The sequence below is a fragment of the Vibrio phycocola genome (assembly GCF_053850235.1).
In genome coordinates, this window is sequence record NZ_JBSQDJ010000003.1 from 1 (window position 1) to 57,671 (window position 57,671).

Consider the following 57,671-nt stretch of genomic DNA (forward strand, 5'->3'; position numbering starts at 1 on the left):
AGGCGCTCCCCTGCTAAGGGAGTATGTGGTTTGTAGCCGCATCGAGGGTTCGAATCCCTCCCTCACCGCCATTTCTTATGTCCATTAGGGCATTTTTAGTTTTTAGCAGACTAAAGCGTGGGTTATACCACATTGCGCGCTCGTAGCTCAGCTGGATAGAGTACCTGGCTACGAACCAGGCGGTCGAAGGTTCGAATCCTTCCGAGCGCGCCATTATTTTGAATATAGATCATTGAATTAACTCGACGCGTCCTTAGCTCAGCTGGATAGAGTACCTGGCTACGAACCAGGCGGTCGGAGGTTCGAATCCTCCAGGACGCGCCACTTACAACTTGGATTATTGCGCGCTCGTAGCTCAGCTGGATAGAGTACCTGGCTACGAACCAGGCGGTCGAAGGTTCGAATCCTTCCGAGCGCGCCACTTCCATTATATTATTTGCGTCCTTAGCTCAGCTGGATAGAGTACCTGGCTACGAACCAGGCGGTCGGAGGTTCGAATCCTCCAGGACGCGCCATACACTAAAACCTCGCTTTTTAGCGGGGTTTTTTTGTGTCTTTAATATTGAACTTTTGTTGTAAATTCCTAAATGTTTACTTGGTAATTGCACTTTTTTTACCTAGAACACATCTTTTTAGGCGGAATTACTTTATAACAACGGAAAGATGTTATTGGATATTTTGTATACTGGTCTGAATATGGCATATATCACTGCTATTAACTCTGGATTAAGTATCTTATGGTTTATCTCTAAGCGTGAGAAATGTACGTTTGACAACACTAGAGCAATCGAGATAATTCTTTATTACGAGCCTTTAATTAAATTGGCATTATTAAGGAAGACATAGTTCTCCAATTTATAAATTTGAAAGGAAGCAAAATGGATAATATTGGTAGCCTGCTTGGCGATGCAGCTGTCCTAATGGGCACAGGTATGACATTCGTATTTCTATTTTTGACCATTCTTGTCTATCTCGTTACGTTAATGGCAAAAATTATTCCACAGGAACAGCCTGCTGCTCCCGTGGTACCATCAAAAAGAGTTCAGAATAATCAATCGAGCACTACGGGGAATAACCCACACGTAGTCGCTGCTATTTCGGCCGCGGTCAAACAGTATCGCTCGTCATCAGCGAAGAAATAGTAAAAGGGATTTAAAAGGAGTTTAATTGCATGTCTAAACCACTCGCTATTACAGATGTCGTCCTTCGTGACGCACACCAATCACTTTTTGCTACACGTATGCGTATCGAAGATATGCTACCGATTGCCGCAGAATTAGATAAAGTTGGATATTGGTCGCTAGAAACATGGGGAGGCGCTACATTTGACTCTTGTATTCGTTTCTTAGGTGAAGATCCGTGGGAACGTTTGCGTGAGCTTAAAAAAGCAATGCCAAACACGCCAATGCAAATGTTGTTACGCGGACAAAACCTCCTGGGTTACCGTCATTACGCCGACGATGTGGTTGAAAAGTTTGTTGAACGTGCGCATAAAAATGGTATGGATGTTTTTCGTATTTTTGATGCGATGAATGATGTTCGTAATTTTGAGAAAGCAGTGAAATCAACTATTGATGTTGGCGCTCATGCTCAAGGTACACTTTCTTACACGACCAGTCCTGTTCATACTGCTGACACATGGGTTGATTTAGCTAAACGTCTAGAAGACTTAGGTTGTCACTCTTTGTGTATTAAAGATATGTCAGGTCTACTTAAGCCTTACGAAGCCGAAGAGCTGATTACCCGTATTAAAGCGTCGTGTGATGTACCACTTGCTTTACATTGTCATGCCACTACAGGGCTATCTACGGCGACTGCGGTAAAAGCGGTAGAAGCGGGGGTTGATATCTTAGACACCGCTATTTCATCGATGAGCCAGACGTATGGTCATACACCAACTGAAACCGTCGTAGCGATGTTAGAAGGTACAGAGCGAGACACAGGTCTTTCTTTAACTGAAATCGCTCCTATTGCGGCTTATTTCCGTGAGGTCCGCAAGAAGTACGCGAAATGGGAAGGGGCAATGAAAGGGGTTGATTCTCGTATCCTGATTGCCCAAGTCCCTGGTGGTATGTTGACGAACATGGAAGGTCAGCTAAAAGAGCAGGGTGCAGCGGACCGATTAGACGAAGTATTACAAGAGATACCTAAAGTACGTAAAGACTTAGGGTATATTCCTCTAGTTACACCAACATCGCAAATTGTTGGTACTCAAGCTGTTATCAATGTTTTAACTGGCGAGCGTTATAAGTCGATTACTAAAGAAACGGCTGGTATTTTGAAAGGCGAATATGGTTGTGCGCCAGCAGAGCTAAATGCAGATCTTCAAGCAAAAGTATTGGAAGGTGCAGAACCTATTACTTGTCGTCCTGCTGATCTTTTAAGTGCAGAGATGGACAGTTTAACTAAAGAATTGTTTGAGAAGTCAAAAGCAGAGGGAATTTCACTTGCGGAAGATACCGTGGATGATGTCTTGACCTACGCTTTGTTCCCTCAGGTTGGTCTTAAGTTTCTTAAGAATCGTCATAACCCAAGTGCGTTTGAACCCGCTCCGACATTAGAAGATTCGGCTCCTGTAGTTGCCGCTCCTGTTGCAGCTACTGCACAAGGTGGTATTGAAGCTTACAGTGTGAAAGTTGATGGTCAGGTGTATCAAGTTGAAGTTGGCCCTTCAGGTGCATTAGAGTCGGTAACACCGGTGGCAAATGCAGCTCCAGTTCAGGCGGCTGCTCCAGCGGCACCAGCTGCTGATGCAGAAGTTATTTCTGCTCCATTAGCGGGCACCATTTTCAAAGTGAATGTATCAGCTGGCGATCAAGTAGCCGAAGGGGATGTTATTTTCATTCTAGAAGCAATGAAGATGGAAACGGAAGTTCGGGCTGCACGTGCAGGGGTTATCGATAGTGTTTATGTCAAGGAAGGAGATGCTGTTGCTGTTGGTGCTCCTCTTGTTGGTTTGGCATAAGGGATAACCATGGACGGATTAATTACACTTTGGAGTGAAACGGGTTTAGCCAACTTTGAGTTTACTCAAATTATTATGATTTTAGTGGGCTGTGGGCTTTTGTTTCTAGCGGTTGCTAAAGGCTTCGAACCATTATTGCTTTTGCCTATTGGCTTTGGTGCTATTTTAGCAAACATTCCTAATGCTGGGTTTACTGATGAAGGCGGCCTGCTTTACTATATTTATCACGCCGGAATTGAAACGGGCATTTTCCCGCTTCTGATCTTTATGGGCGTGGGAGCGATGACGGATTTTGGTGCGCTGATAGCAAACCCTAAAACGTTATGGTTAGGCGCGGCCGCTCAGTTAGGTATCTTTGCCACATTGTTTGGCGCTATTTTACTGAACGTTATTCCAGGTATGGAATTTAGCATGGCTGATGCGGCATCAATATCGATTATCGGTGGCGCGGATGGTCCTACTGCTATTTTCTTAGCGAGTAGGCTATCTCCTGATTTATTAGGCGCGATAGCGGTAGCGGCTTATAGTTATATGGCGTTAGTTCCTATTATTCAACCTCCGATTATGAGAGCGCTGACTACTCCTGAAGAGCGTGTAATCAAAATGGCTCAGCTCCGTCATGTTAGTAAAGTAGAGAAAATGGTCTTTCCTCTAGCTGTACTTTTGATGACGATTCTCTTCTTACCATCCGCGACTCCACTGGTGGGAATGTTTTGTTTCGGTAACTTTATGAGTGAGGTTGGTGTTGTTGATCGCTTATCGAAGACTGCGCAAAACGAGTTGATTAATATCGTTACGATCTTTTTAGGGTTGGGCGTAGGTTCTAAACTACAAGCAGATCAATTCTTAAATTTTGAAACGTTAGGTATTTTAGCTCTTGGTGCCGTTGCTTTTAGTATCGGTACTGCTGGAGGTTTGCTGATGGCCAAGTTACTGAATAAGCTTTCGAAAGAGGATATTAACCCATTGATTGGTGCGGCAGGTGTATCAGCGGTTCCGATGGCGGCTCGAGTGGTTAACAAAGTTGGGTTAGAGGCAAACCCACAAAACTTCCTATTGATGCATGCAATGGGGCCAAACGTCGCTGGGGTATTAGGTTCAGCTGTTGCTGCTGGTATTCTATTAGCGTTGGCTGGTTAACAACTTAGTGTGAAATTGGCTTTCATAGTTTACCGATTGCCAATAAATGATATATATTCAAAGGGATGCTTACATGCATCCCTTTTTTATTGGCCGTGATTGAGTGAAAGGATTCTAGAAATGGAAAATAAACAAATTGCGATATCTCAGTTTGGTGATGTTGATACTTTGGTGATTCAAACTACCTCTGTTCCTGAGCCCGCTAAGGGTGAAGTTCTTGTTGAAGTAGCATTCTCTGGTATTAATCCAATCGATGCTAAAACAAGAGCAGGCCTTGGGTGGGCTGCACAGCAAAATAAAGACAAGTTACCTTGGGTGCCAGGTTATGATGTGTCAGGTAAAATTATAAAACTAGGTGACGGGTGCACGCGTTTTGCTATTAATGATAGTGTCGCAGGGTTTATTGGTTTTCCATTGCAAGGTGGAGGGTACAGTCAATATATCTCCATTCCTGAAGCTGCTCTTAGCTTAGTTCCGAGCTCGATAACTCTGGAAGCCGCCGCGGCATTGCCTTTAGCTGGACAAACGGCTGCTCAAGCTCTGAACCGTGGTGAGGTCACAGAAGGGGACTGCGTACTGATCTTGGCTGGAGCGGGTGGTGTTGGTCATTTAGCTATTCAAATGGCTATTGCTGCAAAAGCCGAAGTTTATACAACGTGTAGTGAAAAAAACCTCGATTACCTCGCGACACTAGGCGCTCACGCCATCAATTATAACTTTGCGCCTGTTTCACAACGACTCGATGGTGTCGATGTACTGATTGATTTGGTTGGCGGAGATGTTGCGCTGGATGCATTAAAGTGCTTAAAAGATAATGCTCGAGTGGTGACTGTACCAACACTCACTGCTGAATTGATTTGTGAAAAGGCAACTTTATTAGGATTTCAAGCGACAGGTATGCTTGTTGAACCAAATCCTGAGCAGCTCGATACGATGCTTTATATGGTTAGTGTCGGATTGCTTAAGACCGAGATCCAAAAAATTTATTCTTTAGATGATGTTAAAGTAGCCCACACTGAAATTGAAAGTGGGCATACTCGCGGAAAATTATTACTTAGTATGCAATGAACGAAACATTAGAGGCGCTGTTTGGTACTCTTGGTTTATCTTGGGAGCAATCAGCGCCATTTACATTATTTCTCTCCAGTTTTTTAAGTGCGACACTGTTGCCAGGAAGTTCAGAAGCTACGCTATTAGCCGCTCTTTCATATTCTTCTCATTCTTACGTTTATTTGTTTATAGTTGCCACACTAGGTAATACGCTCGGTGGATTCACTAATTATTTGTTGGGTTTATGGTTACCAAACAGAACTGATTCTACTTTGAGAAGTCGAACCTCTATAGCATGGTTACAAAAACATGCTTATTGGGTTTTATTGCTCAGTTGGCTACCTATTATCGGCGATGCATTGTGCTTGACCGCAGGATGGATGAGGATGAAAGCACTCCCTTCGTTCCTTTGTATTCTCATTGGTAAAGCAATTCGATACGCTATTCTCATAGTGTTGTATTTAGGTTTATTTTAAGGAGTTAAAATGACAAAGCTTTGGCTAGTTGCCTTGTCACTCTTCGTATTGGTTGGATGTACTTCATCTAGCAAAGATTATTCATTTTTCTCGTCACTTCCCGATGGTATCTCATTAGTTGAACAAGTTGAGGCTGTACCAGGGAAAGCGATGATTCCTTATAAGAAATACCGCTTAGATAATGGTATGACCGTTATTTTGTCTCCAGATGATTCGGACCCATTAGTTCATGTTGACGTTACCTATCATGTGGGCTCCGCACGTGAGGTCCAAGGCAACACAGGTTTCGCGCATTTTTTTGAACACATGATGTTTCAAGGATCAAAGCATGTCGGTGATCAGCAGCATTTTAAATACATTACTGAAGCGGGTGGTGAGCTTAATGGCACCACCAACCGTGATAAAACACATTACTTTGAAACAGTCCCAGCAAACCAACTTGAAAAAGTCCTATGGTTAGAATCTGACCGGATGGGCTTCTTATTGGATGCCGTTTCTCAACGTAAATTCGAGATACAAAGGGATACCGTTAAGAACGAACGTGCACAAAATTATGATAATCGTCCTTATGGACTGATTTGGGAAAAAATGGGTGAAACGTTGTACCCAAGATCTCATCCTTATTCTTGGCAAACTATTGGCTATGTTGAAGATTTAGACCGAGTTGATGTGAATGACCTTAAATCTTTCTTTTTACGTTGGTATGGCCCAAACAATGCGACGTTAGTCATTGGGGGAGATATTCAAATTGATCAGACGTTAAATTGGGTGAACAAATATTTTGGATCTATTCCTAAAGGGCCTGAAGTCGATGATATGCCAAAGGCACCAGCGGTCATAAATGAAACGCGTTTTGTTACGATTGAAGACCGAATTCAGCAACCTATGGTTGTGGTTGGGTGGCCAACGGAATACTTAGGAGCTGAAAATCAAGTTCCACTTGATGTTTTATCTCAAGTGTTGGGAAGTGGGGCAAACAGTCTACTTTATCAAAAGTTAGTAAAAACCAATGAAGCCATTAATGCAGGAGCATTTCAAGACTGTGGAGAACTAGCTTGTACTTTTTATCTCTACGCTATGTCTTCATCAACGGCACCTGATGCATTGCATACACTTTACCAACAATTATTAGATATTATTCAGGAAGTAAAATCTCAAGGTGTGAATGAAGAACGATTTGAAGAAATAAAAGGGATAGCGCAAGCTGATGCAATTTTTGCCTTAGAAAGTGTAAAAGGGAAAGTCTCTCAACTTGCTTATAACGATGTGTTTTTTGATCAGCCAGATCGACTTCAAGCCAATCTTTCATTATTAGAAAATGTATCGATGTCGGACATAGATTCCGTTTTGTCTCAATTTTTAGTCGATAAATCACATGCAGTTTTAAGTGTTGTCCCCAAAGGAAAAAGAGATATAGCAGTACAAGCTGTTAACTTCACCCTAGAAGAGCGGGTTATTCAGCCACATAAAACCATTGCATTAAATCAGCTAGAATTTCGAAATGTTGATGATGACTTTGACCGAAGCGAAGTTCCAGTTGTTGGAGGTGCACTATCGATAAAAGTACCTGAGTTATATAAACATCACTTCAGCAATGGGATCACCTTGATGGGTACAGAAAGTCTAGAGTCACCTTCTGTACTATTTAAGTTAAAACTTCCTGCTGGTGAACGCTATGTTGATGAGGGGAAAGAAGGACTAGCAGAACTGACTGCAAGTCTAATTGGAGAAGGAAGTCAGAGTCGAACACAGGAGCAAATTCAAGCGCAGTTAGATAGGCTTGGTTCATCTGTATCAATCAGTGCAGGTCACTACACAACAACAGTGACAGTCTCAACTTTGGTTAAGAACTTTGATCAAACGTTAGCTATTGTTGATGAATTGCTATTTCATCCGCGTTTTGACCCTAAAGACTTAGAGCGGTTGAAACAAAAGATGAAAGAAGGCGTTGTATACCAACAGCAAAAGTTGACTTGGCAAGCTTCACAAGCCACCCGTCAGGTACTATTTGGAGATTCGTTATTCTCTCGTATTAGTGATGGTACAGAGCAGAGTATCGATTCATTGACATTAGAGGATGTGCTCGCATTTTATCAGCAGCATTATACTCCGCAAGGCGCTCAGATCGTGATTGTCGGTGATGTTAATGAAGGTGAAGCGATTAGTAGCCTTGATTTCTTAGGACAGTGGCAAGGGGAATATCCTCCGCTACTTGCGCCTCAAATATTGCCTCAACAGTCAGAGCAGAAAATTTATGTACTTGATCATCCAGGAGCGACTCAAAGTATCGTCCGTTTTGTTCGCACCACGAAACCTTTTGATGCAACTGGAGAGTTATATTTAGCTCAATTGGCAAACTTTAATTTGGCAGGCAATTTTAATAGCCGAATGAATCAAAATTTGCGTGAAGATAAAGGGTATACCTATGGTATGGATGGTTATTTAGCGAGTAATCGGGAAATTGGTATAGCGGTCTTTGAGGCTCCGGTTAAGGCTGAAGCAACGGGTTTAAGCATTATTGAAATGCGTAATGAAATGAATCATTACGTACAAAATGGATTAGATGACGATGAGTTGGCTTTCATGCGGCTTGCTGTGGGGCAGCAAGATGCATTAATGTATGAAACGCAAGATCAAAAAGCTGACCTAATTAGCGGGATATTAACTTATAGTCTGCATTACGATTATTTACAGCAGCGTAATGAGATTGTAGCAACAGTGAAAAAAGCAACATTGAATGAAAGTGCTAAAAAATGGTTTAATCCGAATGATTACCAAATTATTGTCGTTGGCGATGCTAACGTCGTTGAACCACAACTTGAAAAATTAAACTTACCGATGGTTAAACTTGAAATCATTCGTTAAAGTACCAACTTAAAAGAGATACCCCATGTCGTAAACACTTCTGAGCTATCTAGCCACTTGATTTAGGCGCTCAGAGCTGTTTATTGAGGTGACTGTGATTAGCTCACGTATTATGACAATAAATATAAGTGAACCTGTTTTGAATAAATTAACTGAACGACTTAGCCTAGCAGCTCAAAACCCCGATATATTTAAGCAATTTAATCGTGGTATTGAACGTGAAACACTGCGATATAACACTGATGGTAGTATTGCGACAACACCTCACCCAAGTGCGCTCGGTTCGGCTACTTTTAATCAGTGGATTACAACAGACTTTGCTGAATCCTTGCTCGAGTTTATTACTCCCGTAAGTCAAAATGTTGATACCATTGTTGACCAATTATCCGATGTGCATCATTTTAGTCAGAGCCATTTGAGTGGCGACGAAAAATTGTGGCCGATGTCGATGCCTTGTTATGTTCCCAATGAAGACGCTATTCAGTTAGCTCAATATGGTACATCTAACAATGGGCGAATGAAGACTTTGTATCGTGAAGGGCTTAAGCACCGTTACGGAAGTCTGATGCAGATTATTTCAGGTGTTCACTTTAATTTCTCTTTTCCTGAAGCTCTTTGGGATCAGCTCTATGGTGATCAAACTCAGGAAGCGAGAGAAAAAACGAAATCCGATTCCTATTTTGGTTTGATCCGAAACTACTATCGCTTCGGCTGGTTAATTCCTTATTTCTTCGGTGCTTCTCCAGCTATTTGCCCATCTTTTTTAAAGGGACGAGACTCAAAGTTACCTTTTGAAAATGTTGGCAAAACATTGTATTTGCCATACGCAACCTCGCTGCGGTTAAGTGACTTGGGCTACACTAACAGTGCTCAAAGTGGTCTGAAAATTGGTTTTAATAGTCTTGAACAATATTTAGAAGGAGTACACAGTGCGATTCGAACCCCTTCTTCTGAGTTTGCAGATATTGGTGTGAAAGTCGATGGAGAGTATCGTCAACTCAACAGCAATGTGTTGCAAATCGAAAATGAACTTTATGCTCCTATTCGTCCTAAGCGTGTTGCAAGTGCTAGTGAAAAACCTTCTGAAGCTTTGCAGCGCGGTGGTGTCGAATATATTGAGATTCGTTCTTTAGACGTAAACCCATTTAGTCCTATTGGGGTTAACAAAGATCAAATTCGTTTTCTCGATTTATTCTTAACTTGGGCTGTAATGAGCGAATCGGATGAGATGACTAACTGTGAGCTGGAGTGCTGGCGTAGTAATTGGAATAAAGTGGTCATTGAAGGTCGTAAGCCAGGATTAGAGCTTAAAATTGGTTGTCATGGTGAAGTTCTTACTCTTAACACCTGGGCTCATCGTGTTATGGATGAATTACTCTCCATTGCAGAGTTATTCGATAAGGCAAATGGCGGCAACGAATACAGTCAAGTTTGTCAACGATTGACCTCTTGGATTGATGATCCAGAGTTGACATTGTCAGCTCAATTTTTGACTCAGTTAAAGCAAGAAGGATGTATGATTTCTCTTGGCTCTAAGTTAGGTAATGAATACGCTCAACAAAACCAAGAACATCAATATTCACAGTATTCTGGCGAGGAAATGCAAAAAGAAGTCGAACTCTCTCTTGCAAAACAAGCAGAGGCGGATAATGCCGAAGAGATCGACTTTGATACTTTTTTGGAGAACTACTTTTCTGATTTAAAGTGAAGTACTGAATCGATTTAATAGCAGAAATACGGTTTAGCATACATAATGTATATAATTTTTTGATTCAGTTTCAATGCAACTGAATTGTATTTGGAGAAAAATAAATGCCTTTACTTGATAGTTTTACCGTCGATCATACACGAATGACCGCCCCTGCCGTACGTGTTGCGAAAAAAATGCAAACACCGAAAGGCGATACTATTACGGTATTTGACCTGCGCTTTACACTTCCGAATGTAAGCTTGTTATCGGAGAGAGGTATTCATACACTTGAGCACCTATATGCTGGCTTTATGCGTGATCACCTCAATAGTTCCGATGTCGAAATTATTGATATTTCACCAATGGGATGTCGAACCGGGTTTTACATGAGTTTAATTGGCACACCAGGTGAGAGCGAAGTTGGGCAAGCTTGGCTTTCAGCAATGAAAGACGTATTGGAAGTAGAAAGCCAAGATAAAATTCCTGAGCTAAATCAGTACCAATGTGGAACCGCTGAAATGCACTCTTTAGAGGAAGCGAAAGAAATTGCAACTGCAGTGATAGATGCGGGCATTTCGGTTAATAAGAACGATGATTTGGCACTACCAGATGCATTGATTAGTGAACTAAAAGTAAACTAATCAATATCATCAGGCATGGTGGTAATAAAAAAAGCTTGGCGATGTGCCAAGCTTTTTTAGTTAGATAATAGAAGTTTTTGATATTGGATTAGGCTAAAATTTAGCTTTTGTTGGGGTAAACTTTGACCAATTTAATTCGGTTCTCTTCAATATCAATGATTTCCATTTCGTGATCAGCAACGCACACACTTAAACGCGTTTGAGGAATATCTTCTAGATGTTCTAGTATCAAACCATTTAACGTTCTTGGGCCGTCGGTTGGCATCTGCCAGCGTAAGTATTTATTGATATCTCGGACATTGGTACTGCCCTCAATCATAAAGCTGCCATCTGCCTGAGGGATGATTTCATCTGATGAACTTGGAGACATCGAAGTGGTAAATTCCCCCACAATTTCTTCAAGAATATCTTCGAGGGTAATCAAGCCATCGATATCGCCATATTCATCGACAATTAAGCCAATTCGTTCTTTATTGCGTTGAAACTTAAGTAATTGAACGTTCAATGGGGTAGATTCGGGGATAAAGTACACTTCATCCGCAGCCCGAAGTAAAACCTCTTTGTTGAACTCATTCTTTTCAAGCATAAATCGAAATGCATCACGCAGTTTCAATATTCCAACAACTTCATCGATGCTATCTCGATATAACACAACTCTGCCATGTGGTGAACGAGTCAATTGGCGTACGATCGATTTCCAGTCATCATTTATGTTGATTCCTGTGAGTTCGTTTCGAGGAACCATAATGTCGTTTACGGTAACGTGTTCGAGATCCAAAATAGAGAGCAACATATCTTGGTGGCGTTTTGGTATCAACCCACCCGCTTCGTTTACCACGGTCCTTAGCTCATCAGAGTTCAGACGGTCAGCGCCATCATGCTTGCTTGATAAACCTAAAATACGAATGAAGCCATTAGTTATGAGGTTTACAAACCAGACTAAAGGCGCCATGAATTTCATTAAAATACTAAGCAAAATACTACTTGCAAATGAAACTCGTTCTGGATAGAGAGCTGCGAGTGTTTTTGGAGTGACTTCGGCAAAAACTAAGATAACAAGAGTTAAGCCTCCTGTTGCTATGGCTACCCCAGCGTTACCAAATAGGCGCATACCTAAGATGGTTGCAATGGCCGATGCCAAAATATTAACGAGGTTGTTTCCGATGAGGATCAAGCCGATAAGTTTATCGGGGCGGCTGAGTAATTTTTCTACTCTCTTCGCACCTCGATGACCTTGATTGGCGAGATGTTTAAGGCGATAGCGATTTAACGCCATCATTCCAGTTTCAGAACCTGAAAAATATCCGGATATAACTATAAGACATGCGAGCGTCGCAAATAATATACCCGTTGATATGTCGTCCAAATTTATAAATTCCTTTACACTATTTGATTAATTTATCGCCTAAGTTGGGGTTGCTGTCAATGGTTAACCTGCAAGTCTTTACTTAGACCTCTACGCTTAGCTGAGAATTATTTCTCTAACAAAGCGACTGCCAAAGTAAGCAAGCGTTAATATACAAGCACCTGCAAGGGCATACCAAGTGACGGTGCGACCGCGCCATCCTTTATGGTAATGTCCCCATAACAACACTGAATACACCACCCATGCTACAAAAGAAAGTACGCCTTTATGAGCATTACCACTACCAAACATCTCTTCGAGATAAAGAAAGCCAGTGACGAGAGTTCCCGTTAGTAGTAGGTATCCAATTAAGATAATTCGGAATAGTTGGCGCTCCACAAGAAGAAGAGGTGGGAGGTTAGGATTAATAGCCAACGATTTTTTCTGTTTAAGTTTGTAATCCAGCCACGCTAACTGCAAGGCATAAAGCGCACCAATTGTCAGAGTTGAATAGGAAAATAGTGCGATTGAAATATGAAATAAGAGCCAAGGGTCATGTTCTAAATGGGTAACAAAACTTCCTGGCAGGTAAGCGGCGGCAGCGATATTGATAGCGGAGAAACTGTAGACAACCGGTAACATAAACCAAAGACGAGCTTTTACCATAGACAAGCTCATCACGAGAGAAACAATGAAACTGATCAAGGAGGCGACATTAAGAATACTTAGGTTTTGGCCACCATGGTTGAAAATCAGGTCGCCTAAAATCCAGCCATGAAAAATAAGCGCAAGTATGGCGCTCAAGAAAACGGCTTTTACCTTAATTCCAGTCTGGTGTACTAGCCCTGGAATGATGGTAGCAATAGCTAAGCTGTAAAATAACGCTGCTACTATTGCAATGACTTTGTCCATATCTCTCTTTGATAGGTGAATTAGAAAGGACATTATACATCGGTAACTTATCGAGAGCTATCATCATTCAAAGAGATTTATAGTTTGATCGCTGTGTTATGAACGTGAAATGTCACTTCATAAGTTGAAAGGTTGGCAACATGGAGTGGTTCGGGTATATATCTATATAAGGCTAAGGTATAATTAAACGAGTGATCGCCTCATAGCGAAGAGAGAAGTATGTTTGAGAATTTAACGGATCGACTATCCGGTACGCTAAAAAATATTAGCGGTAAAGGTCGTTTAACCGAAGATAATATAAAAGAAACACTGCGCGAAGTACGCATGGCTCTGCTCGAGGCCGATGTTGCGCTGCCAGTGGTTCGTGATTTTATTCAGCGCGTGAAAGCCGGTGCGGTTGGCGTTGAAGTTTCTAAGTCTTTAACTCCTGGGCAAGAATTCATAAAGCTAGTTCAAACAGAACTTGAAGCTGTTATGGGGGAGTCCAATGAAGCGCTCGATCTAGCGGCTCAACCACCAGCCGTTGTTTTGATGGCTGGTTTACAAGGTGCGGGTAAAACCACAAGTGTTGGTAAACTCGCTAAGTTGCTAACAGAGCGTGATAAGAAGAAAGTTCTGGTTGTGTCTGCCGATGTTTATCGCCCGGCAGCGATTAAACAGCTTCAAATGCTGGCAGCAGATGTTAGCGTCGACTTCTTCGAGTCCTCTGCAGATCAAAAGCCAATCGATATTGCTAATGCCGCCGTTGACCATGCGAAGAAGAAGTTCTATGACGTATTGATTGTCGATACGGCAGGTCGGTTAGCGATTGATGAAGAGATGATGGCGGAGATAAAAGAACTCCACGCAGCTATCACTCCCGTAGAAACACTATTTGTCGTTGATGCAATGACAGGTCAAGATGCTGCGAATACAGCAAAAGCGTTCGGCGATACACTTCCGTTAACAGGGGTTATCTTAACCAAAGTGGATGGTGATGCTCGTGGTGGTGCGGCATTATCTGTGCGTCATGTTACTGGTAAGCCGATTAAATTCTTAGGTGTTGGTGAAAAAACCGATGCATTGGAACCTTTCCATCCGGATCGCGTCGCATCTCGAATTTTGGGAATGGGCGATGTACTTTCTCTGATCGAAGATTTACAGCGTAATGTTGATCACGATAAAGCAGAGAAACTGGCGAAGAAATTTAAACAGAAAAAAGGCTTTGACCTAGAAGATTTTCGTGAGCAGTTAGGTCAAATGCAGAATATGGGCGGCATGATGGGCATGATGGATAAGCTTCCAGGAATGTCAAATCTACCCGCTAATATGAAAGACAAAGTAGACGATAAAATGTTTAAGCAGATGGAGGCCATTATTTCCTCTATGACGATGCATGAACGCCAACGTCCTGATGTTATTAAAGGTTCGCGCAAAAAGCGGATTGCCGCAGGTTCTGGTACTCAAGTACAGGATGTCAATCGCCTGATTAAGCAATTTACCCAGATGCAAAAAATGATGAAGAAAATGCAAAAAGGTGGCATGAAAGGAATGATGCGTAACATGCAAGGGATGATGGGAGGCGGTGGTGGGTTCAACCCATTCGGTCGATAATCCCTTTCTAACCATTCATTATTATTGAAATAGTTAAAACCCTTGCATTGCCTCGGAATAAGAGTAAAATTCCGGGGCTTTATTTTGGCACGAGACCCCAAGCTGATTTTTTGATTAGTTATTGGGGTTAATTTTATTATTGAGAAAGCAAAAGAGGACGATATGGTAACCATTCGTTTGGCACGTCACGGCGCTAAAAAGCGTCCATTTTATCAAATTGTAGTTGCGGATAGCCGCAATGCTGCAACTGGCCGTTTCATTGAAAATGTTGGTTTCTTTAACCCAACAGCAACTGGCCAAGAAGAAGGTCTACGTTTAGATCTAGATCGCGTTAACCATTGGGTTGGTGAAGGCGCATCTCTATCTGATCGCGTAGCTAAGCTAGTTAAAGACGCTCAAAAAGCGGCTTAATTTAGCAATTAAAATTTGCGAATGTCTAAGTAGGGTGAATAAGTAATGAGTGAGCAGAGCGAAAAAATTGTTGTTGGGAAGTTCGGAGCTTCTTACGGCATACGTGGCTGGCTTAAAATTATCTCTTACACAGACAATCAAGAAAGTATTTTTGATTATAGCCCTTGGTTTATTAACCAAAAGGGTGAGTGGGTCGAATGTAAGGTTGAGAGTTGGAAGCGCCATAACCAAGGTTTGGTGGCTAAATTAGTGGGTTTAGATGTTCGAGAGAATACCAGCCTCTATACCAACTTAGAGATCTCCATTAACCCAGTATCACTACCAGAATTGTCAGAAGATGAGTTCTACTGGCGTGAATTGTTTGGTATGCAAGTTTTTACAACAAAAGGTTACGATCTAGGAACGGTCACTGATCTTTTGGAAACTGGCTCAAATGATGTTCTTGTAGTGAAAGCAAATCTTAAAGATGCTTTCGGTCAAAAGGAACGATTAATCCCGTTTCTTGAAGAGCAAGTGATCATATCGATTGATCGCAAAGCTCAACGGATCGAAGTTGACTGGGATCCTGGATTTTAGTTTCCCCAAACGGAGCGTAATAACATATGTGGGTTGGCGTAATTAGCCTATTTCCGGAAATGTTTCGTTCTGTTACTGATTTTGGGGTAACAGGTCAAGCGGTAAAACGAGGCCTTTTATCGATAAATGTTTGGAACCCTAGGGATTTCACTCACGATAAACATCGAACAGTCGATGATAAGCCTTACGGTGGTGGACCGGGAATGTTGATGATGGTGCAACCGTTAACGGATGCGATTCAAGCAGCAAAAGAGGCCGCACCGGGAAAAACGAAAGTCATTTATCTTTCACCTCAAGGTCGAAAACTTGATCAACAAGGTGTTGAAGAGCTGGCGACAAATGAAAATATGATTTTAATTTGTGGTCGTTATGAAGGGATAGATGAGCGTGTAATCGAATCGCATGTTGACGAAGAATGGTCGATTGGTGATTTCGTAATGACAGGTGGAGAGTTACCCGCGATGACGTTGGTCGATTCAGCCGTTCGGTTTATTCCGGGGGTGTTGGGAGATTACGCATCAGCAGAAGAAGACTCTTTTGCGAATGGGTTACTTGATTGTCCGCATTATACACGCCCTGAAAATTTGTATGGAAATGAAGTGCCTGCGGTACTCAAATCCGGAAATCATCAGGACATTCGTCAATGGCGGTTAAAGAAATCGTTAGGCCGGACCTGGCTAAGAAGACCAGAACTCCTGGAAAACCTAGCTCTGACTGACGAACAGGAAGCGTTACTTGCTGAGTTTATAAAAGAACTCAAAGTGAAGTAACCAATTTTATTTAGTATCAGTTTATTCTAGGAATTTAAAAAATGAGTAATATCATCAAGGCTCTTGAAGAAGAGCAAATGAAGCAAGACCTACCAAAATTTGCACCAGGTGACACTGTGGTTGTTCAAGTTAAGGTAAAAGAAGGTGAGCGTGAGCGTCTACAGGCATTTGAAGGTGTTGTAATCGCTATTCGTAACCGTGGTCTTCACTCTGCTTTCACCGTACGTAAGATTTCGAATGGTGAAGGTGTTGAGCGTACGTTCCAAACTCACTCTCCAATAGTGAATAGCATCGAAGTTAAACGTCGTGGTGCAGTACGTCGTGCCAAGTTGTACTACCTACGTGAACGTTCAGGTAAGTCTGCTCGTATTAAAGAGAAACTTACTAGAAAATAATGCTTTCACAAGCGTTCTCAAAGTAAAAACGGAGCCAATTGGCTCCGTTTTTTTATATCTGCTTTTATATGATATCGCGGTTGCTATCATTAAATTCGAGTATCTTCGGCTATTGTGACTGGAATTGTAATCTCTTGTCCATCTCTGAGTGCGATAACGTTAACCGTGATTCCCGGCCTAAGATCCGTCACTAAATCCATAACACTTTGACGTCCTATAATGTCATGTCCATCAATTTTAATAATAATGTCCTGAACTTTAAATCCAGCTTTAAACGCTGGCCCATTGGGATCCATTCCCAATACTACAATCCCGCCATTATATTTTCCACCTAGCAATCGAGATGTTAGAGAACTGATATCTTGCCCATCGATACCAATATAGCCTCGAATAACACGACCATCAGCGATGATTTTTTCCATGATCTTGTTGGCGAGAAGATAAGGGATAGCAAAAGAAATACCGTAGGTTTCTAAATCAGTCGCTTGTTGAAAGGAAGCAGTATTGATACCAACGAGTTCACCTTGAGTATTGACTAATGCTCCGCCAGAATTACCTTCGTTAATCGCAGCATCAGTTTGAATAAAAGCTTGACGCCCATCAGCACTAATTGAAGATCGTCCTGTTGCAGATATTATTCCAAAAGTGGTTGTCTGCCCTAAATTATAAGGGTTGCCTATTGCTAACACGACATCACCAACTTGAGGAGAATATTGTGGGTTTAAGGGAATAACAGGAAGATTACTCCCTTCGATATGAAGAATGGCAATATCGGTGCGACGATCTTGCCCAACAACCTGAGCGGCGGCGATACGACCATCTTGCAGCGCGACAATAATTTGATCAGCCTGTGCTACTACATGGTAGTTAGTCACAATATAGCCTTTTTCACTGACAATAACCCCAGAGCCTAGGCCCTGAGTTGAAAGCTTTGTTCGATCACTTTCAGTATATTTTCGACTGTAAATATTGACTACGGCAGGAGCGGCTTTACTTACTGCTTGATTAAACGATAGTTGCAGCGAAGCAATGTCTTTGGGTTGGTTAGTTAACTGAGGAATCGTAACTTGGCTTCGCAGGCTTGGCACGCTAATCACAACTACAAGCGCTGCGATAAGCCCTAACCCTAGAGACCGAAGTAAGTAATTCAAAGTGATATCCTCAATTGAAGCGAATGATTATCTTAACATAATTAATTAAGTGCTAGATTAGCACTAGATACCAAAATAGAAAATGAGCTTATCGTACAGATAAGCTCATTTCTCGGTAAGGTTTAATAAATATCAATTATTTAGCGAACGACAAGGTAAATACTCTGCTCGCCACGTTGAATATTCAGTGCCAAAATAGACGGATTTTGATCAAGAATAGACCGAAGTTGTGCAATGTTGGAGACTCGATGTCGATTGACGCCAACGATAATATCTCCTTCTTTTAATTGATAACTTTCGGCTGAGGATCCTTTCGCAACAGAAGTGACTTTGACACCTTGTATTGTGTCATTCGAATTCGTATTGGAGAGTTCCGCACCTGTTAGCCCTTCATGAAGAGATTTGGCTTCCGTTTTTACATCAGTTTGTTCACCAAGAGTGATATCGAAACTCAATGATTCGCCATCTCGCAGTACGCCTAGAGACACCTCTTTTCCTGCTCCGAGTGTCGCAACTTTCGCTCGAAGTTCGCCAAATGTATTTATTGATTTATCGTTGATAGAAACGATAATATCTCCGGCTTCCAGCCCTGCTTCATCGGCTGCGCTATCAGGTACTACTTGACTAACGAAAGCGCCTTTATTGGACTCATACCCCATCGCTTCCGCAAGTTCAGAAGTAATTTCTCCTCCTTGAACCCCAAGCATTCCTCGTTTAACTTCACCAAATTCTAAAATTTGGTCAGTGAGGTTTTTCATCATATTTGATGGAATTGCAAAGCCAATCCCAACGTTACCACCACTGGGACCTAAAATTGCAGTGTTAATACCAATCAATTCACCATTTAAGTTAACTAATGCACCGCCAGAGTTACCACTATTAATTGCGGCATCAGTCTGAATAAAGTTCTCGAAATTCTCTATATTAAGTCCACTGCGTCCCAATGCTGAAACAATCCCTGAAGTTACGGTTTGTCCAAGACCGAATGGGTTACCAATCGCGACTGTGAAATCACCTACATTCAGCTTATCTGAATCGGCTATTGATACTTGGGTGAGGTTTTTTGCATTGTCTAACTTAACCAAAGCGATATCAGACATTTTATCTGCGCCAACTAGCTCTGCTTGGTATTCTTTCCCATCATGCAGTTGTACGGTGATTTTATCGGCTTTGTTAATGACATGAAAGTTAGTCACAACATACCCTTTTTCCGCATCGATGATCACACCAGAGCCTAATGCATGAAACGGACGTTGTTGTAACTGTTCGGTTGGAAAGTTAGGACCAAAGAAAAACCTAAATTGTTCAGGGACCTGTCGCTGGGCTGTTTGAGTCCCTTCTACTGCAATACTCACGACAGCAGGCATGACTTGCTGAAGCATTGGGGATAAGCTAGGAAGTTGTTGACCATCGACTGTCACAGGAAGTACTGCGGATGCTGGAGGTGCGACGAAAGAACTAATACAAAGAGAAAGTGTAGTTAATGCGAGTAAAGATTTTTTCATGCTATGACTCCTATGAAAATAGAACCCAGATTAGTATCAACTATCTGGGTAATTATAAACTCTCAATAGTTTGTGGAGTTTAGGACTCAAAAATCTTTACAAAGTTCACGAAAATAATTTAGTTATTTCTTTTTCTACGAATCTTTTTCGGTGACAGAAGGTTTATCCTCTGGTTTTAATAATCCTGAAGAACCTTTAGCATAGTCTTTAGGTTGAGTTTCCGTTGACGTGCTGTCGTTTACCTCTGTTTCTGTCGTTACTTTATTCTTTTTCTCAATAGTTTTGATAAATGGATTATCTTGTTCAGGGATATTGGGAATCAGTTCCGAAGAGCTTTTTGCGAGGTGTTGGTAAAGTTTTGTATAGTCTTTACCAATGGTATCTAACATACCTGCAGTTTGAGAAAAATGATCCATTAGTTCTTGGCGTTGTTGTTCAAGAGCAAATTTTGAAGCATCGAGTTCTTTTTGTATCGACTTCTGATTTTTGTATTGTGGAGCAGTAATGCGGGAAACGATCGCTCCGACAACACAGCCAACTAATAGCCCGACAATGGCATACATCCAAGGCATAAATTCTCCTTCCTGTTGTTATTTAACATATGTTTTACCACTTGGTTACACATGCAGTTTGGACATGGTACTATGAGTTCATAGACCGATAAAGTGAAACTCGGTATTTGAAAATTAACTCTTACCACAACCACATTCTATATGATTTTTATGACTCCAAAGCAACGTTACCTTCATGATATTGAAAAAAATACGATAAAACCTGACAGTGCGCAAGCAATGGCTGTCGATGCGCTCGAGCATTTGTATCAAGAGTATGCTTTATTTTTAGAACAGGAGCCTCAAAAGAAACCAACGTTTTTGGAGCGGATTACTGGGAAAAAAGCAGAGAGTAAAACACCGCCTAAAGGTCTTTATATGTGGGGAGGTGTTGGACGTGGCAAGACGTATCTGATGGATGCATTTTTTGATACGTTAACGCCTTCAAAAAATATGCGTATTCACTTTCATCGCTTTATGTATCGTGTTCATGAGGAACTTGCTCAATTAGACGACACGTCTGATCCATTATTGATAGTGGCAGATCGTCTTAAAGCTGAAGCTGATATTATCTGTTTTGATGAATTCTATGTCTCCGATATTACCGATGCCATGATCCTTGGAACTTTGTTTGAAGCACTATTTGCTCGTGGTGTTATATTGGTCGCGACGTCGAATATTCCTCCAAGTGAATTATACCGCAATGGATTACAACGAGCTCGCTTTATGCCAGCAATCAAACTGATCGAACAAAACTGCCAAATAATCAATGTCGATAGTGGTGTCGATTATCGACTACGAACTCTAGAAAACGCTGACATTTATCACTCGCCAAATGATGACCTAGCAATGGAGCATTTGCAGGAGTATTTTGCTCAACTTGTTGGTCACCCCTGGGCAAAAGAACAATCAGTATCTATTGATGTTAATCATCGTCAAGTTGATGTGATTAATGCATCTAATGGCGTTCTTTTTGCTAATTTTGAACAGCTTTGTCAGACAGCCAGAAGCCAAAACGATTACATTGAGCTGTCAAAAGTCTACCATACGGTTTTACTTAGTGATGTGAAGCAGATGGATAGAAGTCTTGATGATGCTGCACGCCGATTTATCGCATTGGTTGATGAGTTTTATGAGCGTAAAGTGAAACTGATTATTTCAGCAGAAGTTGAACTAGAGTCTCTTTATACCTCTGGACAACTTGAGTTTGAATTTAAGCGTTGCTGCTCAAGGTTGACCGAAATGCAGAGTAGAGATTACTTGTCAGAGGCTCATTTGACATAATAAAAAGGAAGAGAGATGTTTTTTTATTCTTTTGCTTCTTTAAGTCAAAAAAAAAGATGATTTTTTCTGCGCTCTTCTCTATAATCCTGCGACCCACCGTTACTGCAGGCTAATTTCTTTGGAAATATAGCCGAGAGTGCCAACCACTCGAAGGGGTGATGTACGGGCTCTTAGACAGTGGGAGCATTAGCTCCTTAAGTGTAAATTTAATTATATGGGTTATTATTAGCATGAAAACTTTCGTTGCTAAACCAGAAACCGTTAAACGCGACTGGTATGTTGTAGACGCAGAGGGAAAAACTCTAGGCCGTCTCGCAAGTGAAATTGCATCTCGCCTACGTGGCAAACATAAAGCTGAATATACTCCTCACGTTGATACTGGTGATTACATCATCGTTGTAAACGCAGAGAAAATTACTGTTACAGGTAATAAAGGTGAAGGTAAGATTTACTACCGTCACACTGAATTCCCTGGTGGTTTAAAGTCAACTTCTTTCAATAAGTTAATTGACTACAAACCTGAAATGGTAATCGAGCTAGCGGTTAAAGGTATGCTACCACGTGGTCCTCTAGGCCGTGCTATGTACCGTAAGCTTAAAGTTTACGCTGGTGCTGAGCACAACCATGTTGCTCAACAACCAACAGTACTAGACATCTAATTGGGGATTTCGAAAATGGCAGAGAATCAATACTACGGCACTGGCCGTCGCAAAAGCTCAGCTGCGCGTGTTTTTATCAAACCAGGCAGCGGCAACATCGTAATCAATAAGCGTACTCTTGATGAGTATTTTGGTCGTCCAACTTCTCGTATGGTTGTTAAACAGCCTCTAGAGCTAGTTGAAATGGTTGAAAAGCTAGACCTATACATCACTGTTAAAGGTGGTGGTATTTCTGGTCAAGCTGGTGCGATCCGTCACGGTATCACACGCGCTCTAATGGAATATGACGAATCTCTACGTCCTACTCTACGTTCTGCGGGTTATGTAACTCGTGATGCTCGTAAAGTTGAGCGTAAGAAAGTTGGTTTACGTAAAGCACGTCGTCGTCCACAGTTCTCTAAACGTTAATCTTATTTCAAGATTATCGGGCAGATTACTGCTTACTATGTGCTACAAAAGCTCGACCTTGGTCGAGCTTTTTTGTATTTATAATTCGTCATATTTTTCAATTATTTTTTGCTCAAAATTTCTATAATGCTATGAACGTGACATTTCCTGCATAAATGTTACAGAAAAGTAGCTTTACCTTGTCAAAAAGTAGGGTTTTATTTATCCTCGTCAACAAAATAAATATAACGAATTCCAGTTTAGTTAGCCGAGTTCGACTTTTAGAGTGTCTATACTTTTGAAGAGAGAGCCGATGGGAGAGTTTTTGGATGAGCAATGCACCAATTAATAAGGGGCGTAGGCGTTTTCTAACTGCATCGACAGCTGTCGTTGGTGGCTTAGGCGCAGTAGCAGTCGCTGTACCCTTTATAAAATCATGGAACCCAAGTGCCAAAGCGAAAGCTGCTGGTGCTCCGGTAGAAGTGGATATAAGTAAAGTAGAAGAAGGGCAGTTATTACGCGTGGAGTGGCGTGGTAAGCCTGTTTGGATCGTTCGACGTCCTAAGTCGATTTTAGATGGATTGGCGACACATGATTCTCAATTAAGGGATCCTAGCTCTGAACAAGAGCAGCAGCCTGAATACGCTCAAAATGAGTACCGCTCGATTAAACCTGAATATTTTGTTGCGGTAGGGATTTGTACTCACTTAGGGTGTTCTCCGACTTATTTGCCGAGCTCTTTTAATGAGCAGGTCGAAGGTGTGCCATCGGGCTTCTTTTGTCCGTGTCATGGCTCAAAATTTGATATGGCCGGCCGTGTTTTCGCTGGTGTTCCAGCACCGCTTAATTTGGTTGTTCCGAAATATATGTTCTTAAGTGATGCCCGTATAGTCATTGGTATCGATGAAGATGGGGAGGCATAATGCAAGTCCTATTAGATTGGGTTGAAAAACGCCTACCAGCGATGAATGCGTATAAAAAGCATTTATCTGAATATCCGATGCCAAAGAACTTTAACTTTTGGTATCTATTTGGCTCTCTAGCAATGTTGGTTTTGGTTAATCAAATTCTTACTGGTATTTGGTTAACAATGAATTATGTCCCATCAGGGGATGGTGCATTTGCTTCTGTCGAATATATTATGCGAGATGTCGATTACGGTTGGTTGCTGCGCTACATGCATTCAACTGGTGCATCGGCATTTTTCGTTGTCGTTTACCTCCATATGTACCGTGGATTGATCTATGGTTCTTACCAAAAGCCTCGTGAGTTATTGTGGTTATTTGGGATGCTGATCTTCTTGGTTCTTATGGCTGAAGCCTTCATGGGGTATCTACTTCCTTGGGGACAAATGTCTTATTGGGGAGCACAGGTTATTATTTCCTTGTTTGGAGCTATTCCATACATTGGTGATGATTTGACTTTGTGGATTCGTGGTGACTATGTTATTTCAGGCGCGACTTTAAACCGTTTCTTCGCATTACATGTAATAGCATTACCGATAGTGTTACTCCTTTTAGTAGTACTGCATATTTTAGCGTTACATGAAGTTGGTTCGAATAACCCTGATGGTATCGAAACAAAACTGAAGAAAGGCACCATGGGTGAAGATTACAAAACCCAGTTTAAATTCCATGAGCAATATAGTGGGAAATACGACATTATCGACTCTATTCCGTTCCACCCTTATGGAACAGTGAAGGATATGGTTGGTATCGCCGGGTTCTTCTTCTTCTTTTGTTATGTGTTATTTTTCAATCCAGAGATGGGGGGATACTTCCTTGAGCCGCCAAACTTTGAGGCTGCTAACCCATTGAAAACACCTGAACATATCGCGCCCGTTTGGTACTTTACGCCATTCTACGCCATTCTCCGTGCTGTCCCCGATAAGTTGCTCGGAGTGATTGCAATGGGTGCATCTATTGTCATGCTGTTCCTATTACCATGGTTAGACCGTTGTAAGGTTCGTTCATATCGTTACCGCAGCAAGTTCCATTTGTTTAATATCATACAGTTCACAATCAGCTTTATAGTGTTAGGTGTATTGGGAACTTTGCCTGCTACGACAGTTTATACACTGATGGCTCAGATCTTTAGCTTAGGTTATTTTATGTTCTTTGTGCTGCTGTTCTTCTACAGTAAGAATGAAGCCACCAAGCCACTGCCAGAGAGGGTTAACTTCAAATGAAGAAATGGATTGTAATTTTATTTGGTCTTTTACCTTCTATGGTTTTTGCGGCAGGCTCTGGCGTACATTTGGATGCGGCAGAAAATGATTTAACAGATAAAGCATCGTTACAAAACGGCGCAAAACTGTTTATGAATTACTGCTTCGGTTGTCACTCAACTCAGTACCAGCGTTATGAACGTGTTGCGAATGATTTAGGAATTCCAAAAGATCTCATGTTGGAAAATCTAGTATTTGAACCAACGGCTAAAATTGGTCAATTAATGGAAAATGCGATTCCTGATGAAGATGCGAGTAAATGGTTTGGTTCTGCGCCACCTGATCTCACTTTGGTTGCTCGTGTTCGAGGTACTGATTGGGTGTATACCTATCTACGCTCTTTCTATGTAGATCCTAGCCGTCCATTTGGTGTCAATAATACGGTATTCCCTAGTGTAGGTATGCCTCATGTATTAGAGGGCTTGCAAGGGATTCCTTATCCTGTATATGAAACAACTCAGGTTGATGGAGAGGATGTACAGCACATTGTCGGTATCGAATCGGATGGTTCAGGGGAACTTACTGCTTCAGAATATGATATAGCGGTTAGAGACCTTGTTAATTTCCTAGAGTATTCCGCCGAGCCTATGAAACTTGAACGACAATCAATGGGATGGTGGGCTATGGGCTTTATCTTCATTTTCACTATCGTTGTTGTGTTGCTCAAGAAAGAGTATTGGCGTGATGTGCACTAAATGTGCTAATATTCCGTGTTATTTTTTGTGAATATTAAATCTGACAATGGAGGCTTGCCTCCATTGTTTACATTTGTAAGTATGCTGGAGGGCTCTAATGGCTGTAGCTGCCAATAAACGTTCTGTGATGACTCTTTTTTCTAGTGCCTCTGATTTATACAGTCATCAGGTACGTATCGTTCTAGCTGAGAAAGGTGTAAGTGTAGAGGTTGAACTTGTTGATGACTCTAATCTTCCTGCTGAACTCATAGAGCTAAATCCATATAAGTCGGTGCCAACTTTGGTTGACCGTGAGCTTGCTTTATATGACTCCAAAATTATCATGGAGTACTTAGATGAGCGTTTTCCTCACCCTCCATTAATGCCAGTTTACCCTGTTGCCCGTGGTAAAAGTCGTCTTATGGTTTACCGTATCGAAAGAAATTGGTATAGCCTAGCGAACACGATTACTTCAGGTAATGCAGAAGAGGCTGAGTCTGCACGTAACAAACTGCGTAATGATCTGCTGACACTTGCTCCAATTTTTGCTGAATATGAATATTTCATGAGCGAAGAGTTTAGTTTAGTTGATTGTTATCTTGCACCATTATTATGGCGCTTACCTGTATTGGGTATCGATCTGGTTGGTGCTGGTTCTAAAGAACTAAAAGTTTATATGAACCGTGTATTTGAACGTGATTCATTCCTTGCATCATTGACTGAATCTGAGCGTGAGATGCGTTTAGCTCGCTAATATAGGATTCAGTGGCTATGGATATTGAAAATATGACGCCTCGACGCCCTTACATGTTACGGGCGTTTTATGATTGGTTAGTTGAGAATGATCTCACACCTCATCTCGTTGTGGATGCAACATTGAAGGGAGTGCGAGTACCACTTGAATTTGTTCAAGATGGTCAAGTTATTCTCAATGTGGCACCACGAGCAGTTGGTAATCTAGATATAGGCATTGATTCAGTGAGTTTTAATGCTCGCTTTAGTGGTACTCCACATGCGGTACTAGTACCGATATATGCTGTACAAGCGATATATGCTCGAGAGAATGGTGCAGGTACAATGTTTGAACCTGAAGATGCCTATTTGACTGACTCCGTTGAAGAGAGCATACCTGAACAAACTCAAGAACCTAGTTTGTCGGTCGCTGAAGCGCCCTCAGAAGATGAAGAAGGCGGTGATGAGCCACCAAGAACGAAAGGTAAACCGAGTTTGCGAGTGATTAAGTAAAGCATCGGGAATCATAAACAAAAAAAACAGCGATAATTCGCTGTTTTTTATTGGGTGATTTATATGGACTAAAGTAATTTAATAGTTTCGTTAGTCGGCATATTGAAAAGCAAGGATAACTTGTTTTACACCTTCGATATTTCGCGCGACTTCACTTGCAATATTTGCATGCTCTCGAGATACATAACCAAACAAAAAGACTTCTTTGTCTTCTGTTATAACCTTAATTTTGACTCCGTTTAGATCTTTGTGAGTCAACACTTCTGATTTTATCTTTGTTGTAATCCACGTGTCGTTGGCGATTTCTTGTGTTGTTAACGGTGTTTTAATTCTTATTTGATCGTGGACTTTTTCGACGCCTTTGATCTTTTTAATGTTTTCCTCTAAGGCTACTAACATCGAAGAATCAACAATTTGTCCCATTAAAACAACGGTTCCACGGAACGAGCTAGAAAGAATACGAGACTTTCCTCGATATGGTGGTTTTTTGATTAAGCCAGTCACTTCTGCTTCGATATAATTATCATCCCAGATTTCTTGGCTCGTTCTTGGGTCTGTGGCGATGTTAACGGTCGTTGCTGCGCCTGCTACAAATAAACCGACACATCCAGACAGCATAACAACTAAAGATAGAGTAACTAACAGTGTTAAATTTTTCATTTTCATTCTTCGTGGGCTGGAAATAATACTTGATCAATTAAATCGCAAAGACAATGAAGTGTCACCATGTGAACTTCATGAATGCGAGCGGTGCGCTGGGAAGGAATGCGAATTTCAACGTCATCCTCTCCAAGAAGGCCAGCCATTTCCCCACCATCTTTACCTGTTAAGGCAATGATAGTCATATCGCGGGTAACTGCCGCTTCCATTGCTTTAATTATATTATGGCTGTTTCCACTTGTTGATATTGCCAAGAGGATATCGCCAGATTGCCCAAAGGCACGAACCTGCTTTGAAAATATATCATGATAGTGATAGTCGTTTGCGACTGCTGTCATAGTAATATTATCTGCAGTTAAAGCAAGCGCAGGTAAGCTTGGCCGCTCGGTTTCAAAGCGATTGAGCAAACAGGAAGAAAACTGCTGTGCGTTAGCAGAAGAACCACCATTACCACAGCATAAAATCTTGTTGCCATTAAGTAAGGTACTGACCATTGCTTGGGCTGCATGAGTAATCGCGTCAGGGAGTGCTTCTGCCGCGGCAATTTGTATTTGAATACTTTCGGTAAAACTTTCTTTAATGCTCTCGAGCATCTCTTAATCCTGAGTTATCGCATTTTTATACCAATTGATGTCTGCGCCATGGTTATGAATCGCAATGACATCAAAACGAAAGTCTGTGCTGTAAGGTGAGTAACCTTGCATCATCATCCAGTGTTGTGCTGCTTTGATCAACTTCTTCATTTTACTAGGAGTAACCATTTCAGCTGCATGGCCATATTTATGATCATGCCGATATTTTACTTCAACGAAGATAATCGTTTGCTGGTCTTGCATAATTAAATCGAGCTCTCCACTACGGCAAGTGAAGTTCTTCTCAATTAACGAGACCCCGCGGCTAATTAAAAAATCAGCTGCGGTTTGCTCGTAGAGTTCACCAATTTTTCGTTGGTTAGCCTGCGCCATGCTCCGCCCAGCTAATATTGCGGTGGATTACGCATTGTTCATCAATGGTAAGTAACCCTGTTTGGCCTGATATTTCGTAGCCACTTACCGTTTTCATTTGTGGGAGTTCATTGAGAAGGGCATAGGCATCCATTCCCATTGCGCGCAAACGAGTCTCTGCATTTGATGCATTTGGCCAATTAATATCCATCTGAGCTTTAATCTCTTCTTGAGGAGAAATTAACAGTGGAATGTCGCTATATATAACACCACTTAAATCTTCATATTGTTTGTCAGCAGTATGACTTCGAGAACCGGCATAAAGTTTAGGTTGTGGTGCTTCTGGGTTAACTGCAACCTCTATAAAGGGCTTAATCAAGGTTAGCTGACGGTTATCAGCAGCAATATAAATAGCATCGATATCTCGACGATTTCGTGGTTGTCCCTCAAGTGAACGCCCCAAAATTGACTGGATTTTGGCAATGTTTTGGCGACTTGTTTGTAATCCCATCGCAGTATTAATATTAATCTGCATTTTGTTTGTAGACTCGATAAAACCTACAGCAACTGGGTGTTCACTATGGTTCGCCCACTCTTTTTGGAATGCTTCAACCACACGTTGGCCATAGCTTCCTTCTGGAGCGAGTACCATTGGGAATTGATATTCTTGAGCTGCGAAATATTTTGCTGTTTGATCCGCTTCTTGTTGCGGTGATAGCCCAAAGTAACAAGTGCCCATTGTTGGGTCGACTTCTGCTGGAATATTCAAAGCGAGCATGGGTATTTCTTTTGATTGTAGAGCCATTATTTGCTTTAACTGTACAATATTGTCTTTAACAAGAGGACCAACAATGAAATCTATTTCGCTAGCAACAAGGTCGTCTGTAATGGAGTACAAATCTTGCTCTTGAGTGTCAATTATTTTTAATTCAGTAATTTTACTCGGGCTGTCGTCATTGGCTTGAGCAAACATAAACCCTTCTCGGATAATTTCTGCTTGCTTAGCAAACTTACCTGAGAGAGGCAGTAATAGTGCTGGGTTTTTCGGTACTATAAATTGCATTGATAGTAGCGATGCGATTGACTCTGGAGTGTAGAGTGTTGCCGCATGATGAGGGTTATCGATTAGCCACTGTTCGATAAGCTCTTTTAAGTGTGAAATATTGGCATTATTCGCTTTAACGTACGTCGCTAGCTCGACCCAGCCATTTAATTGTAGTTCCGCCGGAGAGATGTCGAGTTGCTCTAGCTCTGATTGATTAGAGTGACCAATTGTTTCCCAAATAAGTTCGGAAAGCTTTGCTCGTTTAGGCTCTTCACTCAGGTGGTATACATGAATTAATGAACGAGTTGCTTCGGTCCAACGTTCCAGCTCAATCAGTATTTCTGAACGAATTTCGTAGTATCTTAACCACTGGGAACTGTCAATCTCCCACGTTGATTCGAAAGTAAGTTGCTTGAGGGCCGCAAGACTTTGTTGACGATCAATCAGGAGGCGAGCTCTAGCTAACTGCCACTCGGCCAGTTGACTGTCATTGAGTTCTTCGTTTGTTAACTTAAAGAAAAGTAGATTGGCTTTACCAATTTGCTGTTCATCGATGGTCGCCTTTAGTGCCATGATTAGCCAGTTACTTTGATTTTGCCCAAAGCTAGTCTCGGCTTTTAACATGTAATCATCAGAAGAAAGAGTGGGTTCTTGAGTAATATCCACTCCAGACATTGTATTCTCTAGTGATACTGATGAGCATGCTGATAATACAATTGCTAGTGCAATTGGAGTTAAAAGGCGTGGTACACTGCGTTTCAAATGGTTAGTTTTAGCCATGAGCTTGTTCAATATTCCAGTCAAATATGGGTTCAATAATAGTCTTTCACGTAATGGTAAACAAATGACACAAAAAATAAATTCAACATCAGATTACCCAACTCTCTTCATTGTGCCAACCCCTATCGGAAATTTGGGGGATATAACGCAAAGAGCTGTAGAGGTTCTCTCTAGTGTCGACTTAATCGCTGCGGAAGACACTCGCCATACTGGCCGACTGCTGGCGCATTTTAATATATTAACCAAGACTTTCCCACTGCATGATCATAATGAGCAAGATAAAGCTCAGCGTTTAGTTGAGCGGTTACTCGCGGGACAATCTATTGCCTTGGTCTCGGATGCGGGTACACCGCTTATTAGCGATCCAGGATACCATCTTGTCAATCAATGTCGTCAAGCTGGCGTTAAGGTTGTCCCGTTGCCAGGAGCTTGTGCCGTCACGACTGCATTAAGTGCTTCCGGATTACCTTCCGATCGTTTTTGCTTTGAAGGCTTTTTACCACCAAAGACCAAAGCAAGGAAAGATAAGATTCACGAAATTGCGACCGACAAGCGAACTTGTATCTTTTATGAGTCACCACATCGGATAACGAATGCATTAAATGACATGCTTGAAGTTTTAGGCGCCGACCGACAAGTTGTGCTCGCGAGGGAGCTAACCAAAACATTTGAAACAATTCATAGTTTGCCTTTAGGAGAGCTGATTCCGTGGATCGCAGAAGATGAAAACCGTCGAAAAGGTGAGATGGTGATTTTGATTCATGGTTATCGCCAGGATGTGACTGATGCCATTCCACCAGAAGCAATTCGTGCTTTGACCATTTTAGTCGCCGACTTACCTTTGAAAAAAGCCGCGTCAGCAGTTGCTGAAATATATTCGTTGAAAAAGAATGCGCTTTATAAATGGGGATTAGAGAATCTTGATTAATGGGTTGTGTGATATTGCCTAGACAGAGAATCGCTTTGTCTATACAATCCGCGCCTGGAGTTGACTGGGTAGTCGCTGCCTTATTGATGTCCTTCACTTACGGGTTTGGGAGACTGATAAGGGGGAGGAAAGTCCGGGCTCCGTAGAGCAGGGTGCCAGGTAACGCCTGGGAGGCGCAAGCCTACGACAAGTGCAGCAGAGAGAAGACCGCCGATGGCCACTTTTTCGGAAGTGATGTACAGGTAAGGGTGAAAGGGTGTGGTAAGAGCACACCGTGCGTCTGGCAACAGTGCGTAGCAGGGTAAACTCCACCCGGAGCAAGACCAAATAGGCTTCCACACAATGCGGCTCGTATTAGGGAGCGGGTAGGTTGCTTGAGCTAGTGAGCGATTGCTAGCCTAGAGGAATGGCTACTACCGTTATTTATAACGGAACAAAACCCGGCTTATAGGTTAACTCCACCTATTACAGACCCATCATAAGTTATCTTATGATGGGTTTTTTGCTTTGAGTTGCCTCTAGATGAGACATAATGGCAAAACTTACGTCATTAATGAGCTTGGGACGTGTAATTTACTAGCGTACTTTGTATCATTCCTCTAACATTATCCGCCAGAAAATAGGTTTAAACCGTAATGAGAGCGTTATGAATCCAACATTTCAACATGTTTCAGTGTTACTGAATGAATCTATTGAGGGTTTGGCGATCAAACCTGATGGTGTTTATATTGATGGTACTTTTGGCCGTGGTGGACACAGTAGAACAATTCTAAGCAAGTTAGGAGAGCATGGACGCTTATATAGCATCGATCGCGATCCTCAAGCTATTGAAGAAGCGAATAAAATTGACGATCCACGTTTCACCATTATTCATGGAGCATTCTCTGGAATTGCTGACTATGCTGAAGAGCAAGGCTTAGTTGGAAAAGTAGACGGTGTTTTATTTGATCTAGGGGTTTCTTCACCACAACTTGATGACGCAGAACGTGGATTCAGTTTTATGAAGGATGGCCCACTAGATATGCGAATGGATCCAACGAGTGGTATACCGATCTCTGAATGGTTGAGTACCGCAGAGCTTGATGATATCACTTGGGTTATTCGAGAGTTTGGTGAAGATAAACATGCTCGGCGTATTGCAAAAGCGATTGTGGCTTATCGTGAGAACGAAGAAAACGAACCATTAACTCGTACTGGTCAATTAGCGGCATTAATTTCTGACGCTGCACCGAAAAACTTTAAAGAGAAAAAACACCCGGCAACTCGCTCATTTCAAGCGCTACGTATTTACATTAATAGTGAGTTAGAAGAAATTGATAAAGCACTGAAAGGAGCTGCATCCATTTTGGCTCCGCAGGGGCGTCTCTCGGTGATTAGCTTTCATTCTTTGGAAGATAGAATGGTGAAACGCTTTATCCGAAAAGAGAGTCAAGGACCTCAAGTTCCCCATGGTATTCCTATGACGGAAGCTCAGATTCGGGCTCTGGGAGAGGCTGATTTAAAAACTATGAGCAAAGCGATTAAACCGAGTGCAAACGAAGTTGAACTTAATCCGCGCTCACGCAGCTCAGTATTAAGAATTGCGGAAAAGCGCTAATGTGGTTTCGACTCCCTCGTGCCAAGTATAATTTGGCTAAAATAATCGCTCACGATCTGCTGACGGTTGGACGCATTCCTCTGTTATTAACCGTCGTCATTTTTATTAGCGCAATGTCGGTTGTATTTGTTACTCACCAAACTCGAGGGGTGATTTCAGCTAAAGAGCAAGAAATGGTTAAACGTGAAAATTTAGATAACGAATGGAGAAACTTATTGCTCGAGGAAACAGCATTATCGGAACATAGTCGTGTCGAAGTGTTGGCTGAAAAAGAATTAGAAATGAAGCGTCCTGAGCCCGATAAAGAAGTGATTATTGACCGACAATGACTAAAGTAAAGCCAAGTAAGAAAGAGATTCAAGATAAGGATCAAGGCACACCCGCTATTATTCATTGGCGTTTTTATGTCGTCCTCGTTTTCGTGTTTGTTGCTTTTTCATTTTTGATTGGGCGTGCAGCTTATATTCAGGTCATTGAACCCGATAACTTGATTCATCAGGGCGATTTGCGTTCTGTTCGAGCGAAAACGCTTAATTCTGCTCGCGGTATTATTTCTGATCGAAATGGTGAAGCTCTAGCAGTTAGCGTTCCTGTTGAAGCCGTTTGGGCCGACCCTGTTACTATTTTTAAAGAAAATCAACTTGAAAACCTCTCACGTTGGTATGCGCTTGCTGATGTGCTTCGGCTCGATCGACAAGAGCTAATTGAAAAAATCAAAGCCAATAAATCTCGTCGTTTTATTTACTTAAAACGTCAAGTTAGTAGTGCGATGTCGAAATATATTCACGAATTAAAAATTAAAGGCGTGGGTCTTAAAGATGAATCTCGGCGCTATTATCCAGCAGGGGAAGTTAGTGCGCATTTAATTGGTGTTACTGGTATCGATGACCGAGGACTTGAAGGGGTTGAACGTAGTTACGACAAGTGGCTTACTGGAGAATCTGGAAAGCAAGTTATTCGTAAGGACCGTTTTGGTCGTGTTGTTGAAAATATCTCCTTAGAAGAACGAGAAGAAGGAAAACCGTTACAACTTACCATTGATCAGCGTCTTCAGGCCATTGCGTATAAAGCTGTAAAACAGGCTGTTGCCGATTATCGAGCGACATCAGCGTCTGCCGTTATGCTTGACGTAAAAACAGGCGAAGTGCTTGCCATGGTCAATGCCCCTTCATACAACCCCAATAATCGTTCAGATTGGCAGACGTTCAAAATGCGCAATCGTGTTATCACCGATGCATTTGAACCTGGCTCGACAGTTAAACCATTCGTAGTATTAGCTGCGATGGAAAATGGTATCGCAAATGAACATTCATTAATTGATACCGGGAATGGTTTACTACAAATAGGGGGCAGCCGAGTACGTGACTCTTCTCCTTTAGGTAAAGCTAGCCTACAAAAAATACTGCAGAAATCGAGCAATATCGGTGTAACTAAACTGGCGCTACAAATGCCAGTGCAAGCTCTTTTAGGTATGTACAATTCTGTCGGTCTTGGTGAAGTTTCAGGACTGAATTTGGTCGGGGAAACATCAGGTATATTCCCAAGCCGAAGCCGCTGGTCTAAATTTGAACTCGCAACACTTGCTTTTGGTTATGGGTTGTCGATTACTCCAATCCAACTGGCTCATGCGTATGCAACCTTGGGTAACCTAGGTCTATATCAGCCGATACACCTGATTGATAGCAATGCTCAAGATGCGGGTCATCGGGTTGCCGATGCTGAAAATGTTCGTAAAGTCATCGGTTTTATGGAAACAGTGACTCAAAAAGGCGGTACAGCAACGCTGGCAGCCATTCCTGGATACCGTGTCGCAGCAAAAACAGGGACATCACGGAAAGCAATCGCGGGCGGGTACAGTGATGAATACTTTGCTTATACTGCTGGCATTGCTCCAGTTACTGATCCGCGTTTGTCATTGGTGGTTATGGTGAATGAGCCAAAAGGTGATGCATACTATGGTGGGGTTGTCGCCGGTCCAGTCTTTGCCGATATTATGAAAAGTGCGTTGCAAATTCTTAATATTGCCCCAGACGCACTTGATACAAGCAATTAATTCTCTAGGTGTTTTAATGAACAATTCAGTTTCTGCTTCTGACCTTCTGGCTCCTTGGCTTAATTCGCTTCCACAATCATATGCGGCATTGGCGATTTTTCGATTGGAACTCGATAGCCGAAATATTAAACCTGGTGACACTTTTGTTGCTGTTGTTGGGCATGAAGTTGACGGGCGACACTATATTGAAAATGCAATAAAACAGGGAGCCAATCTCGTTATTGCACAAGCCGATGAAGGGTTACCTCATGGTTTAATTGAAAATAATTCCGGTGTTGAAATCGTTTATATTGAGCGACTCAACCAAATCTTGTCTCCGTTGGCAGGACGTCTTTATCGTCATTCGACAAACAAACTAATTGGTATCACTGGAACTAACGGTAAAACAACGATTTCTCAGCTAATTGCACAATGGCTTGAATTAATTGGTAAACGCTCTGCGGTTATGGGAACGACTGGAAATGGTTTTCTAGAACAATTAGTGGAAGCAAAAAACACCACCGGAAGTGCGATTGATATTCAACGAACGCTTTCAGAATTATCTTCTCAAGGCGCTGAATATACAGCGTTAGAAGTGTCGTCTCATGGTCTTGTTCAAGGGCGTGTCTCTGACTTGAATTTCGAAGCTGCAGTTTTTACAAACCTTAGCCGAGACCATCTTGATTATCATGGCACCATGGAAGCGTATGCATTAGCGAAGAAAAGCTTATTCACTCAACATAACGTTAAACATGCGATTATTAATGTTGATGACCCCGTCGCTAAGCACTGGGTCGATGAGCTACCAAATGCGATTTCTGTTTCAATTATGGAGCAGCCTGACTCTTTCGAGGCTGTGTGGGCTAAAGGCGTTCGTTATAGCGAGCAAGGGATTGAAATAGCATTCTCGGGAAAATGGGGGGTAGGTCAGTTAAGCGCTGGCTTGATTGGTGAATTTAATGCCAATAATCTTCTCGTTGCATTTGCGACGTTACTCAGTTTGGGAATCGAAAAATCCAAATTGTTACAAGTGAGTCATAAACTTACTCCAGTGATTGGTCGAATGGAACTCTTCCAAGCGGACAATAAAGCCAAAGTTGTCGTGGATTATGCCCATACACCTGATGCACTAGAAAAAGCGTTATTAGCGTTACGTGTTCATTGTGACGGTAAACTATGGGCGATTTTCGGTTGTGGTGGCGCTCGTGATAAAGGAAAGCGTCCAATGATGGCATCGATTGGCGAGCAGTTAGCTGATAATGTTATTTTAACCGATGATAATCCTCGAAATGAGGAACCAAGCGACATTATTGCAGATATGTTGGCGGGAACTCATACACCTAAAAATATACATGTTCATCATCATCGTTATACCGCGCTTGAATTTGCATTATCTCAGAGCAACCCCAATGATATCATTCTTCTTGCGGGTAAAGGCCACGAAGATTATCAAGTATTTGCCTCGGAGACAGTACATTTCTCTGATCGTGAATCTGCTCAAACACTTTTAGGAATAGAATAATGGTTGTGACTTCACTGAGTCAGTTAGCTTCGATACTGGATGCTCGGCTTATCGGCGATGATAGAAAAATTAACGCTATTTCTACTGACACTCGAACTATCGATAATGATTGCTTATTTATTGCATTGATTGGTGAACGATTTGATGCTCACCAATTTATAAATAATGCCATTCAGTCGGGAGCATCTGCTGTTCTTGTTTCGAAGCAAGTTGAAAGCTCAGTTCCTCAGCTTATTGTGTCTGATACTAAAGTGGCTTTAGGCTTGATCGGTGCTTGGGTTCATCAGCAATGCGAAATACCAACAGTCGCCATTACTGGCAGTTGCGGCAAAACAACGGTGAAAGAGATGGTTGCATCGATTTTAGCGTTGAAAGGGGAAGTGATGTTCACCCAAGGCAACTTTAACAACGATATCGGCGTACCACTAACATTGCTTCGCTCAGAACCCCAGCATGATTATGCTGTGGTTGAGCTTGGCGCGAATCATATCGGTGAAATTGCCTATACCACAAAGTTGGTTCAGCCAAATATTGCACTGGTTAATAATGTTGCTAGTGCTCATATTGAAGGGTTTGGCTCGCTTGATGGTGTAAAACAAGCGAAAGGAGAAATCTATTCTGGATTGAGCTCTAATGGGCTTGCGTTAGTCAATCTCGATAGCTGTAGTGAACAATGGTGGGATGGTGTTCTAAATCACAAACGAGTGATGACACTTTCTACCCACAACAGTCGAGCGGATTTTTACGCAGAAGCAATCGCCCTGAATCAAGATTCTATGGCTGAATTTACGTTGGTCACTCCATCAGGGAGAGTTGACGTTACGTTGGCCGTTGTTGGTGTGCATAACGTTTCCAATGCGATTTCTGCGGCCGCTATTAGTTATGAATTTGGCGCATCTTTGTCAGAGATTGCTCAAGGTCTGCACAGTTTATCGTTTGTTAAAGGTCGTGTGGAAATTACCGAACTAAATAATCGTATAAAATTAATCGATGATAGTTATAATGCGAGTGTGCCCGCAATGTTGGCCGCTGTGGATCTATTGTCTACTTTTCAAGGAGACAAGTGGTTGATTCTTGGCAATATGGCAGAGTTGGGTAACGAATCTCTTGCACTTCATCGACAAGTCGGTGAACATGCTGCACCGTTTAAGTTTAAGCATATTTTGACCTATGGGGATGATGCAAAAGTCATTAGTGACGTTTGTCATGGCAGACATTTTGTTACCCACCAAGATATGATGAATTATGTTGAGCAGCAGCTCGAACAAAATACAACACACGCTCAAGTCTTACTTGTTAAGGGAGCAAACAGCGCAGGTATGAGTAAAATCGCCGCTGTTTTGAAGGAGAAGTTCTTATGATGATTTGGCTTGCAGAATTACTACAGCCATATTTTTCTTTTTTTCGTCTTTTTGAATATCTATCGTTTAGAGCGATTGTCAGTATTCTTACCGCATTAGGTTTTTCTTTGTGGGTTGGTCCTGTATTAATCAGACGTTTACAAATGCTACAAATTGGACAAGTTGTACGAAACGATGGTCCTGAATCACATTTCTCTAAACGAGGAACCCCGACTATGGGGGGAGTGATGATTCTAAGTGCGATTATTATTACTGTATTTTTATGGACCGATCTGACCAACCCTTATGTTTGGGCGGTACTTAGTGTATTGATTGGATATGGTATTGTTGGTTTTGTTGATGATTATAGAAAAGTCGTGCGCAAAAATACCGATGGTTTGATCGCTCGTTGGAAGTACTTTTGGCAGTCGTTGATCGCTCTGGTTGTTGCGTTTGCAATGTATGCTCACGGTGCCGATACACCTGCAACTCAATTGGTTGTTCCTTTTTTCAAGGATGTTATGCCGCAGCTGGGTTTATTGTATGTAGTGTTAACGTATTTCGTTATTGTTGGGACAAGTAACGCCGTCAACTTGACCGATGGTCTTGATGGCTTGGCAATTATGCCTACGGTTTTAGTGTCTGCAGGGTTTTCTGTCATTGCTTGGGCGACTGGTAATGTGAATTTTGCGGCTTACTTACACATTCCTTATATTCCTTACGCTTCAGAACTTGTGGTTGTTTGTACTGCGATTGTCGGCGCCGGTCTTGGTTTCCTTTGGTTTAACACTTACCCTGCTCAAGTTTTTATGGGTGATGTTGGCTCTTTAGCGCTTGGTGGGGCATTAGGAACGATTGCGGTGTTAGTAAGGCAAGAGTTTATTCTCGTTATTATGGGCGGTGTTTTCGTTATGGAAACAGTGTCGGTAATTCTTCAGGTGGGGTCTTATAAACTGCGTGGGCAGCGTATTTTCCGCATGGCACCTATCCACCATCACTATGAACTAAAAGGATGGCCGGAGCCAAGAGTGATTGTGCGCTTCTGGATCATTTCTATCGTACTGGTTTTAATCGGATTAGCGACACTTAAAGTGCGCTAATTTATCATCAATGTCGTGGAAGAGTCATGGATCGTTGGCAGAGCATAAAAAACGTTGTAGTGGTTGGCTTGGGAGTAACAGGTCTATCAGTTGTTAACTATCTACATCGATATCAACCAGGTACTGCCATTCGTGTTATTGACACTCGTGACACTCCACCTGGACAAGATGATTTACCACCAGGTATTGAGTTACATAGTGGAAGTTGGCAAATTGAATGGTTGCTAAATGCCGATCTGGTGGTGGTTAATCCTGGAATTGCTCTTGCAACACCAGAAATTCAAATGGCTATTGATCACTCTATCTTAGTTGTGGGTGATATTGAGTTGTTTGCATGGCATGTAGAAAAGCCGGTTATAGCGATTACAGGATCAAATGGAAAAAGTACCGTAACTGACTTATGTGGTGTCCTTGCTCGTGCTGCTGGCTTTAACGTTGGTGTCGGTGGGAATATCGGTGTTCCTGCCCTTGATTTAATTGATGACCGACGTGATCTTTACATTCTAGAATTATCCAGTTTTCAATTAGAAACCACTTCTTCTCTAGTACTTACGGCTGCGGCTTTTCTTAACCTTTCAGAGGATCATATGGATCGTTATGAAGGTATGCTCGATTATCGCCAAGCAAAGTTACGGATTTTTGAAGATGCCCAATGCGCTGTTGTGAATCAAGATGACTCCGCAACGTTTCCTGATACTTTTTCAAACGACGTTATCCGCTTTTCTGTTCTTGAATCGAAGGCCGATTTTTCACTTGTTACGTCTAACGAGTGTGAATATTTAGCGAAGAGTGGTGAGCCACTTATCGCGACGAATGAGCTTAAGTTAGTTGGTCGACATAATTTAGCCAACGCACTTACCGCATTAGCGCTACTCTCAAGAGTCAATATTTCGTTAGAACGTTGCCGCACGGCTTTGATGTCTTACACCGGTTTGACACATCGTTGCCAAGTTGTTGTCGATAATCAGGGTGTTAAGTGGGTCAATGATTCTAAAGCTACTAATGTAGCATCAACGCTAGCCGCTCTCTCTGGACTTGATTGTACAGGAACACTGTATTTATTGGTTGGTGGTGTGGGTAAAGGAGCAGATTTTTCACCACTTGCCCCTGCTCTTGCGGCACTTAAGGTAAAGCTGTGTTGTTTCGGTCGTGATGGCGAGCAGTTTATGTCTCTTCATTCTCAATCGGTTTACTTTCCATCAATGGATGAAGCGATTGTGAGTATCACACCGCAACTTGTCGCTGGAGATATTGTCATGCTTTCACCGGCTTGTGCCAGTTTCGACCAATTTAATAACTTTATGCATCGGGGTGATTATTTTTCTCGGCTCGCTGCTCAATACGCTTAGTTTTTGGGAATGACAGTGACTGCAATATCGAGAGTGACACAAAAATTACAGTATTGGTGTACAACGCCAAGTCCAGATGCTCTATATGATCGCCAATTGGTATGGCTCTCTTTGTCTCTTATGTTGGTTGGTTTGGTGATGGTTACATCCGCGTCATTTCCTGTTAGTTACCGACTTACCGATCATCCTTTTCATTTTATGTCTCGTCATGGTGTTTTTTTATTGATGGCGATTTTGGTTTCCTCAGTCGTCCTTCAAGTACCTACCGAAAAGTGGCTGAAATCGAGTACTTCATTACTGATTCTATCCGTTGTGCTTCTTGTCATCGTTTTGGCTATTGGTAAATCGGTAAATGGGGCGGCTCGGTGGATTTCTCTTGGGCCATTTAATGTTCAGCCAGCTGAAGTAGCCAAACTCTCCTTATTCATTTTTATGTCCGGGTATTTAGTTCGCAAACAAGATGCGGTTAAAGAAAAGTTTTTTGATGGTTTCTTAAAGCCGATTATGGTGTTTGCGCTTCTTGCAGTGCTGTTGTTGGCGCAGCCAGATCTCGGTACGGTCGTTGTTATGTTAGTCACGCTATTTGGCATGTTATTTATTGCTGGTGCTAAATTATCCCAATTTATCGCATTAATGGTTGCGGGTATTTTTTGTGTGATCGGTTTGATTGTGGCGGAGCCTTATCGAATGGCGCGGGTTACGTCATTTCTAGATCCTTGGGAAGACCCTTTTGGTAGCGGTTATCAGTTGACTCAATCTCTAATGGCATTTGGTCGTGGTAACTGGTTCGGTCAAGGGCTGGGAAACTCTGTTCAAAAGCTTGAATATTTACCAGAAGCTCACACCGACTTTGTGTTTGCGGTATTGGGAGAAGAGCTTGGGTTCGTTGGCGTGCTGATTGTTTTGCTATTACTGATGGCTTTAGTACTGAAAGCCATCTTTATTGGAAATAAAGCCTTTAATGAAGGTCACTTTTTTGGTGGATATCTTGCTTTTGGTATTGGAATCTGGTTTGCATTCCAGACTCTAGTTAACGTTGGAGCAGCAGCAGGTATGGTTCCGACAAAAGGTTTAACCTTACCTCTTATCAGTTATGGTGGCTCCAGTTTAATCATAATGTCGGTTGCCGTATCCATTTTACTTCGAATTGATTTCGAACGTCGGCTTCAGGCTAAAATAGAATTAAAAGAAAACAGATGAAAAAAAACAAACGGTTAACGGTGATGGCGGGTGGCACAGGAGGACATGTTTTTCCTGGGTTGGCTGTCGCGAAGCAATTGCAACAGCAAGGTTGGGATATTCGTTGGTTAGGAACTGCGGATCGTATGGAAGCTGAGTTAGTCCCCAAACATGGTATCGAAATAGACTTTATTAAAGTTAAAGGTATTCGAGGTCTTGGTGTCGGGCGTTTACTCAAAGCGCCATTTCAAGTCATTAATGCAATTCGTCAAGCTCGTGCCCATTTTAAACGATTCAAACCTGATGTTGTATTAGGCATGGGTGGTTATGTCAGTGGTCCAGGAGGAATTGCTGCATGGACATTGGGAATCCCAGTCGTGCTGCATGAACAAAATGCGGTTGCTGGATTAACCAATCAATGGCTTGCTCGGATAGCAACACGTGTTTTCCAGGCTTTTCCAGGTGCCTTTCCTACTGCAGATGTGGTGGGTAACCCGGTACGAGAAGATGTTGTTTCACTTCCTGAACCAAAGCAACGGATGGAAAACAGGCAAGGTCCAATTCGTATTTTAGTCATGGGTGGGAGTCAAGGTGCTCAAATTCTTAATCGTACATTACCAGACGTAATGGCTGAACTTAGTGAAGAGTATGAGATTCATCACCAAGTGGGCAAAAACAATGTTGCAGAAGTGGAAGGTTTGTATCAAAACCATCAAATCTTGAATTACAAAGTTGATGAATTTATCGATAATGTTGCTCAAGCCTACGATTGGGCCGATTTAATCGTTTGTCGCTCTGGCGCATTAACAGTGTCAGAAGTTTCTTCTGCAGGATTAGGGGCGATTTTTATTCCATTTATGCATAAAGATAGGCAGCAGGCACTAAACGCTGACCACCTTGTGGCGTGTGGCGGCGCTAAAATGATCGAACAGCCAGATTTGACCGTTGAGAAACTGGTTACGCTGATTCAGTCATTAGACAGAGATATTTTAACTAATATGGCCGTTCAGGCTAGAAAGGCGGCGATGTCAGATGCTGATATGGTTGTCGCCAAAGCAATTGCTTCATTAACAGACTAACGAGAATTTTATGATCATTAAGCACACCCAAGATTTAGCTCAAATTCGAGCAATGGTACCTGAAATGCGTCGCGTAAAATGCATTCACTTTGTGGGTATTGGTGGAGCGGGTATGAGTGGTATAGCTGAAGTGCTGCTAAATGAAGGTTATCAAATCTCAGGCTCTGATATTGCTCGAAATGCCGTAACGGATAGCTTAGAAGAAAAAGGTGCCACCATATTTATCGGACACCGAAGTAGTAATGTTGAATTGGCGAGTGTCGTTGTGGTTTCAACCGCTATTGCACAAGATAACCCTGAGTTGGTTGCTGCAAAGGAGAAGCGAATAACGGTCGTTCGTCGAGCTGAAATGTTGGCTGAATTAATGCGTTTTCGTCATGGCATTGCGGTCGCTGGTACTCACGGTAAAACAACGACAACGGCTTTGGTTACTCAAATCTACTCTGAAGCTGGTCTCGATCCTACGTTTGTAAATGGCGGCTTAGTCAAAAGTGCCGGGACAAATGCGCGCTTGGGTTCTAGTCGAATTCTAATTGCCGAAGCCGATGAAAGCGATGCTTCTTTCCTCTACTTGCAGCCGATGGTGAGTATTGTAACGAACATTGAAGCTGACCATATGGATACTTATGGTGGTAACTTTGAAACGCTGAAACAAACTTTTATTGATTTTCTTCATAACTTGCCATTTTACGGGCAAGCCATTTTATGTATCGATGATCCCGTTATTCGTGAACTGATTCCTAAAGTGAGTCGTCAAGCTGTTACATACGGTTTTTCTGAAGACGCCGATGTACGTATTGAAAATTACCAGCAAAATGGGCAGCAAGGGATATTCACTGTTGTTCGGCATAATAAAGCGGATCTAACGATTACGCTTAATATTCCTGGTCGACATAATGCCCTTAATGCAGCCGCTGCAATCGCGGTTGCAACAGAAGATGATATCGGCGATGAAGCTATTTTAAAAGCAATGGCAAATACCCAAGGTACTGGGCGTCGTTTTGAGCATTTAGGTGAATTTGAAACTGGGAATGGTAAGGCTATGTTGGTGGATGATTATGGTCATCATCCTACTGAAGTCCAGGTTACGATTAATGCTGCTCGCAATGGGTGGCCGGAGCGTCGCTTGGTGATGATATTCCAACCGCACCGCTATAGCCGAACACGTGACCTGTATGATGACTTTGCAAACGTGCTTGAGCATGTTGATGTCCTCATTATGCTCGATGTCTATACCGCGGGTGAAAAGCCTATCGCTGGCGCGGATGGTCGATCATTGTGTCGTACTATTCGCAGTCGTGGAAAAATAGATCCAATCTTTGTTTCAGAAACTCAAGGATTACCTTCGGTTCTCGCTAACGTATTGCAAGATGGAGACTTAATTCTGACGCAAGGCGCTGGAGATGTCGGTAAAGTAGCGCGACAATTAGAGACATTAAAACTCAATATTTCCGATATGCATAAAGTTTAGTTCTCACCTTTGATTATTATGTTTGCATAGACGTTGTAATTATTAGATATTGGAATTGATACTTTGTTTAGTCTCAGTATAATTAATGAGTTATAGCCATTGGGATGGTATCGGTGTTTGATAGGTCATTTATTTACGAACCTTAGGATGTTGGATTTTGACACAATCGGTTATAGATAAATCTCCTCAATTATCAGACTCTAAAATGATAAAGCGTCATCTTTTTGGCGCGATATTTTTTGTGAGTGTCATCATATTGTTAGTCACTCTGTTCTATTCGACAATCAGTTGGATGTGGGATGAGCAGCGTTTACCATTATCGAAAGTGATTATTCAAGGGGACTTACAATACGTTAAGTCCGGTGATGTACAACATGCACTAGGTCAATTATCACATATTGGCACCTTTATGTCGCAAGACGTACTGGAGCTGCAAAATACCGTAGAGCAGTTGCCATGGGTGGAGCATGCTTCAATTCATAAGCAATGGCCTGACACCATAAAGATTTTTCTTACAGAACATAATGTTGAAGCTATCTGGAATGGTAATGAATTACTGGATGAGCATGGCGTAGTTTTTGAAGGCGATCTTGGTTTGTTGGAAGAGGACTATGTCAAGTTATATGGTCCAGATGGAACGGGACTTGCATTAATCGAAACTTGGAAGAAATATACACCCATACTTCAACAGTTGGGGTTACAGGTTTCTTCTCTAGTATTGAACGAACGCCGAGCATGGCAATTTATACTTGATAATGGTATTCGACTCGAACTAGGTAAAGAGTCTCTCGATGAACGAATTAATCGATTTGTTGCCTTATATCGAGATATTGGACAAAAAGTAGAACAAATAAGTTATATCGACCTCCGATATGATACTGGTGCGGCAATCGGGTGGTTTCCAGTACAAGAGGAAGAACAAGAGAATATAAATGACTAGAATGACCGATGACAACATTATTGTTGGTCTCGATGTAGGAACAGCGACGGTATCGGCTTTGGTTGGGGAGTTACTCCCTGATGGCCAAATTAATATTATCGGAGCCGGGACCAGCCCTTCAAGAGGCATGGATAAAGGTGGTGTCAACGACCTAGAATCCGTTGTAAAGTCGGTACAGCGAGCTGTTGATCAAGCAGAATTGATGGCCGAATGTGAAATTAGTAATGTGTTTCTTTCTATTTCTGGCCGTCATATTGCGAGTCGAATTGAAAAAGGGATGGGGACCATCTCTGAAGAAGAAGTCACTCAAGAGGATATGGATCGTGCCATTCACACGGCGAAGTCTATAAAAATAGGTGAAGAGTTACGAATTCTTCATGTAATACCGCAAGAATTTACGATTGATTACCAAGAAGGCATAAAAAACCCCCTTGGTTTATCAGGTGTGAGAATGGAAGTGAGTGTCCATTTAATTTCCTGTCACAATGATATGGCGAGAAATATAATAAAGGCAGTTGAACGTTGTGGTTTAAAAGTTGACCATCTCGTGTATTCTGGATTAGCTGCAGGTAATGCTGTTATTACAGAAGACGAACGTGAACTAGGCGTTTGTGTTGTTGATATCGGTGCTGGTACTATTGATGTGGCTATTTGGACAGGTGGAGCGTTACGCCATACCGAAGTCTTTAATTATGCCGGAAATGCAGTTACGAGTGATATTGCTTTTGCTTTTGGTACGCCAGTCAGTGATGCGGAAGAAATTAAAGTTAAATATGGGTGCGCTTTAAGCGAACTCGTGAGTAAAGATGATACTGTAAATGTTCCAAGTGTTGGTGGTCGTCCTTCTCGAAGCCTACAAAGGCAAACCTTATCTGAGGTAATTGAACCTCGATACACTGAGTTAATGGGGTTGGTTAATCAGTCAATAGACTCAGTGCAAGAAAAGCTAAAAGCTGAAGGCATTAAACATCATTTAGCCGCTGGTGTTGTATTAACTGGCGGTGCTGCACAGATCGAAGGGTTAGTTGAGTGTGCAGAGCGTGTTTTTCGCAATCAAGTACGAGTTGGCAAGCCTTTAGAGGTGAGCGGGCTTACAGATTATGTAAAGGAGCCGTATCATTCTACGGCAGTTGGTCTACTTCATTACGCAAAAGATAGTCAAATAAATGACGAAATAGAATATACTGAGCCGAAACGCCAGCCTATGTCGACATTTTTTGGTCGTTTACGTAATTGGATACAAAAAGAGTTTTAACCTGAGTTGCAGGAAAAACGGAGATAACACATGTTTGAACCAATGATGGAAATGTCTGACGAAGCAGTAATTAAGGTCGTTGGAGTTGGTGGTGGCGGTGGTAACGCTGTTGAACACATGGTGCGTGAATCCATCGAAGGTGTGGAGTTTATTAGTGTTAACACTGATGCTCAGGCACTTCGTAAAACAAGCGTCAATACTGTGATTCAGATTGGTAGTGATATTACCAAAGGCTTAGGTGCGGGTGCGAACCCTCAAGTAGGTCGAGAAGCGGCTCTTGAAGATAGAGAAAAAATTAAAGAATCTTTAGCTGGTGCCGATATGGTGTTTATCGCAGCAGGAATGGGGGGGGGTACTGGTACTGGAGCTGCTCCTGTGATTGCAGAAGTCGCTAAAGAACTTGGTATCTTGACTGTTGCGGTAGTGACAAAACCATTTAGCTTTGAAGGTAAAAAACGTTTGGCTTTCGCTGAACAAGGTATTGAAGAGTTGTCTAAATATGTCGATTCTTTGATTACCATTCCAAATGAGAAACTGTTAAAAGTTCTCGGTCGTGGAATTACCTTACTTGAAGCATTTGGCAGCGCAAACGATGTATTACGCAATGCTGTACAAGGTATCGCAGAGCTGATTACACGCCCTGGTATGATTAACGTCGATTTCGCCGATGTAAGAACTGTGATGTCGGAAATGGGTCATGCGATGATGGGTAGTGGTATTGCCTGTGGTGATGATCGAGCTGAAGAAGCAGCTGAAATGGCAATTTCTAGTCCATTGCTTGAAGATATCGATCTTGCCGGCGCTCGTGGTGTGTTAGTGAACATCACTGCGGGGTTAGACATGCGTTTAGATGAGTTTGAAACAGTAGGTAACACGGTTAAGGCTTTTGCATCAGATAATGCAACAGTAGTAATCGGAACGTCATTAGACCCTGATATGGCTGATGAAATTCGAGTTACAGTTGTGGCAACGGGTATTGGTACTGAAAGACGTCCTGATATTACATTGGTTTCTGGTGGCAAAGCGCCAACCATGTCAGCACCACAACCTCATTTACACCAACCTGCTCAGGCGGCAACTAAACCAGAAGAAAAAGTGGCCTCTAACTTGCATGATAATGTTGAAGTAAAACAACAGCCAACGGCAGGCTCATCTTCTGGTTCAGCACAAGCTGCACCGAAAGAAAAAGAGCAGGGTTACTTGGATATACCAGCGTTTTTACGTCGTCAGGCTGACTAATCAATCCACTAGCATAATTTGACACTGTTCAAAACTATGCTAACATTTACGGTTGATAGCTATATCAACCGTGATGTGTGGTATCAATATTGAGGTAAGCAGATGATCAGACAACGAACACTTAAAGAAATAATCAAAACAACTGGAGTAGGATTACACTCCGGTCGTAAGGTCACGCTCACTCTACGTCCAGCCGCGGTTAATACTGGTATTGTTTATCGTCGCACCGATCTTAATCCACCTGTTGATTTTCCAGCACAACCCGATGCTGTTCGTGATACTGTGCTTTGTACCGCTTTAGTCAATGAAGATGGTATTCGAATTTCAACGGTAGAGCATTTAAACGCAGCTCTTGCCGGGATGGGTGTTGATAACATTATTGTAGAAGTTGATGCACCAGAAATTCCGATTATGGATGGCAGTGCTAGTCCATTCGTATTTTTGCTTCAACAAGCTGGTATTGAGACTCAAAATCGTCCTAAGCGATTTATTCGAGTTAAAAAACCTGTACGTTTTGAAGATGGTGATAAGTGGGCTGAACTTGTTCCTTACGATGGTTTTCGTATGGACTTCGCTATCGAATTTAACCATCCTGCAATTGATGTTGATCAGCAACACCTAAAATTTGATTTTTCTTCTCAAAGCTTTGTTAAAGAAATTTCTCGAGCGAGAACATTTGGTTTTATGCGTGATATTGAGTATCTTCAATCACAAAACCTTTGTCTTGGTGGCAGTTTTGATTGCGCCATTGTTTTAGATGAATATCGAATTTTAAATGAAGATGGTCTTCGATTTGCTAACGAATTTGTTACGCATAAAGTATTGGATGCCATTGGTGATTTATATATGTGTGGCCATCCAATTATTGGTGAGCTTAGAGCATTTAAATCAGGCCATGGGCTAAATAACCAACTACTTCGAGCACTTTTGGCAAATCAAGAAGCGTGGGAATGGGTAACATTTGAAGAAGAGCAAACTTCTCCAGTGGCCTTCGCTGATCCAAATCATGTCTTAGCTTAAGTGAAACTTAGCTAGTAACGATTTTTTAAAAAGCGCCAAGTTTTATGACTTGGCGCTTTTTTTATGTGTGTTTGAGTGTTCCTCGAAACTAAAGTCGCCTAGCGATTTTGGGTCATTATACTTTTCTTTTCTATTCTGTTTTCATTATTATCTGATTACGCTAGTGCCTATCTCGACTAATTGTGTGATAAATCATGATTAAACCCCAAATAAATCAAACATTCGGTTATTGATGATTGAGCAATAGGGCCAAAATTCTTTAAACTATAGTAATCTTTAGGTTTGAACTTGAAATTAACAAGTTGCGCCACAATATTAAACCTCAGTTGAATACGTTCAGTACACTTAGTTGAAAGTTCGACATAGTGAAAGGCGAAGTATTGATCATCCATGATCACAAAGAGAGAGATTCCAAGTAAATGATAACTAAGCTACTGACCAAAGTTATAGGTAGCCGCAATGATAGAACACTGCGCAACCTTAAAAAAATTGTTAAGCAAATAAATAGTTTTGAACCAAGTTTTGAAGCGCTCTCAGATGAAGAATTAAAAGCGAAAACTGTAGAGTTTCGTCAGCGTTTAGAACAAGGTGAAGATCTCGATAAATTATTACCAGAAGCGTTTGCTACTGTACGCGAAGCATCTAAGCGTGTATTTGGCATGCGTCATTTCGATGTCCAGCTTATTGGCGGCATGGTTTTGAATTCAGGTAAAATTGCAGAAATGCGAACAGGTGAAGGTAAAACTCTTACCGCAACTCTCGTAGCATATTTAAATGCTTTGCCTGGCAAAGGTGTGCACGTTGTTACTGTCAACGATTACCTTGCTAAACGTGATGCGGAGACGAACCGCCCTCTGTTTGAATTCTTAGGCATGACTGTGGGGGTGAATATTCCAAATATTCCACCACAAGAAAAACAAGCGGCATACCAATCCGATATTCTTTATGGTACTAACAATGAATTTGGCTTCGATTATTTACGCGATAATATGGCGTTACGTAAAGAAGACCGTTTTCAACATGACCGTTTCTTCGCGATTGTGGATGAAGTTGATTCTATCTTAATTGATGAAGCCAGAACTCCTTTGATCATTTCAGGTCCAGCTGAAGATAGCTCTGAACTCTATACCAAGATTAATGTGTTGATTCCAAGTCTAGAATTACAAGATGAAGAGGATTCAGAAGAGTATCGAGGTACGGGGCACTACACGTTAGATGAGAAAGCTAAGCAAGTATATTTAACGGAAACAGGCCAAGAGTTCGTTGAAGAACTGTTGGTGACAAATAAGTTAATGACTGAAGGTGATACCCTTTATTCACCTGCGAATATTAGTTTGCTTCATCATGTGAATAATGCTCTTCGTGCTCATGTGCTTTTTGAGCGAAATGTCGATTACATCGTATCAGAGCAAGGTGAGGTTGTTATCGTTGATGAGCACACCGGACGTACGATGCAAGGTCGTCGCTGGTCTGATGGTTTGCACCAAGCGGTAGAAGCAAAAGAAGGAGTGAAAATTCAAAATGAGAACCAAACTCTAGCTTCGATAACCTTCCAGAATTATTTCCGTCTATACAATAAACTGTCTGGTATGACAGGTACAGCCGATACTGAAGCGTTTGAATTTCAATCAATTTATGGTTTGGATACGGTTGTTATTCCGACGAATAAACCAATGGTCCGTGATGATATGCCTGATATGGTATACCGTACTGAGCCAGAGAAGTTCGCGGCGATTATTAACGATATTCGTGAACGTGTTGAAAATGGTCAACCAATACTTGTTGGTACGGTATCGATTGAGAAATCTGAACTCCTATCGGATGCTTTGAAAAAAGCGAAAGTCAAACACAACGTATTGAATGCTAAGTTCCATGAAAAAGAGGCTGAAATTGTTGCTAGTGCTGGTACTCCTGGCGCGGTCACGATTGCAACTAACATGGCAGGACGTGGTACCGATATAATGTTGGGCGGCAATTGGCAAATGAAAGTTGCTGAGTTGAATAACCCAACAGATGATCAGATAGCAAAAATTAAAGCTGATTGGCAACAAGTTCATGATCAAGTACTCGCCTCTGGTGGTTTACATATTATTGGTACAGAACGTCATGAGTCTCGTCGTATTGATAACCAGCTTCGTGGTCGTTCTGGTCGTCAGGGTGATGCTGGTTCATCTCGCTTTTACCTTTCTATGGAAGACTCGTTGTTGCGAATCTTTACATCTGATCGCATGGCGAACTTGATTCAGAGTGGTATGGATGAAGGTGAGGCGATTGAAAGTAAGATGCTTTCGCGCTCAATCGAAAAAGCGCAACGTAAAGTAGAAGGAAGAAACTTCGATATTCGTAAGCAACTTCTTGAGTATGATGATGTTGCGAATGATCAGCGTAAAGTGGTTTATGAGCTTCGTGATGAATTGATGGAAGCTGATGATATTATGGACATGCTCAAGCTAAATCGCTTGGATGTGTACAACTCGATCATCGATGAATTTATTCCACCACAATCTCTAGAAGACATGTGGGATATTACAGGTCTAGAAGAACGACTAAAGAATGACTTTAATCTTGAGTTGCCAATTCAAACTTGGTTAGATGATGATGACAATCTTTATGAAGAAGTGTTGCGTGAACGCATTATTGAAAGTGCAGTAACGGTTTATCAAGAAAAAGAAGATATCGTCGGAGCACAAGTTATTCGTAACTTTGAAAAGTCGGTCATGCTGCAAACGCTTGATACGTTATGGAAGGAGCACTTGGCGGCAATGGATCACCTTCGTCAAGGGATTCATCTACGCGGTTATGCTCAGAAAAACCCTAAGCAGGAGTATAAGCGAGAGTCATTTGAACTGTTTGAAGAATTGCTTGAAACATTAAAGTTTGATGTTATTTCAATTTTGTCGAAAGTGCAGGTTCAAAAACCTGAAGAAGTAGACCGCATGGAAGAGCAGCGTCGTGCCCAAGCAGAGGCGGCAGCACGTATGGCTCAAACTAATCATGCAGCAAGTGAAAATATACTTGATGATAGTGAAGCTCCTGTTTCGCCTAAAACAGTGGTGAATGAAGTGAAAAAAGTTGGACGAAACGATCCATGCCCATGTGGAAGTGGCAAGAAATATAAGCAATGCCACGGTAAAATTTCTTAAATCAGTACTGTCTAATTACTCAAACCGCTTCTATTATAGAGGCGGTTTTTTATGGGCAGTACACTCTTACAGTCCTACTTTACTTAATATGCGAAAATGGTATTGAAATGAAAAGAGTTCATATTGTTGCAGCGATTATACTTAATCCAGATAAGAGCCAGATATTTATTACGAAGCGCCCAGACCACGTTCATAAAGGTGGATTTTGGGAATTTCCCGGTGGCAAGGTTGAAGTTAATGAGTCGGTTGAACAAGCGATCGTTCGTGAATTGAATGAAGAGATTGGAATTGAGGTTACTCAGCAACATTTGTTCCATCAATTCGATTATGACTATCCAGATAAGTCACTGCACTTTGACTTTATTTGTGTAACTGAGTTCGTCAATGAGCCCTATGGAAGAGAAGGGCAACAGGGTCAATGGGTCAGCGTTAGCACTTTAGCCGATTTTGAATTTCCAGAAGCAAACCGACCGATTGTCGAACAAGTTATCAATCAGTTTTCAGTCTAAGTTTGAGCTAGCCAATGATAGGCTTTATTGGTAGTTTATTGTAACGCAAAAAATGATATCGCCTACAGATGCGAACAAAACAACAACGGAGAATGAATTAATGGTAAGAATTGCAATTGCGGGTGCAGCGGGCCGCATGGGACGTAATCTTGTAAAAGCGACTCACCACAATAAAGACGCGACAGTGGGGGCTGGTTCAGAACGCTCAGAGTCTTCGTTAATTGGCGTTGATGCTGGTGAATTATGTGGTGAAGGTCGTTTTGATGTTGCCGTTGTCGATGATTTGGAATCGGTGATAAATAACTTCGATGTTATTGTCGATTTTACCGCGCCACAAAATACTTTAGCAAATATCGAGCTGTGTAAAAAACACAATAAAAAGTTAGTGATTGGCACGACTGGTTTTACTGAAGCTGAAAAAAATCAGATTGATGAAGCCGCTAAAGAGATCTCAATTGTAATGGCCCCCAATTATAGTGTTGGGGTTAACCTTGTGTTTAAGTTATTAGAAAAAGCCGCCAAAGTAATGGGTGATTACTGTGATATTGAAATCGTTGAAGCTCATCATCGTCATAAAGTAGATGCGCCATCAGGGACTGCGCTTGGTATGGGAGAAGCAATTGCTGATGCCATGGGAAATAAATTGAGCGATGTTGCCGTGACAGCTCGAGAAGGTATCACCGGTGAACGCAGCCGAGAAGAAATTGGTTTTGCAACCATTCGAGCAGGTGACATTATAGGTGAACACACTGCAATGTTTGCTGATATTGGCGAGCGGGTTGAAATAACCCACAAAGCAACTGATCGTATGACATTTGCCAATGGTGCAATAAAAGCAGCGGTTTGGTTAAACAGTAAATCTGCTGGCTTCTATACTATGAGTGAAGTATTAGATTTAGATCGCCTGTAAGCTCTATTGATTGCGCCAAGCCCTCTTGGCGCATTAGTTTTAGTTCTCTTTTTTTTCATTTATTTTTCGGTCAATATTGCTGTTTTTTCATTATTTAGTTTTGTTTATGTTGCTTTGGTGTTGTTTTTATTACGAAGTAAGTAAAACCAGCTATAAACTCTATCTATGTATCGTTTGCTTGAGTGATTTTTTTTTAAAAACTTAATTTAAGAGTGATCACTCGGATAAATATTCAAATTTAGTCTTATTACTTAGAAATTGATGAGTATTCATATCAATTATATATGTTATAAACCCTTTCCTTAGTTAATGCGCCAAAAGTGCAATTTAACTCTCCTCTAAACGTTGACACAAATCACAGCAATCTTTAGAATGCATCCAATTTGTCCGAAATAGCTATTTACTCAGTTTTATAGCCTAAAGGAAGGCAAATTTGCAGTTTAATCTCATATTTATGCATTTTTATTCTGGAGGTTGTCTTGAGTAAGTCAGCACTGTTAGTCCTAGAAGATGGGACGGTTTTCCACGGAACGTCCATCGGAGCCGATGGAACATCCGTCGGGGAAGTTGTTTTTAATACCTCAATGACCGGGTATCAAGAAATCCTCACTGATCCTTCCTATTCACAACAGATCGTTACATTAACGTATCCCCACATTGGTAATACTGGGACTAATAGCGAAGATGAAGAGTCCTCTGCTATTCATGCTCAAGGTCTTGTCATTCGTGATTTGCCTCTTATTGCGTCAAACTTTCGCAGTGAACAGAGCTTGTCCGAGTATTTAGAAGCGAGAAATATTGTCGGAATCGCCGATATTGATACGCGTAAGCTTACTCGTATCTTAAGAGAAAAAGGCTCCCAAAACGGCTGTGTAATGGCTGGAGATAACCTGGATGAAGCGCTCGCATTGGCAAAATCGAAAGAGTTTCCTGGTTTAAAAGGAATGGATCTTGCGAAAGTCGTGACAACTAAAGAAGCTTATGACTGGAAACAAGGTTCATGGACGTTAACTGGTGGATTACCTCAGCCAGCAGAAGATAAAGAGTTGCCGTTCCACGTTGTCGCGTATGACTTTGGCGCAAAACGCAACATCTTACGTATGTTGGTTGATCGTGGATGTCGCCTGACTGTTGTGCCAGCACAGACACCAGCAGAAGAAGTATTAGCCTTAAACCCTGATGGTGTCTTCTTATCTAATGGCCCTGGTGATCCAGAACCTTGTACCTATGCTATTGAAGCAACTAAGGTATTCTTAGACAAAGGGTTACCGTTGTTTGGTATTTGTTTAGGTCATCAAATCCTTGCTCTAGCGTCTGGTGCAAACACCATTAAAATGAAATTTGGCCATCATGGTGCTAACCACCCAGTTAAAGACTTGGATAGAGACGTTGTGATGATTACTTCTCAAAACCATGGATTCGCAGCTGATGAAGCAACTTTACCTTCAAACTTGAGAGCAACGCATAAATCCCTATTCGATGGTTCACTACAAGGTATTCATCGTACGGACAAACCAGCATTTAGTTTCCAAGGCCACCCTGAAGCAAGTCCTGGACCGCACGATGCGGCACCGTTATTTGATCACTTTATTGAACTTATCAAGCAACATAGCGCTTAATCGGAGTAGTAGATAATGCCAAAACGTACTGACATAAAAAGCATCCTAATCCTAGGTGCTGGTCCTATTGTTATCGGTCAGGCTTGTGAGTTTGACTATTCAGGTGCGCAAGCTTGTAAAGCACTTCGTGAAGAAGGTTATCGAGTTATTCTCGTTAACTCGAATCCAGCAACCATCATGACTGATCCAGAAATGGCGGATGCAACTTATATTGAACCTATTCAATGGGAAGTGGTTCGTCGAATCATTGAAAAAGAACGCCCAGATGCAGTACTCCCGACAATGGGTGGCCAAACGGCATTGAACTGTGCTCTTGAGCTTGATAGCCGCGGTGTGCTTGAAGAGTTTGGCGTTGAAATGATCGGTGCTACTGCTGATGCAATTGATAAGGCAGAAGACCGCTCTCGCTTTGATAAGGCAATGAAGTCTATTGGTTTAGAGTGTCCACGTGCTGATACTGCTAAAACCATGGATGAAGCCTATGCTGTGCTCGAGAAAGTAGGCTTCCCATGTATCATTCGTCCTTCATTCACCATGGGTGGATCAGGTGGCGGTATTGCTTATAACCGTGAAGAATTCGAAACAATCTGTTCTGGTGGTTTAGAGCTTTCTCCAACCAATGAACTTTTAATCGATGAGTCGTTAATCGGTTGGAAAGAATATGAGATGGAAGTGGTTCGTGATAAGAACGACAACTGTATCATCGTATGTTCAATCGAAAACTTTGATCCTATGGGCATTCACACTGGTGATTCAATTACCGTTGCTCCAGCTCAAACGTTAACGGATAAAGAATATCAAGTGATGCGTAATGCGTCATTGGCTGTTCTACGTGAAATCGGTGTTGAAACGGGTGGTTCAAACGTACAGTTTGGTGTTAACCCTGCTGATGGTCGTTTGGTTATCATTGAGATGAACCCTCGTGTCTCTCGTTCTTCAGCATTGGCATCAAAAGCAACTGGATTCCCAATTGCAAAAGTGGCTGCAAAATTAGCGGTTGGTTTCACCCTTGATGAATTGATGAATGATATTACCGGTGGAGCAACACCTGCATCATTCGAGCCAACGATTGACTATGTTGTCACTAAGATTCCTCGCTTTAACTTTGAAAAATTTGCAGGTGCTAACGACCGTTTGACGACGCAAATGAAGTCTGTTGGTGAGGTTATGGCTATTGGTCGTAACCAACAAGAGTCACTGCATAAAGCACTACGTGGTCTTGAAGTAGGAGCGACTGGTTTCGATGAAATGGTCGACTTAAATGACGACGATGCAATTTCTCGTATTCGTAAAGAGCTTAAAGAAGCGGGTGCAGAACGTATTTGGTACGTTGGTGACGCATTCCGTGCTGGCATGAGTGTTGATGATATCTTCCAGCTTACTGAAATAGATCGTTGGTTCTTGGTTCAGATCGAAGACATTATTAAGATTGAACAAGAAATAAAAGCCGGTGGTTTTGCAGGTCTCACTGCGGATGTATTGCGTAAAATTAAGCGCAAAGGTTTTGCGGATGCTCGATTGTCCAAGTTACTTGGTGTAGCTGAATCTGAAATTCGTCGAATTCGCGATCAATTTGATATTCACCCTGTATTTAAGCGTGTGGATACGTGTGCTGCAGAATTCTCTTCGGACACTGCTTACATGTATTCATCATATGATGAAGAGTGTGAATCACAGCCGTCAGATAAAAAGAAAATCATGGTACTTGGTGGTGGTCCTAACCGCATCGGTCAAGGTATTGAGTTCGATTACTGCTGTGTACATGCTTCACTTGCTCTACGTGAAGATGGTTATGAAACTATCATGGTTAACTGTAACCCTGAGACAGTTTCAACAGATTACGATACTTCCGATCGTTTGTACTTTGAACCAGTAACGTTAGAAGACGTATTGGCGATTGCTCGAGTTGAAAAGCCAACGGGTGTTATCGTTCAATATGGTGGTCAAACACCATTGAAATTGGCACGTGCGCTTGAAGCTGCAGGTGTTCCAATCATTGGTACTAGTCCTGATGCTATCGACCGAGCAGAAGACCGTGAACGTTTCCAAAGTGCTGTTGAGCGCTTAGAGTTGAAACAGCCAGAAAATGCTACGGTTACAGCCATGGAGCAGGCAATTGAGAAGTCGAAAGAAATTGGCTTCCCATTAGTTGTTCGTCCATCGTATGTGTTAGGTGGCCGTGCAATGGAAATCGTTTATGACGAGCAAGATTTACGTCGCTACTTCAATGAAGCAGTAAGCGTATCTAATGAATCTCCAGTGCTTCTTGACCGTTTCTTGGACGATGCCGTTGAAGTCGATATTGATGCTATCTGCGATGGTGAGCGTGTTGTGATTGGCGGTATTATGGAGCATATCGAGCAAGCAGGGGTTCACTCTGGTGACTCAGCATGTTCACTGCCACCACATACATTAAGTAAAGAAATGCAAGATGAGATGCGTCAACAAGTTGAGAAACTCGCATTTGAACTTGGCGTTCGTGGCTTGATGAATACCCAATTTGCGGTTAAAGATAACGAAGTTTATCTTATCGAAGTTAACCCACGTGCAGCTCGTACTGTCCCATTTGTATCTAAAGCAACTGGAGCACCTTTGGCGAAGATTGCCGCTCGAGTAATGGCTGGCCAATCATTAGCAGAGCAAGGCTTTACGAAGGAAATTATTCCACCGTACTTCTCTGTAAAAGAAGTGGTTCTTCCATTTAATAAATTCCCTGGCGTTGACCCATTATTGGGGCCAGAAATGCGTTCGACAGGTGAAGTTATGGGCGTAGGTACTACGTTTGCTGAGGCCTTCTCTAAAGCTGAGCTTGGTTGTGGAAGTGTCTATCCAGAAGGTGGCCGTGCGTTAATTTCAGTACGTGAAGGCGATCGCCATCGTGTTGCTGATTTAGCGAAGCAACTTGTTGAACTGGGTTATCAACTTGATGCAACTCACGGCACTGCAGTGGTACTTGGTGAAGCGGGAATTAATCCTCGCTTGGTGAACAAAGTTCATGAAGGCCGTCCTCATATTTTGGATCGCATTAAGAACAAAGAATACACCTACATCATTAATACCGCTTCTGGTCGTCAAGCGATTGAGGACTCTAAAGTACTGCGCCGTGGCGCATTGGCTCAAAAAGTCAATTACACCACGACATTAAATGCCGCATTTGCTACTTGTATGGCTCATACCTCTGATCCAAAAGCATCGGTTGTATCTGTTCAAGAAATGCATGCTAAAGTACTGGAAAACGAAGCGTAAGAGTTTTTTTTCAGTAAGTTAGACGGTATAAAAAATATTGAGCCCGCTATTCGTAGCGGGCTTTTTTATTATTGAGTTATTGTTGGTGACCAGAGCTCGACTCGAGCGATAACGGTATGAAAGTAAAGTTAGTGATTGAAATTGAAGTTAGGTAAGGATAAATGCCAGCGAATGGCACACAAGCGAATTACCAACGTTGAAATGAGCCCTGCTAAAATAGCGACATGCTGATGAAAGTCTAGCGCCAATGCC

51 protein-coding genes, 4 tRNA genes and 1 other RNA gene (1 of these 56 running past the window's edge) are annotated in these 57,671 nt (G+C 41.9%); 46 read left to right on the plus strand and 10 right to left on the minus strand.

What is annotated here, in order from left to right:
• Positions 1-136 precede the first annotated feature (136 nt).
• From ACWU4D_RS06220 to luxS, 12 genes are all read left to right on the plus strand, one after another.
• Positions 137-213 (plus strand) — tRNA-Arg (locus tag ACWU4D_RS06220).
• 34 nt (positions 214-247) lie between these two features.
• Positions 248-324, plus strand: a tRNA-Arg gene (locus ACWU4D_RS06225).
• Positions 325-344: 20 nt separating this feature from the next.
• Positions 345-421: transfer RNA gene (locus ACWU4D_RS06230), tRNA-Arg, on the plus strand.
• A 17-nt stretch (positions 422-438) separates the two neighbouring features.
• Positions 439-515, plus strand: a tRNA-Arg gene (locus tag ACWU4D_RS06235).
• A gap of 363 nt (positions 516-878) precedes the next feature.
• A complete protein-coding gene (locus ACWU4D_RS06240; RefSeq protein ID WP_456050546.1) occupies positions 879-1,142 on the plus strand; it encodes an oxaloacetate decarboxylase subunit gamma in 264 nt (87 codons plus the stop codon).
• Positions 1,143-1,171: 29 nt separating this feature from the next.
• On the plus strand, positions 1,172-2,965 hold the full coding sequence (gene oadA / locus ACWU4D_RS06245; RefSeq protein WP_456050547.1) for a sodium-extruding oxaloacetate decarboxylase subunit alpha: 1,794 nt from the start codon (positions 1,172-1,174) through the stop codon (positions 2,963-2,965).
• A 9-nt stretch (positions 2,966-2,974) separates the two neighbouring features.
• Complete coding sequence (locus ACWU4D_RS06250) at positions 2,975-4,105, plus strand: sodium ion-translocating decarboxylase subunit beta (RefSeq protein WP_456050548.1); 1,131 nt, start codon at positions 2,975-2,977, stop codon at positions 4,103-4,105.
• Between the two features lie 120 nt (positions 4,106-4,225).
• Positions 4,226-5,173, plus strand: a complete 948-nt coding sequence (locus ACWU4D_RS06255) for an NADP-dependent oxidoreductase (protein ID WP_456050549.1) — start codon at positions 4,226-4,228, stop codon at positions 5,171-5,173.
• A complete protein-coding gene (locus ACWU4D_RS06260; protein ID WP_456050550.1) occupies positions 5,170-5,631 on the plus strand; it encodes a YqaA family protein in 462 nt (153 codons plus the stop codon). The genes ACWU4D_RS06255 and ACWU4D_RS06260 overlap by 4 nt, the downstream gene beginning before the upstream one ends.
• 9 nt (positions 5,632-5,640) lie before the next feature.
• Positions 5,641-8,496, plus strand: coding sequence for a M16 family metallopeptidase (locus ACWU4D_RS06265; protein WP_456050551.1), 2,856 nt, complete (start codon positions 5,641-5,643; stop codon positions 8,494-8,496).
• A 139-nt stretch (positions 8,497-8,635) separates the two neighbouring features.
• The gene (gene gshA / locus ACWU4D_RS06270) at positions 8,636-10,204 is read left to right on the plus strand and encodes a glutamate--cysteine ligase (protein ID WP_456050552.1); all 1,569 of its coding nucleotides are present in this window, start codon (positions 8,636-8,638) and stop codon (positions 10,202-10,204) included.
• Between the two features lie 104 nt (positions 10,205-10,308).
• Positions 10,309-10,827 (plus strand): S-ribosylhomocysteine lyase, encoded by a 519-nt coding sequence (gene luxS / locus ACWU4D_RS06275; RefSeq protein WP_456050553.1) that lies wholly within the window; start codon positions 10,309-10,311, stop codon positions 10,825-10,827.
• A gap of 100 nt (positions 10,828-10,927) precedes the next feature.
• Here the strand turns inward: luxS and ACWU4D_RS06280 are convergent, their stop codons facing one another.
• Positions 10,928-12,193 (minus strand): HlyC/CorC family transporter, encoded by a 1,266-nt coding sequence (locus tag ACWU4D_RS06280; protein ID WP_456050554.1) that lies wholly within the window; start codon positions 12,191-12,193, stop codon positions 10,928-10,930.
• Between the two features lie 96 nt (positions 12,194-12,289).
• On the minus strand, positions 12,290-13,084 hold the full coding sequence (locus ACWU4D_RS06285) for a cytochrome C assembly family protein (RefSeq protein WP_456050555.1): 795 nt from the start codon (positions 13,082-13,084) through the stop codon (positions 12,290-12,292).
• 219 nt (positions 13,085-13,303) lie between these two features.
• Between ACWU4D_RS06285 and ffh the strand changes: the two genes are divergently transcribed.
• The 5 genes from ffh to rplS all read left to right on the plus strand — a co-directional run bounded on the left by ffh (position 13,304) and on the right by rplS (position 16,829).
• The gene (gene ffh, locus ACWU4D_RS06290) at positions 13,304-14,677 is read left to right on the plus strand and encodes a signal recognition particle protein (protein WP_456050556.1); all 1,374 of its coding nucleotides are present in this window, start codon (positions 13,304-13,306) and stop codon (positions 14,675-14,677) included.
• A 162-nt stretch (positions 14,678-14,839) separates the two neighbouring features.
• Positions 14,840-15,088 (plus strand): 30S ribosomal protein S16, encoded by a 249-nt coding sequence (gene rpsP / locus ACWU4D_RS06295; RefSeq protein WP_456050557.1) that lies wholly within the window; start codon positions 14,840-14,842, stop codon positions 15,086-15,088.
• Between the two features lie 45 nt (positions 15,089-15,133).
• Positions 15,134-15,664: a ribosome maturation factor RimM gene (gene rimM, locus ACWU4D_RS06300; RefSeq protein ID WP_456050558.1), complete on the plus strand. Its 531-nt coding sequence runs from the start codon at positions 15,134-15,136 to the stop codon at positions 15,662-15,664.
• Positions 15,665-15,690: 26 nt separating this feature from the next.
• Positions 15,691-16,434, plus strand: coding sequence for a tRNA (guanosine(37)-N1)-methyltransferase TrmD (trmD, locus tag ACWU4D_RS06305; protein ID WP_456050559.1), 744 nt, complete (start codon positions 15,691-15,693; stop codon positions 16,432-16,434).
• A 41-nt stretch (positions 16,435-16,475) separates the two neighbouring features.
• Positions 16,476-16,829, plus strand: a complete 354-nt coding sequence (rplS, locus tag ACWU4D_RS06310) for a 50S ribosomal protein L19 (RefSeq protein WP_456050560.1) — start codon at positions 16,476-16,478, stop codon at positions 16,827-16,829.
• 89 nt (positions 16,830-16,918) lie between these two features.
• On the opposite strand, the gene degS is transcribed toward rplS, so the two are convergent.
• The 3 genes from degS to zapG form a co-directional block, all read right to left on the minus strand.
• Positions 16,919-17,980 (minus strand): outer membrane-stress sensor serine endopeptidase DegS, encoded by a 1,062-nt coding sequence (gene degS, locus ACWU4D_RS06315; RefSeq protein WP_456050561.1) that lies wholly within the window; start codon positions 17,978-17,980, stop codon positions 16,919-16,921.
• Between the two features lie 140 nt (positions 17,981-18,120).
• Positions 18,121-19,485: a DegQ family serine endoprotease gene (locus tag ACWU4D_RS06320; protein WP_456050562.1), complete on the minus strand. Its 1,365-nt coding sequence runs from the start codon at positions 19,483-19,485 to the stop codon at positions 18,121-18,123.
• A gap of 134 nt (positions 19,486-19,619) precedes the next feature.
• Complete coding sequence (gene zapG, locus ACWU4D_RS06325; RefSeq protein WP_456050563.1) at positions 19,620-20,057, minus strand: Z-ring associated protein ZapG; 438 nt, start codon at positions 20,055-20,057, stop codon at positions 19,620-19,622.
• Positions 20,058-20,207: 150 nt separating this feature from the next.
• On the opposite strand from zapG, the gene zapE reads away from it, so the two are divergent.
• The 8 genes from zapE (at position 20,208) to sspB (ending at position 26,512) form a co-directional block, all read left to right on the plus strand.
• Entirely contained in the window at positions 20,208-21,320 is a 1,113-nt protein-coding gene (gene zapE, locus ACWU4D_RS06330; protein WP_456050564.1) for a cell division protein ZapE, read from the plus strand.
• A gap of 230 nt (positions 21,321-21,550) precedes the next feature.
• Positions 21,551-21,979, plus strand: a complete 429-nt coding sequence (rplM, locus tag ACWU4D_RS06335; protein ID WP_456050565.1) for a 50S ribosomal protein L13 — start codon at positions 21,551-21,553, stop codon at positions 21,977-21,979.
• 15 nt (positions 21,980-21,994) lie between these two features.
• Complete coding sequence (rpsI, locus tag ACWU4D_RS06340) at positions 21,995-22,387, plus strand: 30S ribosomal protein S9 (RefSeq protein WP_456050566.1); 393 nt, start codon at positions 21,995-21,997, stop codon at positions 22,385-22,387.
• Positions 22,388-22,695: 308 nt separating this feature from the next.
• A complete protein-coding gene (gene petA / locus ACWU4D_RS06345) occupies positions 22,696-23,289 on the plus strand; it encodes a ubiquinol-cytochrome c reductase iron-sulfur subunit (RefSeq protein WP_456050567.1) in 594 nt (197 codons plus the stop codon).
• On the plus strand, positions 23,289-24,554 hold the full coding sequence (locus ACWU4D_RS06350; RefSeq protein ID WP_456050568.1) for a cytochrome b: 1,266 nt from the start codon (positions 23,289-23,291) through the stop codon (positions 24,552-24,554). The genes petA and ACWU4D_RS06350 overlap by 1 nt, the downstream gene beginning before the upstream one ends.
• Positions 24,551-25,288, plus strand: coding sequence for a cytochrome c1 (locus ACWU4D_RS06355; protein WP_456050569.1), 738 nt, complete (start codon positions 24,551-24,553; stop codon positions 25,286-25,288). Before ACWU4D_RS06350 ends, ACWU4D_RS06355 begins: the two co-directional genes overlap by 4 nt.
• Positions 25,289-25,385: 97 nt before the next feature.
• Positions 25,386-26,021 carry a stringent starvation protein SspA gene (sspA, locus tag ACWU4D_RS06360; RefSeq protein WP_456050570.1) on the plus strand — a complete coding sequence of 212 codons (636 nt, stop codon included), beginning with the start codon at positions 25,386-25,388 and terminating at the stop codon, positions 26,019-26,021.
• Positions 26,022-26,038: 17 nt separating this feature from the next.
• Complete coding sequence (gene sspB / locus ACWU4D_RS06365) at positions 26,039-26,512, plus strand: ClpXP protease specificity-enhancing factor (protein WP_456050571.1); 474 nt, start codon at positions 26,039-26,041, stop codon at positions 26,510-26,512.
• A 90-nt stretch (positions 26,513-26,602) separates the two neighbouring features.
• Here sspB and ACWU4D_RS06370 read toward each other — a convergent pair whose 3' ends face one another.
• From ACWU4D_RS06370 to ACWU4D_RS06385, 4 genes are read right to left on the minus strand one after another with little or no spacing between them, the layout of a single operon-like run.
• On the minus strand, positions 26,603-27,172 hold the full coding sequence (locus ACWU4D_RS06370) for a BON domain-containing protein (protein WP_456050572.1): 570 nt from the start codon (positions 27,170-27,172) through the stop codon (positions 26,603-26,605).
• A gap of 2 nt (positions 27,173-27,174) precedes the next feature.
• Positions 27,175-27,765, minus strand: coding sequence for a phosphoheptose isomerase (locus ACWU4D_RS06375; RefSeq protein ID WP_456050573.1), 591 nt, complete (start codon positions 27,763-27,765; stop codon positions 27,175-27,177).
• Between the two features lie 3 nt (positions 27,766-27,768).
• A complete protein-coding gene (locus ACWU4D_RS06380; protein ID WP_456050574.1) occupies positions 27,769-28,137 on the minus strand; it encodes a YraN family protein in 369 nt (122 codons plus the stop codon).
• On the minus strand, positions 28,124-29,941 hold the full coding sequence (locus ACWU4D_RS06385; RefSeq protein WP_456050575.1) for a penicillin-binding protein activator: 1,818 nt from the start codon (positions 29,939-29,941) through the stop codon (positions 28,124-28,126). Before ACWU4D_RS06385 ends, ACWU4D_RS06380 begins: the two co-directional genes overlap by 14 nt.
• A 64-nt stretch (positions 29,942-30,005) precedes the next feature.
• Here ACWU4D_RS06385 and rsmI point away from each other — a divergent pair, with 64 nt between their 5' ends.
• The 21 genes from rsmI (at position 30,006) to carB (ending at position 57,419) form a co-directional block, all read left to right on the plus strand.
• Entirely contained in the window at positions 30,006-30,869 is an 864-nt protein-coding gene (rsmI, locus tag ACWU4D_RS06390) for a 16S rRNA (cytidine(1402)-2'-O)-methyltransferase (protein WP_456050576.1), read from the plus strand.
• 56 nt (positions 30,870-30,925) lie between these two features.
• Positions 30,926-31,333: RNase P RNA component class A (gene rnpB / locus ACWU4D_RS06395), an RNA gene on the plus strand.
• 182 nt (positions 31,334-31,515) lie between these two features.
• Complete coding sequence (rsmH, locus tag ACWU4D_RS06400) at positions 31,516-32,466, plus strand: 16S rRNA (cytosine(1402)-N(4))-methyltransferase RsmH (RefSeq protein ID WP_456050577.1); 951 nt, start codon at positions 31,516-31,518, stop codon at positions 32,464-32,466.
• Positions 32,466-32,795 carry a cell division protein FtsL gene (gene ftsL, locus ACWU4D_RS06405; RefSeq protein ID WP_456050578.1) on the plus strand — a complete coding sequence of 110 codons (330 nt, stop codon included), beginning with the start codon at positions 32,466-32,468 and terminating at the stop codon, positions 32,793-32,795. Before rsmH ends, ftsL begins: the two co-directional genes overlap by 1 nt.
• Positions 32,792-34,519 (plus strand): penicillin-binding transpeptidase domain-containing protein, encoded by a 1,728-nt coding sequence (locus tag ACWU4D_RS06410; protein ID WP_456050579.1) that lies wholly within the window; start codon positions 32,792-32,794, stop codon positions 34,517-34,519. Before ftsL ends, ACWU4D_RS06410 begins: the two co-directional genes overlap by 4 nt.
• A gap of 16 nt (positions 34,520-34,535) precedes the next feature.
• Positions 34,536-36,020: a UDP-N-acetylmuramoyl-L-alanyl-D-glutamate--2,6-diaminopimelate ligase gene (murE, locus tag ACWU4D_RS06415; RefSeq protein WP_456050580.1), complete on the plus strand. Its 1,485-nt coding sequence runs from the start codon at positions 34,536-34,538 to the stop codon at positions 36,018-36,020.
• Positions 36,020-37,381 (plus strand): UDP-N-acetylmuramoyl-tripeptide--D-alanyl-D-alanine ligase, encoded by a 1,362-nt coding sequence (locus tag ACWU4D_RS06420; protein WP_456050581.1) that lies wholly within the window; start codon positions 36,020-36,022, stop codon positions 37,379-37,381. Before murE ends, ACWU4D_RS06420 begins: the two co-directional genes overlap by 1 nt.
• Positions 37,378-38,460, plus strand: coding sequence for a phospho-N-acetylmuramoyl-pentapeptide-transferase (gene mraY, locus ACWU4D_RS06425; RefSeq protein WP_456050582.1), 1,083 nt, complete (start codon positions 37,378-37,380; stop codon positions 38,458-38,460). Before ACWU4D_RS06420 ends, mraY begins: the two co-directional genes overlap by 4 nt.
• Before the next feature lie 26 nt (positions 38,461-38,486).
• Positions 38,487-39,809, plus strand: a complete 1,323-nt coding sequence (gene murD / locus ACWU4D_RS06430) for a UDP-N-acetylmuramoyl-L-alanine--D-glutamate ligase (protein ID WP_456050583.1) — start codon at positions 38,487-38,489, stop codon at positions 39,807-39,809.
• A 24-nt stretch (positions 39,810-39,833) separates the two neighbouring features.
• The gene (gene ftsW / locus ACWU4D_RS06435; RefSeq protein ID WP_456050684.1) at positions 39,834-41,009 is read left to right on the plus strand and encodes a cell division protein FtsW; all 1,176 of its coding nucleotides are present in this window, start codon (positions 39,834-39,836) and stop codon (positions 41,007-41,009) included.
• Positions 41,006-42,067, plus strand: coding sequence for an undecaprenyldiphospho-muramoylpentapeptide beta-N-acetylglucosaminyltransferase (murG, locus tag ACWU4D_RS06440; protein WP_456050584.1), 1,062 nt, complete (start codon positions 41,006-41,008; stop codon positions 42,065-42,067). Before ftsW ends, murG begins: the two co-directional genes overlap by 4 nt.
• 10 nt (positions 42,068-42,077) lie before the next feature.
• Positions 42,078-43,538, plus strand: coding sequence for a UDP-N-acetylmuramate--L-alanine ligase (murC, locus tag ACWU4D_RS06445; protein ID WP_456050585.1), 1,461 nt, complete (start codon positions 42,078-42,080; stop codon positions 43,536-43,538).
• Positions 43,539-43,695: 157 nt separating this feature from the next.
• A complete protein-coding gene (locus ACWU4D_RS06450; protein ID WP_456050586.1) occupies positions 43,696-44,478 on the plus strand; it encodes a cell division protein FtsQ/DivIB in 783 nt (260 codons plus the stop codon).
• Positions 44,471-45,733, plus strand: a complete 1,263-nt coding sequence (gene ftsA, locus ACWU4D_RS06455; protein WP_456050587.1) for a cell division protein FtsA — start codon at positions 44,471-44,473, stop codon at positions 45,731-45,733. The genes ACWU4D_RS06450 and ftsA overlap by 8 nt, the downstream gene beginning before the upstream one ends.
• A gap of 30 nt (positions 45,734-45,763) precedes the next feature.
• Positions 45,764-46,972 carry a cell division protein FtsZ gene (ftsZ, locus tag ACWU4D_RS06460; protein WP_456050588.1) on the plus strand — a complete coding sequence of 403 codons (1,209 nt, stop codon included), beginning with the start codon at positions 45,764-45,766 and terminating at the stop codon, positions 46,970-46,972.
• Positions 46,973-47,074: 102 nt separating this feature from the next.
• Positions 47,075-47,992 (plus strand): UDP-3-O-acyl-N-acetylglucosamine deacetylase, encoded by a 918-nt coding sequence (lpxC, locus tag ACWU4D_RS06465; RefSeq protein ID WP_456050589.1) that lies wholly within the window; start codon positions 47,075-47,077, stop codon positions 47,990-47,992.
• Positions 47,993-48,411: 419 nt separating this feature from the next.
• A complete protein-coding gene (gene secA, locus ACWU4D_RS06470) occupies positions 48,412-51,135 on the plus strand; it encodes a preprotein translocase subunit SecA (RefSeq protein WP_456050590.1) in 2,724 nt (907 codons plus the stop codon).
• 107 nt (positions 51,136-51,242) lie between these two features.
• A complete protein-coding gene (gene mutT, locus ACWU4D_RS06475; protein ID WP_456050591.1) occupies positions 51,243-51,644 on the plus strand; it encodes an 8-oxo-dGTP diphosphatase MutT in 402 nt (133 codons plus the stop codon).
• Between the two features lie 100 nt (positions 51,645-51,744).
• Positions 51,745-52,554, plus strand: a complete 810-nt coding sequence (dapB, locus tag ACWU4D_RS06480) for a 4-hydroxy-tetrahydrodipicolinate reductase (protein WP_456050592.1) — start codon at positions 51,745-51,747, stop codon at positions 52,552-52,554.
• Between the two features lie 479 nt (positions 52,555-53,033).
• Positions 53,034-54,173, plus strand: coding sequence for a glutamine-hydrolyzing carbamoyl-phosphate synthase small subunit (carA, locus tag ACWU4D_RS06485; RefSeq protein ID WP_456050593.1), 1,140 nt, complete (start codon positions 53,034-53,036; stop codon positions 54,171-54,173).
• Between the two features lie 15 nt (positions 54,174-54,188).
• The gene (gene carB, locus ACWU4D_RS06490; RefSeq protein ID WP_456050594.1) at positions 54,189-57,419 is read left to right on the plus strand and encodes a carbamoyl-phosphate synthase large subunit; all 3,231 of its coding nucleotides are present in this window, start codon (positions 54,189-54,191) and stop codon (positions 57,417-57,419) included.
• 128 nt (positions 57,420-57,547) lie between these two features.
• Here carB and ACWU4D_RS06495 read toward each other — a convergent pair whose 3' ends face one another.
• On the minus strand, positions 57,548-57,671 hold the 3' end of the coding sequence (locus ACWU4D_RS06495; RefSeq protein WP_456050595.1) for a TRIC cation channel family protein. Its footprint extends 488 nt past the window's final position; the window shows 124 of its 612 coding nt (coding positions 489-612); its start codon lies off the right edge, out of view — the gene reads right to left on this strand; it ends in the stop codon at positions 57,548-57,550.

What these genes read in the sequence shown, in the direction of transcription:
- zapG (WP_456050563.1), bottom strand. Translation starts at nt 20,057, where the DNA reads ATGCCTTGGATGTATGCCATTGTCGGGCTATTAGTTGGCTGTGTTGTC.
- zapE (WP_456050564.1), top strand. Translation starts at nt 20,208, where the DNA reads ATGACTCCAAAGCAACGTTACCTTCATGATATTGAAAAAAATACGATA.
- oadA (WP_456050547.1), top strand. Translation starts at nt 1,172, where the DNA reads ATGTCTAAACCACTCGCTATTACAGATGTCGTCCTTCGTGACGCACAC.
- ftsZ (WP_456050588.1), top strand. Translation starts at nt 45,764, where the DNA reads ATGTTTGAACCAATGATGGAAATGTCTGACGAAGCAGTAATTAAGGTC.
- secA (WP_456050590.1), top strand. Translation starts at nt 48,412, where the DNA reads ATGATAACTAAGCTACTGACCAAAGTTATAGGTAGCCGCAATGATAGA.
- rsmH (WP_456050577.1), top strand. Translation starts at nt 31,516, where the DNA reads ATGAATCCAACATTTCAACATGTTTCAGTGTTACTGAATGAATCTATT.
- mutT (WP_456050591.1), top strand. Translation starts at nt 51,243, where the DNA reads ATGAAAAGAGTTCATATTGTTGCAGCGATTATACTTAATCCAGATAAG.
- petA (WP_456050567.1), top strand. Translation starts at nt 22,696, where the DNA reads ATGAGCAATGCACCAATTAATAAGGGGCGTAGGCGTTTTCTAACTGCA.
- ACWU4D_RS06380 (WP_456050574.1), bottom strand. Translation starts at nt 28,137, where the DNA reads ATGGCGCAGGCTAACCAACGAAAAATTGGTGAACTCTACGAGCAAACC.
- sspA (WP_456050570.1), top strand. Translation starts at nt 25,386, where the DNA reads ATGGCTGTAGCTGCCAATAAACGTTCTGTGATGACTCTTTTTTCTAGT.
- rplS (WP_456050560.1), top strand. Translation starts at nt 16,476, where the DNA reads ATGAGTAATATCATCAAGGCTCTTGAAGAAGAGCAAATGAAGCAAGAC.
- ACWU4D_RS06420 (WP_456050581.1), top strand. Translation starts at nt 36,020, where the DNA reads ATGGTTGTGACTTCACTGAGTCAGTTAGCTTCGATACTGGATGCTCGG.
- ACWU4D_RS06370 (WP_456050572.1), bottom strand. Translation starts at nt 27,172, where the DNA reads ATGAAAAATTTAACACTGTTAGTTACTCTATCTTTAGTTGTTATGCTG.
- ACWU4D_RS06350 (WP_456050568.1), top strand. Translation starts at nt 23,289, where the DNA reads ATGCAAGTCCTATTAGATTGGGTTGAAAAACGCCTACCAGCGATGAAT.
- ACWU4D_RS06265 (WP_456050551.1), top strand. Translation starts at nt 5,641, where the DNA reads ATGACAAAGCTTTGGCTAGTTGCCTTGTCACTCTTCGTATTGGTTGGA.
- trmD (WP_456050559.1), top strand. Translation starts at nt 15,691, where the DNA reads ATGTGGGTTGGCGTAATTAGCCTATTTCCGGAAATGTTTCGTTCTGTT.
- ACWU4D_RS06375 (WP_456050573.1), bottom strand. Translation starts at nt 27,765, where the DNA reads ATGCTCGAGAGCATTAAAGAAAGTTTTACCGAAAGTATTCAAATACAA.
- ACWU4D_RS06240 (WP_456050546.1), top strand. Translation starts at nt 879, where the DNA reads ATGGATAATATTGGTAGCCTGCTTGGCGATGCAGCTGTCCTAATGGGC.
- ACWU4D_RS06410 (WP_456050579.1), top strand. Translation starts at nt 32,792, where the DNA reads ATGACTAAAGTAAAGCCAAGTAAGAAAGAGATTCAAGATAAGGATCAA.
- ACWU4D_RS06385 (WP_456050575.1), bottom strand. Translation starts at nt 29,941, where the DNA reads ATGGCTAAAACTAACCATTTGAAACGCAGTGTACCACGCCTTTTAACT.
- ACWU4D_RS06285 (WP_456050555.1), bottom strand. Translation starts at nt 13,084, where the DNA reads ATGGACAAAGTCATTGCAATAGTAGCAGCGTTATTTTACAGCTTAGCT.
- rplM (WP_456050565.1), top strand. Translation starts at nt 21,551, where the DNA reads ATGAAAACTTTCGTTGCTAAACCAGAAACCGTTAAACGCGACTGGTAT.
- rimM (WP_456050558.1), top strand. Translation starts at nt 15,134, where the DNA reads ATGAGTGAGCAGAGCGAAAAAATTGTTGTTGGGAAGTTCGGAGCTTCT.
- murC (WP_456050585.1), top strand. Translation starts at nt 42,078, where the DNA reads ATGATCATTAAGCACACCCAAGATTTAGCTCAAATTCGAGCAATGGTA.
- ftsL (WP_456050578.1), top strand. Translation starts at nt 32,466, where the DNA reads ATGTGGTTTCGACTCCCTCGTGCCAAGTATAATTTGGCTAAAATAATC.
- rpsI (WP_456050566.1), top strand. Translation starts at nt 21,995, where the DNA reads ATGGCAGAGAATCAATACTACGGCACTGGCCGTCGCAAAAGCTCAGCT.
- ftsA (WP_456050587.1), top strand. Translation starts at nt 44,471, where the DNA reads ATGACTAGAATGACCGATGACAACATTATTGTTGGTCTCGATGTAGGA.
- murG (WP_456050584.1), top strand. Translation starts at nt 41,006, where the DNA reads ATGAAAAAAAACAAACGGTTAACGGTGATGGCGGGTGGCACAGGAGGA.
- luxS (WP_456050553.1), top strand. Translation starts at nt 10,309, where the DNA reads ATGCCTTTACTTGATAGTTTTACCGTCGATCATACACGAATGACCGCC.
- murD (WP_456050583.1), top strand. Translation starts at nt 38,487, where the DNA reads ATGGATCGTTGGCAGAGCATAAAAAACGTTGTAGTGGTTGGCTTGGGA.
- sspB (WP_456050571.1), top strand. Translation starts at nt 26,039, where the DNA reads ATGGATATTGAAAATATGACGCCTCGACGCCCTTACATGTTACGGGCG.
- rsmI (WP_456050576.1), top strand. Translation starts at nt 30,006, where the DNA reads ATGACACAAAAAATAAATTCAACATCAGATTACCCAACTCTCTTCATT.
- mraY (WP_456050582.1), top strand. Translation starts at nt 37,378, where the DNA reads ATGATGATTTGGCTTGCAGAATTACTACAGCCATATTTTTCTTTTTTT.
- dapB (WP_456050592.1), top strand. Translation starts at nt 51,745, where the DNA reads ATGGTAAGAATTGCAATTGCGGGTGCAGCGGGCCGCATGGGACGTAAT.
- ACWU4D_RS06320 (WP_456050562.1), bottom strand. Translation starts at nt 19,485, where the DNA reads ATGAAAAAATCTTTACTCGCATTAACTACACTTTCTCTTTGTATTAGT.
- ACWU4D_RS06260 (WP_456050550.1), top strand. Translation starts at nt 5,170, where the DNA reads ATGAACGAAACATTAGAGGCGCTGTTTGGTACTCTTGGTTTATCTTGG.
- ACWU4D_RS06355 (WP_456050569.1), top strand. Translation starts at nt 24,551, where the DNA reads ATGAAGAAATGGATTGTAATTTTATTTGGTCTTTTACCTTCTATGGTT.
- ffh (WP_456050556.1), top strand. Translation starts at nt 13,304, where the DNA reads ATGTTTGAGAATTTAACGGATCGACTATCCGGTACGCTAAAAAATATT.
- lpxC (WP_456050589.1), top strand. Translation starts at nt 47,075, where the DNA reads ATGATCAGACAACGAACACTTAAAGAAATAATCAAAACAACTGGAGTA.
- rpsP (WP_456050557.1), top strand. Translation starts at nt 14,840, where the DNA reads ATGGTAACCATTCGTTTGGCACGTCACGGCGCTAAAAAGCGTCCATTT.
- ACWU4D_RS06250 (WP_456050548.1), top strand. Translation starts at nt 2,975, where the DNA reads ATGGACGGATTAATTACACTTTGGAGTGAAACGGGTTTAGCCAACTTT.
- murE (WP_456050580.1), top strand. Translation starts at nt 34,536, where the DNA reads ATGAACAATTCAGTTTCTGCTTCTGACCTTCTGGCTCCTTGGCTTAAT.
- carB (WP_456050594.1), top strand. Translation starts at nt 54,189, where the DNA reads ATGCCAAAACGTACTGACATAAAAAGCATCCTAATCCTAGGTGCTGGT.
- ACWU4D_RS06255 (WP_456050549.1), top strand. Translation starts at nt 4,226, where the DNA reads ATGGAAAATAAACAAATTGCGATATCTCAGTTTGGTGATGTTGATACT.